The organism is Bradyrhizobium sp. HKCCYLRH3097 (genome assembly GCF_051167875.1).
Classification (GTDB): Bacteria; Pseudomonadota; Alphaproteobacteria; order Rhizobiales; family Xanthobacteraceae; genus Bradyrhizobium.
The window spans coordinates 279361-335206 of record NZ_JBNPTX010000005.1 but is presented as its reverse complement, the minus strand read 5'-3'; the positions used below and the strand labels follow the sequence as shown (position 1 = coordinate 335206).

Genomic DNA, 55846 nt, shown 5'->3' with positions numbered 1-55846 from the left:
CACCCTCGCGGGGCTCACCGCCGAGGGACCTCGCGCCCAGGTCTGCGCCGAGCTGCGCGACAGCGAGCTGCCGCGGATCCGGCAGTCGCAGGCCGATTTCGTCGTGATCGGGCAGGCGTGGCAGCATTATCTCGACCTCGGCGAAGGGCCGGCAGCGCGGGGCCGCAACGCCGCGGTCGCCGGTCATCTCGCCGAGACCATCCGTCTGCTCGACCGGCCCGGCCGGCATTTCCTCGTCGTCGGCGGCCAGGTCCGTCCGGTGAATTGCGCCTTCGATCAGTTGCGCATGCTGCCGGGGCCGCGCTGGCACGCGCCCGCCAAGCCGTGCGATGCCGTGCCGAAGAGCGAGGCGATCGCGACCAACCGCGTCATCGACGCCGTCCTGTCGGAGGCGATCAGGCCGCTCGCCAAGGTGACGCTGCTCAGGCCCTCGGAGGTCTATTGCGACCGGGATTGCCCGGTCGTGGAGGGAGGCGTGTGGTTGTTCCAGGATGCCGGTCACTTCACCGTGGCAGGGGCCCAGCGGATGGGCGAGCGCGCTGCGCCGGTGTTCGCGAGTTTCCTGTCGGATGATTAGGTGGCGCTATTCGCTGTCGGCTGCGGCGCTTGCGGCTGCGGCCAATGCCGGCGACGCCGCGACGATCCGTGCGCCTGCGAGCTCCGAGCCCTGCGCCGTGAGGTGACCATCGTCCCAGGCGAGCGGCGCGCCGTCGGAGGTCTGGAGCACGCAATCTCCCGCCGGACACAGCAGCGCGAGCGGCGACACGTATTCGGTCTGCGCCACGTTCGCCAGCAGCGTGCGCATGAAGTCGTCGACCTCGCCGAGCAGATCCAGCATGTGCCCGTCGGTCCCGACGCCAAAGCGCTTCGCCGCGATGAGCAAATGCGGCAGCGGACGATCGAATTGCGGGCTCGGCCCGACCACCACCACCCTGCTGCCGGTGTCCGCAATCGCGTTGATCGTGGCGAGCAGGCTGGCCTGTGCGGCCGGCGTCATCGCGGTGCGTGTCCAATTGCCCGACAGCACGACGATGTCGGGCGTGAGCTCGCGCACCAGCCGAGGCAGCCGGCGGTTGAAATCCATGCAGGCGGCGGACTGGCCCGCTTCGGCGTGAGGGATGCATTGCGCAAGGCTGGCGCGCAGCAGCGAGGCCTGGGGCATGGCTCGCGTCAGGCCATGGATGAGGTGAGCGGCGTGGCTGTCGCCCCACACCAGGATGCGCGGGCGCTGCCCTTTGGCAAGGCATGACGGCTGCAACGCCGCGAACGTCTGGCCCGGATCGAGGAAGCAGGTGCCGCTCTCGTAGGCGGACTTATGATCGTAGCTGATGAATTCCGCCAGCGCCCGCTCCTGCGGCGAGAAGCGGGCGGGAAAGCCGGCAAGTCCGATGATCGAGAGCGAGGCCAGCAGCACGACCGATGCGCTCGCGACCAGCGCGCGCGCCGCGATCGGCGACTGCGCACGCCTCGCCGGCTGCTCGATCAGATGGAAGCTCGTCAGCGCCAGCACGGTGCAGGCTCCGAGCAGCGCCAGCTTGTCCGCGATCGAGCTCGGCGGACCCCAGACCGCCGTCGCCAGCGAGACGACGGGCCAGTGCCAGAGATAGAGCGAGTAGGACCACAGCCCGATTGTGATCATCGGTTTGACCGCGGTCAGCACGGCCTTGCTCGGGGGCGGATTGGCCCAGATCACGGCGGCGGCGCCGAGGCACGGCAGCAGCGCGGCCGTGCCGGGATAGGGCGTGTGCGGCGAGAACAGGTTGACGGCGGCGCCGAGCGCGATCCAGCCCAGCGCGGCCACCGTGATCCTGAGCCATTGGCTTTGCGGCGCCGGCAGGGCTTCCACGGCCAGCAGCGCGCCGAGCGCGAGCTCCCAGACCCGGGCCGGCAACAGAAAGAACGCGGCGGCGGGCTGCAGCCGGGTCTGGATCACGCAGAGCAGGAACGAGGTCGCGCAGACCGTGGCGAAGCTCGCAAGCATCAGCGACCGCCGCAGCGTGAAGGCGGCGAGCGCCAGTGTGGGAAACAGCAGATAATACTGCTCCTCTACTCCGAGCGACCAGGTGTGCAGCAGCGGCTTGGTGATGGCGGCGGCGTCGAAATAGCCCTGCTGCGACCACAGCAGGATATTGGAGCAGAAGACGAGGACGGCCAGCGCCTGTTGCGCCACGGAGACCGCATCCCGCGGCAACAGGATCACGCTGGCGCCGAGCAGGGTGACGCACAGCATCGCGAAGGCGGCGGGCAGGATGCGCCGGGCACGGCGCCGGTAGAATGCGGCGAACGAGAATGTTCCGCTCCGCACCTCCGCATGAATGATCCGCGTGATCAGGAAGCCCGAGATGACGAAGAACATGTCGACGCCGACATAGCCGCTGCGAAACGGCGAGATGTCGTAGTGGAACGCGATCACAGAGATCACTGCGAAGCCGCGCAGGCAGTCGATGTCGGGACGATAGTCGGTTGCGCTCAAGGGGGCTGTCCGGACGCTCGCATCTGGCGGCGGCCGTCAATCCCCGACGGTCACTGCACGCAGGCGACCCTGGTAGGCTCCGATTGCAACCGTATTGAGGGATTCCTGCGGCACCGTTGGTCGTGCAGACAGGACACAATGCCATCGAATTGACACCGCAGCGGGAATCCGCGGCTTGCCTTCACAGACTTGCCTCAATGGCGTGATGGCCTTGTCGGAGTTCATGCGTCGAGCGAGCGTGTCATGCGTACATTGGGGCGGAAGGCCGGCCGGGCCGGATTGTTGTGCGGCGTTGTTCTATTTCAGGTTGCGGTTGGCGTTTCGCTTGCGCGAAGCGCCGAGCCGGGCGGCTCCTCACCATCCGCAGGCGAGGTGGCCAAGGATCAGGGCAAGGAGAGCGGGCCGTTCGGCGGATGCGAGCCGATCGGGTTGACGGCATCGGGCGAGCTGGTGTTCCCGCTGGAATGCAAGAAGCTGATCAAGAAGCCGGCTGAGGCGCCGGTCGCCGAGGACAAGACCCCAGCCGACGACAAGACCGCGTCGGTCAATCCCGCGCCGTCCGTTCCGAGCCAGGCGGCCAGCGCCGACATTTCGGCCGGTCCCGAGGTCAAGCCTGCCGCGGCTGCGGAGGCGGTTGCGACGACACCCGCCGCGTCGGCTGAGCCGAAGCAGGCCGCAGTTGCGGACACGCAGGATGCGGCTCAGAAGGTCGCCGTAGCAGAGCCAGTCGCCGGCAAGCCCTCCCTGACCAAGCCGTCCGTGAAATCGCCATCGGCGCTGGCGCCAGCGAACAAGCCGCCCTCTGCCAAGCCGTCCTCTGCCAAGACGGCCGCGGCCAATCCGCCTGGGACGACGCCATCGCCAGCCGGCGCCTCATCGGGCAAGCCGTCGTCCGGCAAGGCGGCCCAGGCGCAGGCCGTTGTGGTCGCCGCCAGGGATGCAGCGGTCAAGGATGCCGGGAGGACATCGCGCATGGTCGCCAGCCGGCCGATGATCGTGATCGCGAGGCCCGCCACCGCAACCACGGCCTCGGCCCGGCTGCAGGCGGAGGGCAGGCCGCGACTGCGCACCGCGGGACTGCCGGCCTGCGTCCAATTCCGCAGCTATAATCCGGCGACGCACAGCTATCGCGGCTTCGATGGCCACATCTATGCCTGCCGGTGAGGGCTGACGCTCGAGGGCCGGTTTAGTCTGGAGGGTGGCGAGTGACGTGACAGCCTGCCGCCCAAGGGCGGCAGCGAAGTCGGGCGGCGCGGCGCCGGAGCTGCTATAGAAGGTGAGTCCTCATCTCTGTTCCTCGCCGCGGTTGCTTCCGATTCGACATGGCAGAGCCTCAGTCCGACCTGTTCGAGATGCGCCGGCTGGAATCGCTCTCCAACACCATCTTCGGTGTTGCGATGACGCTTCTCGCCTACGACCTGCCGAAGCCCAATTTCGCGCATATGCCGGGTTGGATCGACCTGGTGCATACCTATTCCGGGCGGCTTGCCGGGCTGGTCCTCAGCTTCATCATCGCCGGCGTGTTCTGGATCAGCCACCACCGGCGGCTGGCCCGGCAGCCGTTCGCGGGCCGGCCCGTGGTCATCCTGAATCTGTTCTTCCTGTTGTCGATCGTGCTGCTGCCGGTGACCAACGGGCTCTACGGCGGCTACAGGCTGAGCAGCGCGGTGGCCGTCCTCTATGGCCTGCATCTGACGATCATTGCGTCGCTGAACGCCGCGCTGTGGTGGCTCGCGCTTCCAAGCGGCCGCCATGCCGAGATCGCCGGCGCGATCTTTCCCGTCACCGTGTTCGTGCCGGGCATCGTGATCGCAGCGCTTGCACCGGAGTATGTGCAGTATTTCTGGATGCTCGGCTTCGGCGGCTTCCTGGCGCGGCGGTTCGTCCGCAGCCCGGCGCCGTCGGCCGGCGAGCAGGCGGAGTTGCCATAAAAAAAGACGCGGCGGGCCGTGAGACCCGCCGCGCTTCCGTTCTTGAACTCGCTGGTCCAGGGCCGAGACCGCCCCGTTGCCGAGCCGCGATGGCGCAATCCGCTGACGAATCACGCCCTCAAACGTCGCTCATGAAGAGCCGCTCAGCGGGCGATCCCAGCGAGGTGACAGCGCTTGGTGAAAGACACTGGATCACCTCCTTTCGTTGTTGATGGTAACGCCAATATAGGACGGTCCGGGCGGCGAGGGTAGGGGGGCCGATTACGGAACCGGGCCGCCGCGGGCGTGCCGCGCCGCAGTCTCGATGTCGCGCGCTGCGATCGCTTCGGGCCGTTCCGTCAGGCCGGATCCGGCACCCATCCGCTTCGAAACCTCGCCCCGAAGAGGTTGAGACCCGCCGCGGACCATGTTAGGGAACGCCCAATGCGGGTGTAGCTCAATGGTAGAGCAGCAGCCTTCCAAGCTGAATACGAGGGTTCGATTCCCTTCACCCGCTCCAACGATTTCAGGCACTTGTCGCGCCGTCAGCTTTCCATTCGGACAAGCAGGCTGATGCTCATTCGGACAAATGTCCTTCTTTTGTTCGAGCTGCCCGCCGCTTTTTGGCGCCGTTGACGATCTGCCGCGTCGTGCGCGTGGTGTACTTTGGCAGCACCTTCACCGTCGTGTGCCGGCCCTGTGCCAGCATCTCGCGGTCAGTCAGTTCGGCGTCGCCACCTTCAGTAAAGCCGCCATGCCGGACCGATGTGAACGACAATTCATCGCGAAGGCCAGCAGCACGGATGACTTCTTTGACCTTGCGGCTCACGTGCGTGAAATCCGGCTGATCCGGCTTCGGCCATGTCGGCCATGGTCCGCGCTCGCCCCAATCCCGGCACAGCATTAGGCCGCCGATGCGGTCGCGTTTGATGGCGTCGAGCTCCGCCATCAACTTGGGATAAACCGGTGCACCTGCATCGTCGAACAGCGATATCCAGCCCTTCTGCCTAGTCTTCTCATCGATGATGCGGACCATATTCGGGCGCCCTTTCGGGCGATAATGCGACACGTCGAAAGTCGCAAAGACGTCTGTCTCGCGCTGGAGCCATTCCCAGCCGATCAGGGCAGCGGTCGTCGGTCAGTGCCGTATCGATTGCGGTGAGGCGCTTCTCGCCCAGTCGCTTGCCATCTTTCAGGACGTAGCCGCCGACAAGCTTGAATCCGACCTCGTGATTACGCTTGGACTTAGGATCGAGCTTGGCGTAGCGGCGATCAGAGCGGTATTCGGCAAACATCCAATCGAGCGTTCCGACCGCATTGGGAGGCGACGCTGCCAAGGCCTTGCCGCCGGTCCGCCACGCGCGCCACCCGTAGATTCGCTTCTTCTGGACTCATCTACAAGGGCAATTTGCGGGCTTCAGTCTGTGGTCTTCGCGTACCCGCCAATCAAAGCAGGTCGGAGGACTTGTTCATCTGGAAATACTGCAATTTGCGATGCCTAAGCAAAATAGTCGTCGAAGGCACATCGTACAATTGGATGCTGCGGCAAGCAAAAAGGAAGGATCACCGACATTTTTCGCATTCGGCAATCTTGTCGATTTTCACCCTGCCGAATTTGCAGAACCTTCAGCAAGAGCCCCGCGGGGCGGTGCCGTTTGGCTGCCGAATTTATTGTTGCTTGTTCACCAAAGGTCGAACCTGTAACCAGACCGTTATGAGCGGGAGGAGATTGAATAGGTTTATTGATTTTGCAGCATTTTTGCCCAATGTTGATAGCGCCTGTCGCGGTTTGTTCAGTTCGTTTCTGGTGCGAAACTGGTGCGGCCGCGTTCGGAGGCATCGCCCTTTAAGGCAAGGCGGTTCGATAGGGGGAAGGGCAACGGCAAGCCGCTTGCCTTACACGCCGCTTCGATGAAGAGCCGAGCGGCTCAGGCGTACCAGTAAATTCGCTCGATAGCCGTACCCAATTGGGTTCGGTCGGCCTCAATTGAGCTCGGACACCGTCCTTCTCGAGCGATTTTGTGCGTTCCTTCAGCCCGATCCGCGATTGCAGTCCGGGTAGCCGTACCATGATGTAATATTTGCGCGCGCTGGTGTTTTATGGCCAAGCATCGCCGGCAAACAGCCCATCCAAAACGTGGATGGTCGGCTTTTGTCCACCATGAGTATTCCGGAAGTCACGACGAGCCATCCGCCGAAGTTAAAAGTCGGAGTTATGCTTGAAACTGTAAAGTCCGCGATCGATATCGACGTAGACGCCACGCAAAACTCAGAAGACCGTCAACCCGATCCTCGTGTCGGCGATCTCGGGCGCAATTTTATGGCACCGATTTTCTGCACCGTGGAAATGCTTCCCAATAACCAGCAGTTCTTTGGAGGCATCTTTTCAAATTTGCGAGTTGGTAAGGCGCGCCTCGCGACCGCTTGAGCAGTCGTTCCCCTTAAGCAGCCCGCAGCGCCTGGCGGAAAGCGTTTGCGCCGGATACATGGCGACGGGGCCGTCATTGACCATGTATCTCAGTTGCGCATGGCGATGGCGTGCCGCTACACCGCGAACCCCGCCCCGCCCCACGCGTCTCGGTCGCGGCGACCTCAGAAGCGCGCCAATTTGCAGGGCGCGAAGCGGCTTCCTCAGTCGGTCCTGGTTACATACTCGACCGGGAGATGCTTGAACGGCTTGCGGTGCTCACGCGATACGGCCCCGCCAATGATGATCCTGGAAAACGCATGGAGGTCGGCGAAGAAGGCCGGCTTCAGGCTGTCGAGCTTGCTCGCATCGGCGACCAGAATGCTTTCGATCGCCGTTGCGATGGCCGCCTGCTTGACCGCCGTCTCATGAAAGTTCGAGCAGCTCGCGCCCCTATTCGCATGTACGCCGCCCGCCGAGATGAAGGCCTTGTTGATGCCGAGCTTGCGCAAATAGGACAGGCCTTCCTCCGATGAGAAGGATTGCGACGAGGGATGATAGAGCCCGCCCATCAGCATCAGCTGCGTGGCAGGACGTCGCGTCGCCAGCGCCGCCACGTTCATCGAATAGCAGATCACTGAGAGGGACATCGTCGAACGCAGTGTAGCGAATCATAGCGAGGAAACGGATCAGTGTAGCAAGGGTGCCGCCGGCGACAGATCGGGAGGGCTCCGCAGTTTTGATAGTTGGAGACTGAGGGCTTGGTCCGCGCTCTGTTCCGGGACGCAGGGGCTAGCCGAAGGCCTGACTGACGACGCCGTAGATCTTCGGCTGGTCGTTGCCGCGCAGGAAGGCACCCTTCACGTCGTTCCGCAGCGACATCGTGGTGACGGCATCGAAGAGAGCGAGCCCCGACCGCGCGAGAAAGTCGCGGAACTCTCCTGTCGCTCGATGAGTGTCGAGCCTGAGGAACTGGCCTTCGTGAGCTGCCACGTGCGGCGCCAACACGGCGATCGCGTCGCTGTCGCAGGATGCGACCACCGGCCCCGCGACATGTCCGCGTCCGAACCGCCGGCACATCGCGAACGTCTCCAGCCGCCCCGCGCGAAACAGCCCAAAGCTGCGCGACTGGTGAAACAGTCCGGTCATCAGCCCGGCTCGCCGGACGCCATAAGCAGCCGCGTCGAGTTCGATCAGCGCCGGCAGGTCTGCCTCCATCAGCACGCGAATATTTCCCGCTTCGGCCGGCGCCGCGTCCGAGGCAATCGCCTCACCCTGACACTGAAACAGAGTCTGCTCACGCTTGAAATCGAGAGATCGGTAGAGGCGATAGGCGGCGCGCGTGGCGTTGAGGCGCAGCGTCCGACCGCCGCATTCGGCCATCACCCGATGCATCAGCCATTGCCCGGTGCCAAGGGCCTGCAGCCGCGGCGAGGTGATGACCATCCCAACCGCAGCAAAGCCGTCGCTGTAGGGAAACCACATGGCGGATCCGAGGGCCCGACCGATCTCATCGAGCGCGACGACGCCGCGGCCGATGCTGCGCATGAATTGCCAATCCTCCTCCCGATGGGGCCATTGGACGGCGATCGACAAGGCGAGCAACTGCGCGAGGTCGACGCTGTCGATGTCGGCGAGGCGCATCTCGAACACGTCGACGATTCGCGATTCGACGTCCGGATTGTCCATGCACGCTGTCCCTGTCTTCGTTCCGCCCGCCACGCGTCACCCAGCCTCGATGAGGTCGAGAGCGACCATGCTGTCGTCACCTCCGCATATTGAGGCGCCTGCGGGCGAACTTCGCAACATTCTTCTCAATCCTGCCCTGTATTCGGCACGTAACGCAGGCCGCGACCGCCATGATCGGAGGCGCGACGAGCCAGATCGGCCGCTGGGATGACCGCATGACCTTCCTGTTCAACTCCGATGGCACGCGCGGCGCGATCTTTCGCGAGGTGCTTGCGCGTGAGATTCCGGATCTTCCGTTCGAAATCGATCCGGCGCAGGTCGATGCCGATGAAGTCCGCTACATGATCACCTGGCTGGTGCCGCCGGACCTCGGCGCCTATCGCAATATCGAGATCCTGTTCTCGATCGGCGCCGGCATCGATCAGTTCAGCGCCGCGTCGGTGCCGGCGAGCGTCAAGATCGTCCGCATGGTCGAGGACGGCATCGTGAGGATGATGCAGGAATACGTGACACTGGCCGTGCTGGCGCTGCACCGGAATTGGACCGTCTATTTCGATCAGCAGCGGCAGCAGCTCTGGCGCGCTATCCCGCAGCCGCAGGCACATGTGCGGCGCATCGGCGTGCTCGGCCTCGGGCTGCTCGGCCGCGCGGTGCTGGAGCGGCTCAAGCCGTTCGGCTTTCCGCTCTCGGGCTGGAGCCGCAGCCGGCACGCGATCGACGGCGTGACTACGTACCATGGCGCCGACGGCCTCGATGCGCTGCTCGCGGTGACAGACATCTTGGTCTGCCTGCTGCCGCTGACGGAGGAGACGCGCGGCCTGCTCAATGCCGAACTGCTCGCCAAGCTCCCGCGAGGCGCTTCGCTGGTGCAGACCGGCCGCGGCGCGCAGCTCGACCAGGCGGCGTTGCTCGGAGCACTTGACTCCGGGCATCTCGCGGACGCCGTGCTTGATGTGACCGATCCCGAGCCGCTGCCGACGGATCACCCGTTGTGGCGGCATCCGCGCGTCCTGATCACGCCGCATGTCGCCAGCGTCACGCAGCCGGAAGCAGCGGCGCTCGCGGTCGCCGCGAACATCAAGCGACACCGCGCCGGGCTCGATCCGGTCGGCCTCGTCGACCGCAGCCGCGGCTACTGATCGCGGTCGCGCCGTCACGGCTCAGCGGATCCAGTCCAGGGTCTTGTAATACGCGCCGACGAACGGCAGGAACCAGGGCTTGCCGTAATGGCCTGGCACGACCGGCCAGCCGGCGTCCTTCATCGGATTGCGGTCGGGCCGGCCGAGCATCGCATCGGCCATGATCATGCCGAGATGGGTCGAGAGCTGCGCGCCGTGACCCGAATAGCCCATCGCGTACCACAGCCCGCCCTGGCGACCGGCGCGCGGATAACGGTCGGCGGTCATGTCGACGAGGCCGCCCCAGCAATAGTCGATGTCGATGCCGGCAAGCTGCGGGAACATCCGCTCCATCGCCGCGCGCAGGATCGCGCCGCTCCTCGCATCGGACTGCTGATCCGATGTCGCCGAGAAGCGCGCGCGGCCGCCGAAGATCAGGCGATTGTCCGGCGACAGGCGGAAGTAGTTGCCGATGTTCATGGAGGTGACGTAGGTGCGGTGGCCCGGCAGCACCGAGGCCGCCTCGGCCTCCGTCAGCGGCCGCGTCGCGATGATGAAGCTGCCGACGGCAATGATGCGGCGGCGGAAATAGCTGAAGCTCGCCGGCGTGGTGGCGCCGGTGGCGAGCAGCACCTGCTCGGCGCTCACCGTCCCCTTGGCCGTGGTGAGGCGAAAGTGCTTGGTGTCCTGCACCCGTTCAGTGACGGCGGCTTGCTCGACAATGACGGCGCCGCGGCGACTCGCGGCAGAGGCGAGGCCCGCGGCGAAGCAGCCCATGTGCATCATCGCGCTCTTCTTGAACAGCATGCCGCCGTGAAAGGGCGAGCCGATCTCGGATTTCAGCTCGGCCGGCGAGAGCAGCGCCGTGTCGGGATCGACCTCGCGGTGGATCGCCTCGAAGTTCGTCGCGATCCCCGCGAAATGGCCAGGCTTGGATGCCAGCTTGAGCTTGCCGGAGCGGCGGAAACCGCAAGCGATGTTTTCTTCCGCGATCAGGCGCTCGAGCGTGTCGATCGACTCGTCGAACGCTTTGTAGAGCGCGATCGCGCGCAGGGTGCCGAGCTCGGCCTTCGCGGCCGGATAGCTGTGCGCCAGCCCGTTGTTGAGATGCCCGCCATTGCGTCCCGACGCGCCCGAGCCGACCTGATCGGCTTCGAGCACGATCACCTTGGCCCCGGCCTTGGCGAGCTGCAGTGCCGCGCCGAGCCCGGTGAAGCCGCCGCCGATCACCGCGACGTCGTAATGCCCCTCCACGGGCCCGCTATGGCCGCCGGAAAATGCGGTCGCCGTGTCGCGCCAGTAGGAGACATATTTCATCGCGGGCACTCTGCTTACAGGCCGAACACGCCGGGCAGCTCGGAAATGGTCTTGATCTCGGTGTAGCCGTAATAGGGATTGGCCGGCTCGTGGCCGCGGTTGACCCAGACCTTGTTGGTGATGCCGAGATCGTGCGCGGTCATCAGGTCGTAGCGGAATGAGGAGGAGCAGTGCGTGATGTCCTCGGGGCCGCAGCCGAGCATGTCGAACATGTATTCGAAGGCGCGCATCCGCGGTTTGTAGGCCTGCGCCTGTTCCGCCGTGAACACGGCATGGAACGGCGCGCCGAGCCTGACGACGTTCGAGGGGATCTGCACGTTCATGGCGTTGGAGAGGATGACCAGCGGGATCTCCTTGGCCACCTTGGCGAGACCCGCCGGTACGTCCGGATGTGGACCCCAGGTCGGCACGCGCTGATACACCATCTCGGCATCCTCGGGCTTGAAGGGGATGCCGATCTTGCGGCAGCTGCGCGCCAGGGCGTTGCTGACGACCTCGGCATAGGGCTTCCACGCGCCGAGGACTTCATCGAGGCGGTAGGCCGAGAAGACCTTCACGAACTCCGTCATCGCCGACTCGGAGAGCTGTGCGCTGTAGAGATCGCGTGCGGCCTCGGCCATCTCGAAATTGATCAGCGTGCCGTGGCAGTCGAAGGTCACGTATTTCGGGCGAAAGCGGCTCATGGATCCTCATGCCGGTCGTGGTCTCGACGTCCGATGATAGGCCGCCCCGCCAGCATAAGATGCGGCTTTGCCCCGGTTCGGCGGCGGAAGATGTTGTCGGCATCATCGCCTTCAGACGATCTGCCGGGGGCCGCTCGCCCAGACTCCGGTGCAGATGGGAGTGCATGACATGACGTCCGACGCCGCGAGCTTCAGAGCTTTCAGCGGGGAGCACCTGGATGCAGCGACGCGGCTGTCGCAGCAGGTCCGCTGGCCGCATCGTCGCGAGGACTGGCAGATGGCGCTTGCGCTGAGCAAGGGCTGCGTGGCGGTCGCGGCGGACGGTCGCGTGATCGGCACCGTGCTGATGACGCCGTATGGCCAGGATGCCGGGACCATCAACATGGTCATTGTCGACGAGGCGGAGCGGGGGAAGGGGCTCGGACGGTGCCTGATGCAGCAGGCGATGGCGCTCGCCGGTGAGCGGCGGTTGCAGCTCGTCGCGACAGAAGATGGACTGCAGCTCTATGAGAAGCTCGGCTTCCGCCGCAGCGGTGAGATCGTGCAGCATCAGGGACATCTCGCGGAAGCTGTCGCACAGCCCGACGCCGTGCGTGCGGCCACGCCCGACGACATCGCCGTCATCACGGCACTCGACATCGCGGCCTTTGGCGCGGATCGCCGCGACCTGATAGCCCATATCGCATCCATCGGAGAGTTCGCGGTGTTGGAGCGCCAGGGCCGTGCGGCGGGGTTCGCCGCGCTGCGTCACTTCGGCCGCGGTCTCGTGATTGGCCCCGTGGTCGCTTTCAGTAGCGAGGACGCCAAGTCGCTCGTCGCGCATTTCCTCGCTGGGCGACAGGGCAAGTTCATCCGCGTCGACACCGGCAGCGAGACGGGACTCGCACCATGGCTGGGCAGCTTGGGCCTCGATCATGTCGGCGGCGGCATCGTCATGCATGGGCCGGCCGCTGGTCACACGAGGCGGCGCGCCCCGACATCATTTGCCTTGGCCAGCCAGGCGTTCGGCTGAACCGGAGATCATCATGCTCAGCAACTCGCTCATCGAACTCGATCGCGCCCATCTGGTGCATCCGGTCGCGTCCTATCGCGGACACGAGGCCGCCGGCGCGCGGGTCCTGAAATCCGCCAAGGGTGCGATCGTGACCGATGCCTCGGGCCATCAACTGGTCGACGGCTTCGCCGGGCTGTGGTGCGTCAATGCCGGCTATGGCCATGAGAGCATCGTCGAGGCGGCGGCGAGGCAGATGCGCGAGCTGCCTTATGCCACCGGCTATTTTAGCCTCGCCTCGGAGCCGGCCATCCGGCTCGCGGCCGCGCTCGCCGAGCGCGCGCCGGGTGATCTCAACCACGTCTATTTCACGCTTGGCGGCTCGGACGCCGTCGACAGCACGGTCCGCTTCATCCATTACTATTGGCACGCGAGGGGGCAGCCGCAGCGCGATCAGTTCATCACGCTGCAGCAGGGCTATCACGGCTCGTCGACGGTCGGTGCAGGACTCACGGCGCTGCCGGCCTTCCACGCCAATTTCGGCGTGCCACTGAACTGGCAGCACAAGATCCCGTCGCACTATTCGTACCGCAACCCCGTTGGCAGCGATCCCGACGCCGTCATCGTGGCCTCGCTCGCGGCCCTCGAAGCCAAGATTGCCGAGGTCGGCGGTCCCGAACGGGTGGCCGCGTTCTATGCCGAGCCGATCCAGGGCTCGGGCGGCGTGCTGGTGCCGCCGGACGGCTGGATGAAGGCGATGCGCGAGCGCTGCCGGCGGCACGGCATCCTGTTCGTCGCCGACGAGGTGATCACCGGCTTCGGTCGTACCGGACCGCTGTTCGCCTGCACAGATGACGACATCGTCCCGGACTTCATGACCGTCGCGAAGGGTCTGACCTCCGGCTACGTCCCAATGGGCGCGGTGCTGATGTCCGATCATGTCTATGGCGTTATTGCCGATGGCGCAGGTTCTTCGGCCGTTGGGCACGGCTATACCTATTCGGCGCATCCGGTGAGCGCGGCGGTCGGCCTTGCCGTGCTTGATCTCTATGAGAATGGCTTGCTGGAGAATGGCCGGCGGGCGGGTGCGCGGCTGATGGCGGGCCTGCGCGCGCTGCAGGACCATCCGTTGGTGGGCGAGGTGCGCGGCCGTGGCCTGCTGGCGGCCATCGAGCTCGTGACCGACAAGGAGAAGAAGACGCCGCTGCCGGCGAGCGCCGAGCCGTCGCGCCGCATCTTCGATCGCGCCTGGGCCAACGGCCTCGTCATCCGTGCCTTCCCGACAGGGGTGCTCGGCTACGCGCCGCCGCTGTGCTGCAGCGACGCGGACATCGATGCCATCCTCGAACGCACCGCACGGACGCTGGATCAGACCCTGGCCGATCCGGACGTCCGCGGGGCCATGGCGTGAAGGTGGGCACGGGCATATCGGTGCGTGTGCAGCAGGGCCGATATGTCGGCGGCTCCTCCTATTCGCAATTTTCTGCCGTCGGGTCCTCGCAATTCGGAAGTTTTCGCCGGAACCCGGCTTCACACTAGGACCGATGACGCGGAAGGGCCTCACAGAATGACCAAGCTCGATCTTGCTCAATTCAGGTACCTGACCTTCGACGTGGTCGGCACGCTGATCGACTTCGAAAGCGGGATCGTCTCGAGCCTCGGCGAGATCGCGGCGGAAGCAAACAAGGCAATCGACGGTGAGCAGGCGCTGAGCCTGTACCGCGCGGCACGCTACGCGGCGGACGCCGACCGCTTTCCGGATGATCTCGTCCGGGTCTATGACATCATCGCACCACAACTCGATCTGCCCAGGCAGACCGCGCTCGGCGAGCGCTTCCGCGACTCCGCCGCACGCTGGAAGGCCTTCCCGGACAGCGCCGCCGCCATGGCGCGTCTCGCCCGGCGCTACAAGCTGATCGCGATGACCAATGCGCGGCGCTGGGCACTGGATCATTTCGAGCGCGAGCTGGGCTCGCCGTTCTACGCGAGCTTCACGGTCGACGACACCGGGACGGAGAAGCCGGATCCCGCCTTCTTCACTCAGGTGTTCGATTTCATCGAACGTGACGGCGGCTCGACGTCACAGATCCTGCATGTGGCGCAGAGCCAGTATCACGACATCGGCATCTCCCGGCAGCTCGGCGTCATCAATTGCTGGATCGAGCGGCGCCACGACAAGCAGGGCTATGGCGGCACCATCGCGCCGGCGTCCTTCACCAAGCCGGATTTCCACTTCCATTCGATGGCCGAGCTGGCCGACGCGGTGGACCAGGTGCCTGCCAAATGATGTGCGACTGACGATTTTCATTCTGCCGGATCGAACAGGGGACGGATGACATGAGCAAAGGGATCAACAACTGGACTCCGAGTGACGATGTGCTGGTCGAGGCGGCAATCCGGCGCGGCGCCTCGCGCCGGGATCTCCTGAAGATGATGCTCGCCAATGGCGTCGCGCTCGCTGCCGGCAGCACCATGCTCGGTCGCGCCGAGCGCGCATTCGCGGCCACGCCGAAGAAGGGCGGCTCGATCAAGGCCGCGGGCTGGTCCACCTCGACGGCCGACACGCTCGATCCGGCCAAGGCGTCCTTCTCGACCGACTATGTGCGCTGCTGCTCGTTCTACAATCGGCTCACCACGCTCGATAAGAGCGGCGCGGCGCAGATGGAGCTCGCCGAATCCGTCGAGTCCCAGGATGCGCAGACCTGGACCGTGAAGCTCAAGAAGGGCGTCACCTTCCACGACGGCAAGCTGCTGACGGCCGACGACGTCGTGTTCTCGCTGAAGCGGCATCTCGACAAGGCGACAGGCTCCAAGGTCGCCAAGATCGCGGCGCAGATGACCGGCTTCAAGGCGGTCGACAAGACCACCGTCGAGATCACGCTGGCGAGCCCCAACGCCGACCTGCCGATGATCCTGGCGCTGCATCACTTCATGATCGTCGCCGACGGCACCACCGATTTCTCCAAGGGCAACGGCACCGGCGCGTTTGTCCGCGAGGCCTTCGAGCCGGGCGTCCGCTCCATCGGCGTGCGCAACAAGAACTATTTCAAGGACGGCCCCTATCTCGATCAGATCGAGTTCATCGCGATCACCGAGGAGAATGCGCGTGTCAACGCGCTGCTGTCGGGCGACATCCAGCTCGCCGCCAGCATCAACCCGCGCTCGCTCCGGCTGATCGAGGGCAAGGAGGGGATTGCTCTGTCGAAATCGACGACCGGCAACTACACCGACCTCAACATTCGCCTCGACATGGCGCCGGGCAACAAGAAGGACTTCATCGACGGCATGAAGCACCTGGTCAACCGCGAGCAGATCGTCAAGTCGGTGCTGCGCGGCTTCGGCGTCGTCGGCAACGACCAGCCGGTCTCGCCGGCGAATTTCTTTCACAACCCCGACCTCAAGCCGAAGCCGTTCGATCCGGACAAGGCAAAATCGCTGTTCCAGAAGGCCGGCGTGCTCGGCACGTCGATCCCGGTCGTGACCTCGGAAGCGGCGAACTCGGCGATCGAGATGGCCATGGTGATCCAGGCCTCGGCGGCGGCGATCGGCCTGACGCTGGACGTGCAGCGCGTTCCCTCGGACGGCTATTGGGACAATTACTGGCTGAAGGCGCCGGTCCATTTCGGCAACATCAATCCGCGCCCGACGCCGGACATCCTGTTCTCGCTGCTCTATGCCTCCGAGGCGCCGTGGAACGAGAGCCGCTTCAAGTCCGAGAGGTTCGACAAGATGATGCTCGAGGCGCGCGGCCTGCTCGACCAGGCCAAGCGCAAGCAGATGTATGCCGAGATGCAGGCGATGATCGCGGAGGAGGCGGGCACCATCATTCCGGCCTACATCTCCAATATCGATGCCACCTCGTCGAGACTGAAGGGCTTGGAGCCCAGCCCGCTCGGCGGCATGATGGGATATGCCTTCGCCGAATATGTCTGGCTCGATTCGTGAATGTTGTCTGAGTCGCGTGGCGCCGGTCACTCGGGTCGGCGCCACGATGACCATGATCTGATCAGGCTCGCGGACCCAAAGTTTGAAACATCGGATCGCATCCCTCATCCTGGCCCGGCTGGCGATCGCGCTGGTCACCGCGATCATTGTCTCATTCGCGGTCTTCTTCGCCACCGCGATGCTGCCGGGCGACACCGCGACCATCTTGCTCGGCCAGGCCGCGACCCCCGAGGCGGTCGAGGGGCTGCGCAAGGCGATGCATCTCGATGATCCCGCCATTTTCCGTTTCCTGCGCTGGCTGGCCGGCGTCGTGCAGGGCGATCTCGGCGTGTCATATGCCAACAACATGCCAGTCGCGAAGCTGATCGGCGGGCGCCTCGTCAACACCCTCAAGCTCGCCGGCCTCACCGCGACCGTCGCGGTGCCGCTGGCGCTGACTCTCGGCATCACCGCGGCGATGCTGCGCAACACGCTGTATGATCGCTGTCTGACCATCGCCGTCATCGGCATCGTGTCGGTGCCGGAGTTCATGATCGCGACCCTCGCTGTGCTTTTGTTCGCTGTCTATCTTAATTGGCTGCCGGCGGTGTCCTTCATCAGCGAGATCCGCACCGCGTATGATTTCGCCCGCGCCTATGCGATGCCGGTCGTGACGCTAACCATCGTGATCTCGGCGCAGATGATCCGGATGAGCCGGGCGGCCGTGATCGAGACCTTGAACACGCCCTACGTCGAGATGGCGCTCTTGAAGGGCGCCTCGCGCAGCCGTCTGGTGCTCCGCCATGCGCTGCCCAATGCGCTCGGCCCGATCGTGAATGCGGTGGCCTTGTCATTGTCCTATCTCCTGGGTGGCGTCATCATCATCGAGACCGTCTTCAACTATCCCGGCATCGCCAAGCTGATGGTCGACGCGGTGTCGACCCGCGACCTGCCGCTGATCCAGAGCTGCGCCATCATCTTCTGCTTCGGCTTCCTGCTGCTGACCACCACGGCCGACATCATCGCCATCCTGTCCAATCCGAGGCTGCGATGAGCAGCGCCGCGAAATCCGCCTCGCGAACCCGGCGCTTCGGTTACCGCATCAACGCTGTCGGGGTTGCCGGGGCGCTGGTCGTGGCGTTCTGGATCGTGGTGGCGTTCGTCGCGCCCTCCATCATTCCGCATCCGATCGGCGACATCGTCGACACCGATTATTTCGGCCCGATGAGCCGCGAGCTGTGGCTGGGCTCCGACTATCTCGGACGCGACATGACCTCGCGCATCCTGATGGGCGCGCGCTATACGCTCGGCATTTCGGTGGCCTCCGTGATCATCGCCGGCGTGTCGGGCGTCACGCTCGGCATGATTGCGGCGATCACCGGCGGGGTCGTCGACATGGTGCTGAGCCGGCTGCTCGACGCGTTGAGCTCGATTCCGAGCAAGCTGTTCAGCCTCGTCGTCGTCGCCGCGGTGGGCTCGTCGATCCCGGTGCTGATCCTGACCATGGCAGTGATCTACATTCCCGGCGCCTACCGCTTCGCCCGCGCGCTCGCGGTCAACATCAACACCATGGATTTCGTCACGGTGGCCCGGATCCGCGGCGAGAGCCTGTTCTATTTGATCCGCGCCGAGATCCTGCCCAACATCATCGGCCCGGTGCTGGTCGATCTTGGCTTGCGCTTCGTGTTCATCGTGCTGCTGCTGTCCGGAATGTCCTTTCTCGGCCTGGGCGTGCGGCCGCCTTATGCCGATTGGGGCGCGCTGGTGCGCGAGAACATCGGCGGGCTGCCCTATGCCGCGCCGGCCGTGATCTTCCCGTCGCTGGCGATCGCAAGCCTCACCATCGCCGTCAATCTCCTGATCGACAATCTGCCGACCAAGATCCGCGACCGGGAGGCGTCGTAGATGACGAGCCTGGTGCAGATCCGCGATCTTCGCGTCGAGGCGACCACCGATTCCGGCCGCACCATCGAGATCATCAGGGGCGTCGATCTCGACATCGCCGAAGGCGAGATCGTCGCGCTGATCGGCGAGAGCGGCTCCGGCAAGACCACCATCGCGATGAGCCTGATGGGCTATGCGCGGGCCGGCTGCCAGATCGTCGGCGGCTCGGTCACGCTCGATGGCGTCGACATGGTGACACTCTCGGAGAAGGACAAGGCGGCCGTGCGCGGCGCCAAGATCGCCTATGTGCCGCAGAGCGCCGCCGCGGCGTTCAATCCGGCAATCCGCATCATGGATCAGGTCATCGAGGTCGTGCGCATCCACGGCGTGATGCCGGTGGAGGAGGCGCGCAGCAAGGCCGCGACGCTGTTCCGTGCGCTGTCGCTGCCCAACCCCGACACGATCGGCGAGCGCTATCCGCACCAGGTGTCCGGCGGCCAGCTGCAGCGGCTCGCCGCGGCGATGGCGCTGATCGCGAGCCCGAAGGTGCTGATCTTCGACGAGCCGACCACGGCGCTCGACGTCACCACCCAGGTCGAGGTGCTGCGCGCGTTCAAGTCGGTGATCTCGGCGCATCGCATCGCCGGCATCTACGTGTCGCATGATCTCGCCGTCGTCGCCCAGATCGCCGACCGCATCGTCGTGCTGCGCAATGGCGAGGTGCAGGAGAGCGGGACGACCGCCGACATTCTCGAGCGCGCGCAGCACCCCTATACGCGCCAGCTGCTCGCCGCCATCGCGCCGCATCATGAACCGCGAGCGGAGGCGTCCGTGGCGGCCGAGGCATTGCTCGAAGTGCACGAGGTGTCGGTCGGCTACGGTCCGCTGCGCTCGGACGGCCTGCCCGCGATCGTGGCCGTCGAGAACGTCAGCCTGCGTGTCGCGCGCGGACGCAATCTCGGCATCATCGGCGAATCCGGCTGCGGCAAGTCGACGCTCGCCCGCGCCATCGCTGGCATCCTTCCGCCGTTTGCGGGCGGCGTCGTGTTCGACGGCCGCGAGCTCGGGCGCAGCGCGCGCAGCCGCGATGCGGACCAGCTCCGCCAGGTGCAGATCGTGTTCCAGCATGCCGACACGGCGCTGAACCCGGCGCATACGGTCGAGGACATTCTGGGGCGGCCGCTGACATTCTATCACGGCATGCCGCGCCAGCACCGCAGCGCCCGCATCGATCAGCTGCTCGACATGGTGAAGCTGCCCCGCAGCCTGCGGCTGCGCCGTCCGGGCGAGCTCTCGGGGGGACAGAAGCAGCGCGTCAACTTCGCCCGCGCGCTGGCCGCCGATCCCAAGCTCATCATCTGCGACGAGATCACCTCCGCGCTCGACACCGTCGTCGCCGCGGCGGTCATCGATCTGCTCAAGGAGCTGCAGCGCGAGCTCGATCTCGCTTATGTCTTCATCAGCCACGATCTGTCGGTGGTCGAGGCGATCTGCGACGATATCGTCGTGATGTATCGCGGCCGCAAGATCGAGCAAATCACGCCCGAGGCCATGGCGCGGCCGGAGCATCCCTACACGAAGCTCCTGCTGTCGTCGGTGCCGAAGCTCGATCCCGCCTGGCTCGACAATCTGCGCCAGGATCCCGAGCAGGTCCGCGAATACTGCCAGCGCTGACCGCGCGGCTACATCTGGAACAGGCTGGTCAGCGGCAGATAGGGCTTGACGATCGGCGACTTCAGCACGACGAAGCTGAAGTACTTCTCGATTCCGATGTCCATGTCGGTCAGCCGCTCCATGATGGTCTGGTACTCGCCGATCCCCGCGGTGACGAACTTCATCATGTAGTCGTAGCCGCCGGAGACGAGGTGGCACTCGATCAGCTGGTCGATCTTCTCGACCGCGGCGAGAAAGCGGGCGAAGTCGATCTGGCGGTGGTTCTTCAGGGTGACCTCGGTGAACACGGTCAATGTCTGGCCGAGCTTGGAGACGCAGATCTGCGCCGAGTAGCCCTCGATATAGCCTTCCGCCTGCAGCTTCTTCACCCGCATCAGGCAGGGGCTCGGTGACAGATTGACCAGCTCGGCCAGCTCCACATTGGTGACGCGGCCGTTCTTCTGCAGTTCATGCAGGATCTTGATGTCGATGCGATCGAGCTTCATGAAGCCGTGGTCCCGTGTGGCGCGAGGTCGGGTCCCCATTACAGCAGAAAATTCTGCGCTTGGCCCAACGAAATGTCCGTAAAGCAAGAATGGGGCCGTATCCGCCGGGATTATGCGATGCAAAACAATACGCCGGCGCTGCGCCGGCTGGCAGAATGATATGCCGTCCCGGCCGCGAATCCGGCGCCCGTGCGGCCTGATACCGCTCTAACCTGTCCAAGCCTACAGCCGGAGAGACCGCATGCCCGCACCGCTGGTGCACGTCGAGACATCGCCAACGCTGCCCGCGCGTGCAGATGCCGTGGTCATCGGCGGCGGCATCGTCGGCGTGTTCACGGCCTATTACCTCGCGCGGCGCGGGCTCGCGGTGGCGCTGATCGAGAAGGGCCGCATCGGCGCCGAGCAGTCCAGCCGCAATTGGGGCTGGTGCCGGCAGCAGAACCGCGATGCGCGCGAGCTGCCGATGGCGACGCTGAGCCTCGATCTGTGGGAGCGCTTCGCGGCCGAGAGCGGCGAGGCGACCGGCTTCTCGCGCTGCGGCCTGTTCTATCTCAGCAATGACGAGGCGGAGCTCGCCGGCTGGGCGCGCTGGGGCGAGTTCGCCAAAACCGCCGGCGTCACCACGCACATGCTCGATAGCCGTCAGGCCACGGAGCGCGGCGCTGCCACCGGGCGCAGCTGGAAGGGCGGCGTGTTCTCGCCGACCGACGGCACCGCCAGCCCCGCCGATGCCGCGCCCGCGGTGGCGCGCGCGATCCTGAAGCAGGGCGGCTCGGTGCACCAGATGTGCGCCGTGCGCGGCGTCGAGACCAGCGGCGGCCGGCTGTCGGCCGTGATCACCGAGCGCGGCACCATCCGCACGCCGGTCGCGGTGCTCGCCGCCGGCGCCTGGGCTTCGTCGTTCTGCCATCAGCTCGGTGTCGCACTGCCGATGGCCTCGATCCGCGCCTCGGCGCTCGCTCTGTCGCCGTCGGCGGAGCCGCTGCCCCCGGCGCTGCACACCGCCGCCGTCTCGATCACCCGGCGCGGCGACGGCGGCCATACGCTCGCGATCAGCGGCCGCGGCCGCGTCGATCCTACACTTCAGCAGCTGCGCTTCGCGTCGCACTTCCTGCCGATGTTCGCCAGGCGCTGGCGCAGCCTGCTGCCCGGCGGGCTCGAAGGCCTGCGCGCCGGCCACGAGACGGTCGGCCGCTGGCGGCTCGACGCGCCGACGCCGATGGAGCTGACCCGCATCCTCGATCCCCGGCCGGACCAGGCCACCATCCGCCTGACCCGGGCGCGCGCGGTCGAGCTGCTGCCGGCCTTGAAGCAGAGCCGCGTCACGGCGGCGTGGGCGAGCTACATCGATTCCACGCCCGACGGCGTGCCTGCGATCGACGAGCTCGCCGCGCTGCCCGGCCTGATCGTCGCCGCCGGCTTCAGTGGCCACGGCTTCGGCATCGGGCCAGGTGCGGGCCATCTCATCGCCGACCTCGTGACCTCCGCCAAACCGATCGTCGATCCCAGGCCCTACGCGCCCGCGCGTTTCGCCCGGCATGAGTCCAAGACGGTCGCAGACTTCTGAAGGTTGCGTCTCCGGGACGTTAAGCCCCCGACTGCGCCAGACCGTTCGGTTCGCCGAATTCACCGGTTCCGCTCTGCGGCCCTTCGGTCTGCGGCTGACTTCGTCCAGTCCGTTTGGGGCCTGCTCTTGGAAGGCGTTGCAGAACAATGATGCCTTTTCCCCCCAAACGAGTTCTCAACTTTCTGATTTTGTTGGTATTCGCTGACCTTGCCCCTGGGGCTTAATCCAGTTTGAAGTTCGTTCTGGCCCAACGAGGACCAGAGCATGAAGCGCAGCCGCTTTACGGAAGAGCAGATCATTGGGATTTTGAAGGAGCACGGGGCTGGCGTTCCGGTCGCCGATCTCTGCCGCAAGCATGGCGTGAGCGACGCCAGCATTTACAAGTGGAAGGCCAAGTTCGGCGGAATGGACGTCTCGGAGGCCAAGCGGCTGTGAAGACGCTGGAGGACGAGAATGGCGCTGGTGGCCGACACTTCACTCTCGGGCGCCCCGGTCGCCCGGGAGCTGGACCGGCCGGTCGCCGAGCGCGGCAAGCCCAAGATGGTGGTGAGCGACAACGGCAGCGAGCTCACGAGCAATGCCATCCTGACATGGACCGATCAGAGCCGTGTCGCCTGGCACTACATCGCGCCGGGCAAACCCATGCAGAACGCCTTCATCGAGAGCTTCAACGGTCGCCTGCGGATGAACAGCTGAACGAGACGCTGTTCACCTCGCTTGCTCAGGCCCGCGTCGCGCTCCGATGCTGGCGGACCGACTATAACGACGCTCGGCCGCACTCCCAGCTCGGATGGAAGACGCCATCCGAGTTCGCCGCCACCTGCAATCCGCGTCGGGATCTGGAGCTGCGCTATGCCGAGAGCTCCGCGCCAGCTCCCGCCGCTACGACCGCCCAGATGGGCACATCAAACCGCCCGAACGAACTCAGATCTGGATAAAACTTGGGTGCAAGGTCATGGGCCCTGAAAACATTCAGGCGCCGAAACCCTTCCAAGCTGAATAGGAGGGTTCGATTCCCTTCACCCGCTCCAGCGCCCTCCTGCCGAAAATCTGCTGCAGCGGTCCGGTCGGGGCGGCTGACTAGTCGCAATGAATCTGTTTGCCCATCCGCCGGCACGTCCTGCCATCACTGAAGTAGGTCGTGCTTCCGACCGTGTGCGACGACGTGCCATCGCTGTAGTAGGTGTGGTTGCCGATCTGCTGCGAGCTGCTGCCGTCGTTGTTGTAGGTGAAGCGCCCGATCTGCTGTGACGAGGAGCCGTCATTCCAGTAAGTGTTGTTGCCGATCCGCTGCCCCGACCTCCCGTCGTCGCACAGGATCTGGTTGCCGATGAGCTGGCAGGTCTCGGCCTGAGCTGCTGTCGCCGCCCACAGGCCGAACGCGATCGCGAGAGCGTGGCGCATGAGGTCGATTCCCTAAATTACAACATCCAATCGCAACCCACGCGCGAGCGCAACGGAAAACGATCCGTGATGATCTGTGCGGATCAACGTCCGGCGCCGCGCGTCCTGGTCTTGCCGGCGGGTCCTCCGACCCGGAACGCCCGCATCTGGCCGCTGAGAAAGCGCAGCAGATGGCTGGCGGCATGCGGCAGCTCGCGGCCGCGCCGGGTGATGACGCAGGCTTCGCTCGAGGCCAGCAGGCGGTTGTCCACCGGCACGGCGGCAAGGGAGCCGTCGGCAAGATCGGCGGCGATCGCGAAGGCCGGCAGCAGCGTCAGGCCGAGGCCGCTCCTGACGAAGTGGCGGAGCACGTTGATCGAGCTGGTGGTGAGCTTCGGCGACAGGGCGATGCGCTCGGCGGCCTCCGCCATTGCCACGACCTGACGCGTGCCGTAGCTCGGATGCATCAGTCCGAGGGGGTGATCGGCGAGCTCGCGCAAGCGCAAGGGACGGCCGAGCCGCGCGAGCGCATGATCCGGCGGCATGATCGCGCAGAGCGGCTGCCGGCTCGCGGTCGCGATCCGGATGCGCGGATCGGCTGATGGGTTGAACACCAGGCCGATGTGATGGCGGTCTTCGGCGACGGCATTGACGACCTCGTTGGTGCCGGCCAGATCGAACGCCATGGTGAGGTCGGGATGGCGTTGCCAGAACCGGCCGAGCGGGCCGGACATCAGGTCGCTGACGAAACCCTCGCCGAGCACGATGTCGACATGGCCGCGTTTGAGCCCCTGCAATTCGCGCAGCTTGGCGACGGTGTCGGCCTGGTCGGCCTGCCATTGCCGGAAGCGCTCGACCAGCAGCGCGCCGGCCGCGGTGGCGCGGATGCCGCGGCTGAGGCGCTCGAGCAAGGTGAGGCCCAGCTCCTTTTCCAGCAGCGCGATCTGCCGGCTGATCACCGACGCGTTGACGTCGAGCGCTTCGGCGGCGGCGCGCACCGAGCCGAGGCGGATCGCCTCGTGCAGATAGTGCAGGCGGTGGTGATCGAGCAGGGCGGACATGGCTTCGGAACGTGTTGACCTGAGGTCAACACTAGCGGCGGACGGCGCTGATGTCTGCTCCGGAATTGCGCGGCTACGCTGGCGAGGCAAATCTGGCAGGAGGCCTCGTGACCGCGGTCGGCATCATCGGACTTGGCAACATGGGGCGCGGTATGGCGCTGACGCTGAAGGGCGCGGGCTTCGCCGTCACCGGCTACGACACGCTAGCCGCGACGCGCGCGGCGCTCGCGGCCGAGGGCATCGCGATTGCCGACGGCATCGGCGGCGTGATCGCCGCCGCCGACATCGTGATCCTGTCGCTGCCGACCGCCGGCATCGTCGCCGATGTCGTGGAAGGCGCCGGCGGTATCCTCGCGCAGGCCAGGGCCGGCGTCGTCATCGTCGACACCTCGACCTCGCATCCCGAGACCTCGCGCCGGCTCGCAGCCCTTCTCAAGGCGCGCGGCATGGGCTTCGTCGATGCGCCGGTCAGCGGCGGGCCGAAGGGCGCGGCGACCGGCACCATGACGATGGTGATCGGCGCCGACGGCGATGATCTCGCGCGCGTGCTGCCGGTGCTGGAGCGCATGAGCGCCAAGCGCGTCCATGTCGGCGGCGTCGGCGCCGGCAACGTCGCCAAGATCGTCAACAATCTTCTCTGCGCCGCGCATCTGCTGACCGCCGCGGAGGCGCTGCGCATCGCCGATGCGGCGGGCGTCGACGCAGTGCGGCTGCTCGAAGGGCTCAATGCCGGCTCCGGCCGCTCCGGCGTCACGCTCGTCAACGTGCCCAACTGGATTCTCAACGGCGCCTTCGACTCCGGCTTCACCATGCAGCTGATGCGCAAGGACGTCAGGCTCGCGGCGCAGTTCATCGGCGAGCTCGGACTGTCGCTGCCGATGGCCGCCGACACCGCGCGCATCTGGGCGGACAGCGCCGCCAGCATCGCCGACACCGATGATTTCAACCGCATCGTCGAGCTGCAGCTCGGTCCGATGCCGAAGCCGTGAGCGTGCCGCCATGACCCATTTCATCGATCCCCGCCTGCGCGCCGCCACGCTGCCGTTCTGGCCTGACTTGGAGGCCGTTGGTTCCCATGTCGGCGGTGACCTGATCGTCGGCGATGGCGCGACGGTCTCGGTGAATGATCCCGCCACCGGCAGATTGCTGTTCACCTATGCCGATGCCGGTGCCGACGTGGCGGCCAAGGCGGCTGCTGCTGCGGGGGCGGGGCAGGCGGAATGGGTGAAGCTGACCGCCGCGGGCCGCGGCCGCGTGATGCAGGCGGTGGCGCGGGCGATCCTCGCCGCGGCCGAGCCGCTGGCGCATCTGGAAGCGCTGTCCGCCGGCAAGCCGATCCGCGACACCAGGGGCGAGGTCGCCAAGGTCGCGGAGATGTTCGAGTACTATGCCGGCTGGGCCGACAAATTCCACGGCGACGTCATCCCGGTGCCCTCAAGCCATCTCAACTACACGCGTCGCGAGCCGATGGGCGTGGTGCTGCAGATCACGCCGTGGAATGCGCCGATCTTCACCGCGGGCTGGCAGATCGCGCCAGCGATCAGCATGGGCAACGCCGTGCTGCTCAAGCCCTCGGAGCTGACGCCGCTGACCTCGCTGGCGCTGGCAGGCATCGCCGAACGCACGGGCTTGCCGAAGGGCGTCGTCAACGTGCTCGCCGGTTTCGGCCACACCACGGGGCAGGCGGCGCTGGCGCAGCCTGCGGTCAGGAAGGTGGTGTTCGTCGGCTCGGTACCGACCGGGCGGCTGATCGGCGAGGCTGCGGCGCGCAGGCTGTTGCCGTCGGTGCTCGAGCTCGGCGGCAAGTCCGCCAACATCGTGTTCGCCGATGCCGATCTCGAACGCGCCGCCGTCGGCGCGCAGGCCGCGATCTTCGGCGGCGCCGGACAGAGCTGCGTCGCCGGCTCCAGGCTGCTGGTGCAGAGCGCGGTCTATGACCGCTTCGTCGATCTGGTTGCAAAAGGTGCAGTGAAGATCAAATGCGGCGATCCGCTGTCGGCGGACACCGAGATCGGTCCGATCAACAACGCCAGGCAATATGATCACGTGCTGTCGTTGATCCGGGAAGGCGCGGCGGAGGGGGCGGAGATCGCCGCTGGCGCAAATGGCGTGGCGCAGGACGGCGGATATTTCGTCAAGCCGACCGTGCTCAAGAACGTCACCAACGCCATGGGTATCGCGCGCAAGGAGGTGTTTGGTCCGGTCGTCGCCGCGATCCGCTTCGACACCGAGGCGGAGGCGATCGCGATCGCCAATGACAGCGAGTTCGGCCTCGCGGGCGCGGTGTGGACCAGGGATGTCGCGCGCGCGCATCGCGTCGCAGCACAGGTCAAGGCCGGGACGTTCTGGATCAACGCCTACAAGACCATCAACGTCGCCTCGCCGTTCGGCGGCTACAACAACAGCGGCCATGGCCGCTCCTCCGGCATCGAGGCGCTGTACGAATACACGCAGGTGAAGAGCGTGTGGGTCGAGACCGCGGCCGAGCCGGCCGTGGCGTTCGGCTACGCGCCGGGCTTGCGCGACTGAGCGGGCATGGCATGATCGGTGCAAGAGCTGCGCGCCACGGAACGACCACTTAGTTCCGAAATAAGGAACGGAAACATGCCGCGCTTCGTCAACGTCGCCATTGGTCAGCTCGGCCCGATTGCCAAGAGCGAAACACGGACCGCGGTGGTTGCGCGACTGATGGCGTTGATGCGGCAGGCGCACGCCAATGGCTGCGACCTGATCGTTTATCCCGAGCTCGCGCTGACGACGTTCTTCCCGCGCTGGTACATGGCCGATCAGGCCGAGATCGACCTCTATTTCGAGCGCGAGATGCCGGGGCCGGAAACGCAGGCCTTGTTCGCGCTCGCGAAGGAGCTGCGCATCGGCTTCTGCCTGGGCTATGCCGAGCTGGCGCTCGAGGGCGGCATCGTGCACCGCTACAATACCGCCATTCTCGTCGACAAGACCGGCGCGATCGTCTCGAAATACCGCAAGGTGCATCTGCCGGGACATGCCGAGCACGAGCCGTGGCGCAAGTTCCAGCACCTGGAAAAGCGCTATTTCGAGCCCGGCAAGCGCTTCGGCGTCGCGAGCGCCTTCGGTGGCGTCATCGGCATGGCGATCTGCAACGACCGCCGCTGGCCGGAGACCTATCGCGTGATGGGGCTGCAGGGCGTCGAGATGGTGCTGATCGGCTACAACACGCCGGTGCACAATCCGCCCGCGCCGGAGCATGACGATCTCTCGCTGTTCCACAACCGCCTCGTGATGCAGTCCGGTGCCTATCAGAACGGCACCTGGGTCATCGGCGTCGCCAAGGGAGGCATCGAGGAGGGCATCGACCACATCGCCGGCAGCTGCATCATCGCACCCTCCGGCGAGATCGTCGCGGCCTGTGCCACCAAGGGCGATGAGATCGCGCTGGCGCGCTGTGACCTCGATTTGTGCAGATCCTACAAGCAGACGGTCTTCAACTTCGACGTCCATCGCCAGCCGCAGGCTTACGGCATGATCGTCGAACGCAAGGGCGAGACGCTGATGGCCGACGGCTCGCCCGTCAGAAAGCAGGCGTGACGCACGATGTTGCTGCACGGCACTTTCCGTAGCCCGCATGAGCGAAAGCAACATGCGGGTTCGCATGAACTGTGCGGGAGAACCCGGGGGCGCTGCGCTCGCCCGGGCTACGCAAAAGCTTGCGCTCCGTGCCTCATTTGCGTTCAAATGAATGCACTCCACGCGCATGGCATGGGCCTTGCTTATAATTTCGGCAATTGAACTTGGCATGTTGCATCAGGAGAGAACATGGATCGCAGGACGGTATTGAAGGGATTGGCGGGCGCGGGTGGTCTGGCGCTGACGGGGATTGCGGCACCGGCGATCGCACAAGGCGCTGCCGCACGCACCTTGCGTTTTGTGCCACAGGCCAATCTCGCCAATTTCGATCCGATCTGGGGCACGCAATATGTCGTGCGCAACGCGGCCGCGATGGTGTGGGACACGCTGTACGGCATCGACGACCAGTTCGTGCCGCAGCGCCAGATGGTGGAATCCGAGCAGGTGTCCGACGACGGCCTGACCTGGACCTTCAAGCTGCGCCCGGGACTGAAATTCCATGACGGCGAGCCGGTGCTCGCCAAGGACGTCGTCGCCAGCCTCACGCGCTGGTCGGCGCGCGATCCGATGGGCCTGATGCTGAAGGCGCTGCAGAACGAACTGACGGTCGTCGACGACAAGACCTTCAAATGGGTGTTGAAGCAGCCCTATCCGAAGATGCTGTTCGCGCTCGGCAAGGGCAATGCGCCCTGCGCCTTCATCATGCCCGAGCGCATTGCGCAGACCGACCCGTTCAAGCAGATGTCGGAATATGTCGGCTCTGGCCCGTTCAAATTCGTCAAGGGCGAGTGGGTGCCGGGCGCCAAGGCCGTGTTCGAGAAGTTCACCGACTACGTGCCGCGCCAGGAGAAGCCGGTGTGGCTCGCCGGCGGCAAGCAGGTGCTGGTCGATCGCGTCGAATGGGTGATCATGCCGGATCCTGCGACCGCGGCTGCCGCGCTGCAGAACGGTGAGGTCGACTGGTGGGAGAACCCGATCACCGATCTCGTGCCGGTGCTGAAGGGCAACAAGAACATCGGCGTCGACATCGGCGATCCCCTCGGCAATGTCGGCTCGTTCCGCATGAACCACCTGCATGCGCCGTTCAACAACGTGAAGGCGCGCCAGGCGATCCTCATGGCGATGAGCCAGGAAGATTATATGCGCGCGCTGGTCGGCGACGACAACGCGCTGTGGAAGCCGCTGCCCGGCTTCTTCACGCCGGACACGCCGCTCTATACCGAGGCGGGCGGCGACATCCTCAAAGGCAAACGCGATTTCGCGGCGGCCAAGAAGCTGCTTGAGGAGGCCGGCTATAAGGGTGAGCCGATCACCTGCGTCGTCGCGCAGGACCAGCCGATCACCAAGGCATTCGGCGACGTTACCGCCGATCTCCTCAAGAAGCTCGGCATGACCGTCGACTTCGTCGCCACCGATTGGGGCACCGTCGGCGCCCGCCGCGCGCAGAAGACGCCGCCTTCGCAAGGCGGCTGGCACATGTTCCACACCTGGCACGCAGGTGCCGACTGCATCAACCCGGCCGCCTACACCGCGCTGCGGGCCAATGGCGACAAGGCCTGGTTCGGCTGGCCGACCAGCGAGCCGGTGGAGAAGGAGATCACCGACTGGTTCGCCGCCAAGTCGCTCGACGAGGAGAAGGCGGTCGCCGCGCGCATCAACAAGGCGGCGATCGACGACGTCGTGTTCGCGCCCACCGGCTTCTTCCTCGGCTATACCGCTTGGCGCAAGAACGTCTCGGGCGTGACCAAGGGGCCGATCCCCTTGTTCTGGGGCGTGTCGAAGACCGCATAGGGCGAAAGACCTCCCATGCTCACCTATGCGCTCCGCCGAGTCCTGTCGACGCTGCCGGTGATGGCGATCGTCGCGCTGTTCGTCTTCAGCCTGCTCTACATCGCGCCGGGTGATCCGGCCGTTGTGATCGCAGGCGACCAGGCGAGCCCGGCCGACGTCGAGCGTATCAGAGCCAATCTCGGACTGGACCAGCCATTCCTGGTCCAGTTCGGCAGCTGGGTTTGGCGTCTGCTGCACTTCGATCTGGGCACCTCGATCTTCACCAACCTGCCGGTGTCGGCATTGATTGCCCAGCGTATCGAGCCGACGCTGTCGCTGATGATGGTCACCCTGGTCCTCACGATCATCATCGCCGTGCCGCTCGGTGTCATCGCGGCCTGGAAGGCGGGCACCTGGATCGATCGGATCATCATGGCCTTCGCCGTGTTCGGTTTCTCGGTCCCGGTGTTCGTGGTCGGCTACATCCTGGCCTACGTCTTCGCGCTGAAGTTCGATTGGCTTCCGGTGCAGGGCTACACGCCGCTGGCCCAAGGGTTTTGGCCGTGGCTGCAGAACCTGATCCTGCCGGCGGTTGCGCTCGGCTGCGTCTACATCGCGCTGATCGCGCGCATCACTCGCGCCGCGATGCTCGAGGTGCTGCAGCAGGACTACATCCGCACCGCGCGCGCCAAGGGCCTGGGGCAGGGCGGCATCCTGTTCATTCATGCGCTGAAGAATGCCGCGGTGCCGATCGTCACCGTCGTCGGTATCGGCATCGCGCTCCTGATCGGCGGCGCCGTCGTCACCGAGAGCGTGTTCGCCATTCCGGGCCTTGGCCGGCTCACCATCGATGCCATCCTGCGCCGTGACTATCCGGTCATCCAGGGCATCGTGCTCTTGTTCAGCTTCGTCTACGTGCTCGTCAATCTCCTGATCGACGTCACCTACACCCTGGTCGACCCGAGGATCCGCTATTGACCGCCACCTCCATATCGCCGCCGCCAGGCCTCGTCCTCGCGCCTGTTCTGCCCGACCTGATGGTCGCGCCGAAGATCCGGCGCGGCGCCATCGGCTTCCTGCGTAACCATCCGACGGTTGCGATCGGCGGCGCGCTCCTGCTGCTGCTCGTCATCATCGGCGTGTTCGCGCCATTCCTCTTCACCGTCGATCCCACCGCGATCGCGCCGGCCAAGCGCACGCGGCTGCCGTCGGCGGATTTCTGGTTCGGCACCGATGCGCTCGGCCGCGACATCTATTCCCGCGTGCTCTATGGCACCCGCGTCTCGCTGACGGTCGGCCTCGCGGTGGCGCTCGGCGCCTCCCTGATCGGCCTTACCATTGGTCTCGTCGCCGGCTTCCTGCGCTGGGCCGATGGCGTCCTGATGCGCTGCATGGACGGGCTGATGTCGATACCGCCGATCCTGCTCGCGGTGGCGCTGATGGCGCTGACGCGCGGCAGCGTCGGCAACGTCATCCTCGCCATCACCATTGCCGAGATCCCGCGCGTCGCGCGGCTGGTGCGCGGTGTCGTCCTGAGCTTGCGAGAGCAGCCCTATGTCGATGGCGCGGTCGCCTCGGGCACGCGCACGCCGATGGTGATCCTGCGCCACATCCTGCCCAACACCATGGCGCCGATGCTGGTGCAGGCGACCTACATCTGCGCCAGCGCGATGATCACCGAGGCGATCCTGTCCTTCATCGGCGCCGGCACGCCGCCGACCATCCCGTCCTGGGGCAACATCATGGCCGAAGGCCGCGCGCTGTGGCAGGTCAAGCCCTTCATCGTGTTCTTCCCCGCCGCGTTCCTCTCGGTGACCGTGCTCGCCGTCAACCTTGTCGGCGACGGCCTCCGCGACGCGCTCGACCCGCGCATGGCGAAGAGCCCATGAGCAGCGCAGTCAGAGATCGCCGGGAGCTCAAATGATGCCGCTGCTCGAGGTCGAGAATCTCCAGGTCCATTTCCGCACACCGACCGGCATCAACCGTGCCGTCGATGGCGTCTCCTTCCACGTCAACCCCGGCGAGACGCTCGCCATCGTCGGCGAATCCGGCTGCGGCAAGTCGGTGACGTCAATGTCGATGATGCGGCTGATCCCGGAGCCGCCGGGCAAGATCGCGGGCTCGATCAAGCTCGAGGGCAGGGACATTCTTAAGCTCTCCGACCGCGAGATGCGTCAGCTCCGCGGCAACGACATCTCGATGATCTTCCAGGAGCCGATGACGAGCCTCAACCCGGTGCTGACGGTCGGCCGCCAGATCGGCGAGACCCTGCGGCTGCATCAGGGGCTCGACCAGGCGCAGGCCGAGGCGCGCGCGGTGGAGATGCTGACGCTGGTCGGCATCCCCGAGCCGGCACGCCGCGTGCGCGAATATCCGCATCAGCTCTCCGGCGGCATGCGCCAGCGCGTGATGATCGCGATGGCGCTGGCCTGCAACCCGAAGCTCCTGATCGCGGACGAGCCGACCACCGCGCTCGACGTCACCATCCAGGCGCAGATCCTCAAGCTGATGCTGGAGCTGAAGCAGCGCGTCGGCGCCGCGATCATCCTGATTACCCACGATCTCGGCGTCGTGGCCGAGGTCGCCGAGCGCGTGATGGTGATGTATGCCGGCCGCAAGGTCGAGGAAGCGCCGGTCAGGGAGCTGTTCCGCTCGCCGCGCCATCCCTATACGCAGGGCCTGCTCGGCGCGCTGCCCAAGCTCGGCTCGTCGCTGTCGGGCGAGACCAGGCGTCTCGCCGAAATTCCCGGTCAGGTGCCGGACCTCAAGCAGCGCATCGAGGGCTGCGTGTTCGCCGGCCGCTGCGCGCTCGCGACCGATGTCTGCCGCCAATACGCGCCGGGGCTGGAGCAGAAGGCCAAGCATCACATCGCCGCCTGCCATTTCGCCGCCAAGGAGCAGGCCGCCGCATGACCATGCCGCTGCTCCAGGTCAACGACCTCAAGAAGCACTTCCCGATCCGCAGCGGCCTGTTTGGGCGAGCCAAGAGCCGGGTGCACGCCGTCGACGGCGTGTCGTTCGAGATCGCGCGCGGCGAGACGTTGTCGCTGGTCGGCGAATCCGGCTGCGGCAAGTCCACCGTCGGCCGCGCCATCCTGCGGCTGTTCGACATCACGGCCGGCCAGATCGTGCTCGACGGCACGCGGATCGACGATCTCGGCCCGGGCAGCCTGCGCGACATGCGCCGCCGCGTGCAGGTCGTGTTCCAGGACCCGTTCTCCAGCCTCAACCCGCGGATGCGGATCCGCGACATCCTGGCCGAGCCGATCAACAATTTCGGCCTCGCCAAGACTGCGGCCGAGCGCGATGCGCGCATTGCCGAGCTGATGGAGATCGTCCGGCTGCCGCGCGACGCCGTGAACCGCCGCCCGCACGAATTCTCCGGCGGCCAGCGCCAGCGCATCGGCATAGCGCGGGCGCTCGCCGCCAAGCCCGACCTGATCGTCTGCGACGAGGCGGTCTCCGCGCTCGACGTCTCCGTCAAGGCGCAGATCGTCAACCTCCTGCAGGACCTGCAGCGCGAATTCGGCCTCGCGCTGCTGTTCATCAGCCACGACCTCGCCATCGTCGAGCACATGACGCACCGCGTCGCCGTGATGTATCTCGGCCGCATCGTCGAGCTCGCCCCCAGACGGCAGATCTTTGCGTCCCCCGGCCATCCCTACACCAGGGCGCTTCTCTCAGCCGTCCCAATTCCCGAACCCGGCGCCGAGCGCACCCCGATCATTCTCAAGGGCGACGTTCCCAGCCCCGTCAACCCGCCCAAGGGCTGCCGCTTCAACACCCGCTGCCCTCTCGCATTCGACCGCTGCCGAATGGAGGCGCCCGAGCTGCGTCTGAAGGGCGAGGACCAGTGGGTGGCGTGCCATCTGGAGAATGCGTAGTTGTAGTAGCGTAGGGTGGGCAAAGGCGCTACGCGGCGAAAGCCGCGAAGCGACCTGCCCACTGCGCCCGGTGCGAATGACAGCTTGACGCACGAGACTGCCGCGCCAATCCTCATTGCGAGCGCAGCTCGCAATGAGGGAGGAGAGATGGTGCGTTTCTCGCGCGGATATGGGTGCAGCGCATAGCCCGCATGAGCGACAGCCGGCGCGCGGGACGCGCGTCGGCGCCAGCGGTCTTGCGTGCCGTGTCGGCGAACCCGGATGTCGCTGCGCTCGTCCGGGCTAGGTGGCGACCGAAAGAAACTTCGACGGCACGCGGCATCGCTGCGCCGCGCGTCGTCGCTGCAGATCATGTCTTGAGGAATGGTACCGCAGCCGCGCCCGGTTGCGACCAGACGTCGGCTCACTGGGCACGGCTCTCGCCCGCTTCAGACTGCAAGCGACCGATTGAATTTCGTCCAATAGAACGTCGCAAAGCGCGATCTGCGACAGCAGGGCGGCCTCTGTCGATTGGTGCGACGTCGGCCGATCGAGGTGTAGCTTTGCTGTGCGGATTCTGCTTAGCGATTTCAATACTGAATGATTGGACAGGTCGCCGCCTCGAATATCGGTCATTTTGCCTGCACCACCACTACACGAGATCTGTCGCATCAGGACCAATTTGGTTCAAAGCAATCGGTATGCCGCGAAGGGGGCCGCGAGCGGACAGCGCGACCTTGCGGGTCCCTCCGGCGTCTGCAAAGCAGCGCCCACGGACATCAATCGGCGGTTTACAGTTGGTTCCGAAATTGAAACTTGGCACGTTGAGTTGACGCTTTGCCTGCCTGATTGGCAACTTATCGCTCTTGGTCGAGCGATTGGCGACCTGCTGATGACCTGTTGCAGCCGTGCCAGACTGGAAGACGCTCGCTGTGCCCGGCGAGGGGATGACCTGGTGCACCGCCACTGAACTGGTAATGCCTACAAGATAACTAAGAGAATGCAACGTGACCGTCTTGATAAGCATGATTGGACTCACTTCATCTCGCCTCATATCGACAGGCGTGTGGACGTTGCCAGGTTCGCGTTGTGACAAGGGCATAAGTTCATCGCTTCGGTGACCTGCTTCGCAAGATCGAGAATCTCAAGCGCCGAGCGTCGCCGGTTAGGTGTGTTGGTGTTCCGAACATTATCCTCTCCCAAAAATGCCGCGGGTCTCGGCTCGCTCGGTCACGTTCAACCCTGTCTGTCGCTGCGAGGATGCGCTTAGCGAGTCTTGATTTCGTGGTGGAGTTTTGCCCGGCCTTGGGCAGGGGATCACCGCCTCGTCCAGCACGGAACTCATGAGTTCCACTTCGCCGGGATGCCGGTTCCCGTGCCGCCACGTTCATCTCCTCTCTTACGGTCGCACTCGACAGAACCTGCTGCCTGCTCATCTCAACGAGATTGAAGCGCGTCGCGCGGCGATTTTGAAGTTATTCTCAAGTCCAAACTCTGCAAACGTTGCTCAGAATTAGCCGCAACACTAGCCAGTTACCTGCTCAAGTTAACATGTGAGAAGTCGGGAACATGATCGAGCTGCGGCGCCTAGCCGCCTCCCGCGTGACGGGAGTTTCTCGGAGTTGACTTGGATCAGTCCGGAGGACGTACTCTTCAGTATTCAAGCGAGCCGTGAGCGAGGACAGACCGATGAACTTGGACCGATCCGTGAGCCTATTGAGCCGGGCTCCCGTCATTCGTACGGACGATCCGGAGGCGATGGAGCACGCGTTGCGTACGGTCTACGGGGCAACTGGCTTCGCAGTCACCAAGGCAGATGGCTTCCAGGGGGTGGGCAACTACCTTCAGCTTGCGAATATCGGCCTTGGCTTTTGTGCCTATGGCGGGGCGAGGGCGGTCGTCAAGTTCCCGGAAAGCGACTACGCGCGCCTGCAAATTGGCCTCAAAGGCAGCGCTTTGACCGTTCTGAATCGCACGGCGATCGCGATAACCGAGCGGCAGTCCTGCATAGTTGCGCCTGGCGAACCCAACAGGATTGTGTTCGAGCCAGGTTATGAGCAGCTCATTCTTCGAATAAGCGCGAGGGCGTTGGAGCAGACATTGACGACGCTGCTCGGTGCAAAGCCAGCCGGTGTCCTCAAGTTTGATCCCATAGCGGCTGCGGTGCAGCCGAACGCTCTGGTCTTGCGCGATCTGGCGATGTTCCTCGCTCATCAGCTGGATGCGACGGCGACAGAGCTGCCGCGCGCGGTGCTGGCCGAACTGGAGCAGGCTCTCATCGTTTCCTTCCTGTCGGCTCACCGCCACAATTTCAGCGAGCTGTTGGAGAGAGCCGAAAAGGATGTCGTGCCGCGGATCGTCCGGCTGGCCGAGGAGTATATCGAGGCCTCTTGGGACCGCGCCATCACGATCGAGGCGCTGGCTTCGCAGACAGGCGTCAGCATCCGCGCGCTCTATACTGCGTTCAAGAAGAGCCGCGGATACTCGCCGATGGCGTTTGCGAAAACGGTGCGATTGCGACGGGCAAAGCAGATGCTCTCGGGGGCAGATCAGCGCACCTCCGTCTCTGCAGTCGCCTACGATTGCGGCTTCGGAAATCTCGGACACTTCGCAAGAGACTATCGCGAGATGTTCGGTGAGCTTCCATCCGAAACTCTGTTGCGCTCGCGACGAGCCGCCTAGCTCGCCTTACAGAAGCGTCGGTCAGGCCAGTCCCAATAGCGCTGGGGCAGCGGCGAAGCAAAGCGCGGGTCGCCAACTCAAGCTGAGAGCCAATCATGATGACGCCGTCCGACTGCGGCGAGGCGCCAAGAAGCGGGTCAGGTCTTTCGAATATTCTCGTCTCGTAGAAAGCGCCGCGCTTTTCAACTTGTTCGGGTCACGTTCACCTCACGTCGCTGCTGGATACGCGTAGCGAGCTTCAACTTCATGGCGGATATTCTCTCGGGGGTAGGCGGGAGGGTTGCCGCGTCGTCCAGCGCAGACCTCATGAGATGAGGCCAAGTAGTAATCTGGAAGGAAATTGAAGCGCATCGATGAAGAAGATGGAACTGCGACACCTCGCCGCTGACCGGTGTTTTCCCGGAGTATCAGTTCGGTCAAACCGAGGTACCATCTTCCGATGAACCTAGATCAATCCGTAAGCCTGCTGAGCCGCGCTCCCGTCATTCGTACAGACGATCCGGAGGCGATGGAGCACGCGTTGCGTACCGTCTACGGGGCAACTGGCTTCACAGTCACCAAGCCAGATGGCTTCCTGGGGGTGGGCAACTACCTTCGGCTTGCGAATATCGGCCTTGGCTTTTGTTCATATGACGGGGGAACGTCGGTCGTCAAGTTCCCGGAGGGCGACTTCGCGCGCCTGCAAATTGGCCTCAAAGGCAGAGCTTTGACCGTTCTAAATCGCACGGCGATCGCGATAACTGAGCGGCAGGCCTGTATAATTCCGCCGGGTGAACCGATCAGGATTGTGTTCGAGCCAGGTTATGCGCAGCTCATTCTTCGAATAAGTACGGGGGCGCTGGAAAGGTCGTTGACGACGCTCCTGGGCGCAAAGCCGGCTGGCGTCCTCAGGTTCGATCCCATGGCGGCTGCGGTGCAGCCGAACGCTCTGGTTTTGCGCGATCTGACGATGTTCCTCGCTCATCAGCTGGATGCGACGGCGACAGAGCTGCCACGCGCGGTGCTGGCCGAACTGGAGCAGGCTCTCATCGTTTCCTTCCTGTCGGCTCACCGCCACAATTTCAGCGAGCTGTTGGAGAGAGACGAAAAGGACGTCGCGCCGCGGATCGTTCGGCTGACCGAAGAGTATATCGAGGCCTCTTGTGGGCGCGCCATCACGATCGAGGCGCTGGCATCGCAGACAGGCGTCAGCATCCGCGCGCTGTATGCGGCGTTTAAAAAAAGCCGCGGATACTCTCCGACGACGTTTGCAAAAACGGTGCGATTGCGACAGGCAAAACAGATGCTCTCGGGGGCAGATCAGCGCACCTCCGTCTCTGCAGTCGCCTTCAATTGCGGCTTCGGAAATCTCGGACACTTCGCAAGAGACTATCGCGAGATGTTCGGTGAGCTTCCATCCGATACTCTGTCGCGCGGGCGGCGAGCCGCCTAGCTCGCCTGACAGAGGCGCCGGGCAGGACCATTCCAAAGAGCGCCGGGGCCAGCAACGCGCGGTGGGCAGGTTGTGCCCGGCGAAGCTTGCTGATGATGTCCAGTATTCGCAGCCAGGCTGGGCCACCGTGCTGGGTCTGGAGGCAAAGCGACCGGACTGCGACATTACGGGCGACGTGTCATAGTCATGCGCTCGGCGGCGGACATGCTGCAGGGCGGGTCAAGGCGTGCACGCGACCATTCGCCGCTAGCGACATGCCATGGCGATTCACGCACCTCCCGCTCGGCGATGGGGGCAGCTGCACCCCCGCTTGCCTGGCCTGCGATTGAAGGCTTCGCAGGCTGCGACCGGCCTGCCACACCAATACAGCCAATCGTCCATATGCCGTGCCGTCGCCGGGCGCGTGCATTGTCAGGAGCCCTTATGGCGATTAAAGATTCCGACCCAGACCGCGTCGGCACCGCTAGCCTTCCCGCGCGGTCGCGCATTCGATGAGGCCGCCATGCATCTTGCCCATGATCCCACAGCGCCGGCGGCAGCAGGGATCAGCTTCGACCAGTTCCTGGCCGTCGACATCCGCATCGGCACCATCGTCGCGGCCGAGCCCTATCCGGAGGCGCGCAAACCGTCGCTGAAGCTGACCATCGATTTCGGGCCCGGCATCGGCACCAGGCGCTCCAGCGCCCAGATCGCCACGCTCTACGATCCGGCCACCCTGGTCGGCCGCCAGGTGGCCGGCGTCGTCAACTTCCCGCCGCGCCAGATCGGCAAGTTCATGTCCGAGGTGCTGACGCTCGGCTTTCCCGATGAACAGGGCAACGTCGTGCTGTTCCAGCCCGACAAGCGCGTGCCGAACGGCGCGCGGCTGTTCTGACGCGCGGAGAGCCGACCGCCATGGATATGCTGCTCGAACCTGTTACGCTGCCGCCGTTCCCCGAAGGCCTCAGGATTTCGCTCAGGCAGATGCATCTTCTCCAGGCTCCCATGGGCGGCACCCTGGTGACCGGCGGCGCCACCTTCCGCGTGTTCGCGCCGCATGCCAAGGCGGTCTACGTCTCCGGCCCGTTCAACGACTGGGCGCAGGACGCGAGCTGCCGGCTGGCGCCGATCGGCAACGGCCATTGGGCGATCTTCGTGCCGTCTCTGAAGGACGGCGACGCCTATATGTACTTCGTCGAGGGTGAAGGCAGCTCCGGCTACAAGCGCGATCCGCATGCACGGCTGCTTACGGTCGATCCGCCGTTTCCGCAGGCGCATTCGGTGCTGCGCAATCCGCACGCTTTTCCCTGGCACGACACCGACTACACGCCGCCGCCCAACAACGAGCTCGTGATCTATCAGCTCCATGTCGGCACCTTCGACATGAAGGCGGGCAATCCCGACGGCTGCTTCTTCGACGTGATCGAGCGCGTGCCGCATCTGGCGAAGCTCGGCGTCAACGCGATCGAGCTGCTGCCGGTGCAGGAATTCCCGACCATGTTCAGCATGGGTTACAACGGCACCGACCTGTTCAGCCCGGAGACCGAGTACGGGGAGGCAGAAGACGCGCATCTCGCGGCCTACTTCGCGCGAACCAACGAGATCCTGACGGCCGCCGGCGCCGCGCCTTACGCCGACATCGGCGTGGTCAGCCATTGCGACGACCAGCTCCGCGCGCTGATCGACGTCTGCCATGTCCATGGCATCGCCGTGCTGTTCGACGTCGTCTACAACCACGCCGGCGGCGGTTTTGACGAGGCCAGCATCTGGTTCTTCGACCGCCAGCCTTACGGCGATCCCAACCGCAGCCTGTATTTCACCGACCAGGGCTGGGCCGGCGGGCAGGTGTTTGCCTATTGGAATGCCGACGTGCGGCAATACCTCGTCGACAACGCCATCATGCTCTATCGCGAGTATCACGCCGACGGCCTGCGCTTCGACGAGGTCAGCGTGATGGACCGCTTCGGCGGCTGGGCCACCTGCCAGCAGCTCACCGAGGCGCTGCGCGCGGAGAAGCCGGATGCGATCCAGATTGCCGAATTCTGGCCGGTCAATCCGTGGGTGGTGAAGGACATCGCCACGGGCGGCGCGGGCTTCGATGCGACCTGGAGCGACGGCCTGCGGCTCGCCGTGCGCGGCGCGATCGCCAGCGCGGCAGGTGGGGCAGGGGCTCAGGTTGCGATGCAGCCGATCGCCACTGCCATCGCCGATCTCGGCCTGGGCCAGCGCTGGCGCGCCGTCAACTCGATCGAGAACCACGACATCGTCTATGCCGGCCGCGAGCCGCGCATCTCGCGTCTCGCCGATCCCGTCGACAGCCGTTGCTGGTACGCGCGCAGCCGCAGCCGCGTCGCCACCAGCCTGCTGCTGACCGCGCCCGGCGTCCCGATGCTGTTCATGGGCCAGGAGCTGTTCGAGGACCGGCCGTGGAGCGACATGCCGAGCCTGGACACGACCATCCAATGGGCGCTGCTCGACGGCGAGGACAAGATCACCGCTGATGCGATGCGCTTCACGCGCGAGCTGATCGCGATCCGCCGCACCCATCCGGCGCTGACCGCGGAGGGATGCGCCATCGTCCACGTCCATGACGGCAACCGCGTGCTCGCCTTCCACCGCTGGGACGGCCAGGGCGACGACGTGATGGTGATCGTCAGCCTCAGCGAGACGCCATGGCGCGACTACGCGATCGGCTTTCCGGCAGCGGGGCAGTGGAAGGAGGTATTCAACAGCGACGTCTATGACAACTGGGTCAATCCGGATGTGGTTGGTAACAATGGCTCGGTCACCGCAGGCGGCCCGCCGCTGCACGGCCAGCGCAGCTCGGCTGACGTGACGATTCCGGCGAATGGCGTGCTGGTGTTCGCGAGGGAGTGACGGACGCGTAGCCCGGATGAGCGCAGCGATATCCGCGGTCCCACGACTGTTGCGATGATCCCGGATGTCGCTGCGCTCATCCGGCCTACGAGCGTCGCCGTGTGGCTACACGATCAACCGCCCCTGGCGCTCCGCGATCCCGATCACCGCTTCCGTCCCCGCATTGAAATCGAGGTGATCCGCCTCGATGCCGTCGGAGAAAATGACGCCGTTCTCGGGCATCAGCGAGCGCAGGCGCAGTGTTTCGGCGCCGTTCAGCCCTCCGCAGACCAGGGATGTCTGTGACGTCTTGCTCGGGAACGGCTCGCGCACGGCAAAGCGCAAGCTCCGGGCGTCCCAGGGCAGGGCGGTGTAGTCGCCGCCCGTCGTGGGGCTGCCGAAGTTGCCGGCGATCGCCAGTGCGCCGGTGACGATGCTCTTGAACCACGCAGTCGAGCCGAGTCCGGTCGCGACGATCAGGCCGCTGGAGGACTGCCGCTCCTGATGCTCGCGGGTCGCGATCTCGTAGCGGGCCGAGACATGCGTGCGCGCGCCGATGAAGAGGTCGTTGACCGCATGGAGCACCTGGCCGTCGGCGAGGCTCGCGCGCGCCATGGTCACCGTCTTGGCCGCGCGCCGGTCGGCAGCAACCTCCGGCAGCAGGCTCGCGAGATCGGCCGGCGCGAACGGCAGCAGCACGCCGTCATGCCGGGCCGCGTCCGAGTTCAGGCCGAGCAGCGGCTGGCCGTCGAGATATTTCATGGTGTTGGCGACGAGCCCGTCGGGGCCGAGCGCCGCGACGATGTCGGCGGGGCCGAAGATGAAGTTCGGCAGGAAGCCGCGGTCGACGATCTGGTAGCGGCCCCAGCGCTCCAGCGTCTGGACGCTGGTCAAGCGCGCGGCCTGGTAGGCCGCGTGCTCGCGTTCGTAGTCGGAGAAGTCGGCGCCGAGATGCTCGACATAGAAGCGGGCCTGGTCCGCGGTGAGGAATCTGGTGATCAGCTCCTCGAGCCGCGTTCTCCTGACAACCAGCACCACCTTGCGGTCATTGCCGGACACGGGCAGCCTCCGAGGGCTTCTGCATCAGGCTGTTCAACAGCTCCGGCGAGACGTTCAGCTGCCCGATCTTCTCGGCCTTTTCGGCGAGGCCCGAAAACGCCTGCGCGATCAACTGGCCGGGTTGCATGCCGGTGGCGGCCAGCGCCTGGATCACGCGGGTGTCGACGCCCTCGAAGATCTTCATCAGCGCGCCGACGCGATAGGCTTCGGCATCCGCCAAGGTGCGGGTGTTCGCCGCATTCAGCGACACGAAATCCTTCCGCTTCGCCTCCAGCCCGATATCGGCGACCATGCCGGCCTCGCGCAGCTCGTTCTTCTTCGCGGCGACGCTGGCCTCCGCATCCATCTGCGTCTCGCGGATCGAGCGCTTCTTCTGCTCGACCGCGATCTCCGTGTCGAGCTCGCTCTCGCGGATCGCCCGCTCGCGCTCGACGGCGAAATTGCGCCGCGCGAAGATGGCTTCGTCCGCGGTCTTCAGGATCGCCTCGCGCGCCTCGGCCTCCAGCGCCTTGGCGGTCTCCGGCGTCGGCTTCACCGCGCGCACGGCGACGCCGAGGATCTCCAGTCCAAGCGCCTCGATGTCGGCGCGCCGCTTCAATCCGGCCGCAATCGTCTCGGCGATGCGGTCGGAGGCGCGCAGCGCTTCCTTCAGGGTCATGTCCTTGACGGCCTGCTGCGCCAGCACCTCGACCGCGCCGAGCACGCGCTGCGGCAGCTCCTCAGGGTCATCGGACTCGTAGGTCTTGCCGTCGCGCTTGAGCGTGAAGTTGAGCATCGCCGCCGCCTTCCTCGGCTCGCCGATGCGGTAGGTCACCTGGCCCTGGATCGTCAGCGTCTGAAAGTCGCGGGCGATCTGCTGGAAGATGAAGGCGGCGTCGCGGCTGCCGATGGGGATCGCGACCAGGGAAGTGGCGGGCCCGTAATAGAAGGTGGAGAGCCCGGCACCTTCCTCGACCACGCTGCCGGCGCGGTACTTGAGGAGATAGGTGGTGGGTTGGGCCTTGATGAAGCGTAAGCCGAACATGGCGGCCTCCTGACGTTCAATGGCATAAGTGTGTCACGCCAACTTAGTAAGTTGGACAGTACAACTAAGTATGCTAGTGTCAAGGGACAAATTCGGGGGCGGACGGTATGGCAGCACGGCAGGGGCAGGGCGGCGGAGCGGCTGCGAGAGCGGGCGGACTGGATTTTCCGCGGCCGCTGACCACGGTGGACATCGTCATCTTCACGATCCGGCTGGAGGCGCTGCACGTGCTGCTGGTGCGGCGCGGCCACGGCGAGGGAGAGCCGTTCCCGGACGCGTTTGCGCTCCCGGGCGGTTTCGTCGATGTCGACAAGGATCGCGATCTCGAAGCCTGCGCGCGGCGCAAGCTTGCCGAGAAGACCGGCGTGATCAGCACCTATCTGGAGCAGCTCGGCAGCTGGGGCAGTGCGCACCGTGATCCGCGCGGCTGGTCGGCGACGCACGCGTATTTTGCGCTGATCCCGGCGTCAGCGGCGGAGGCCGCGCTCGCGGCCGATGCGCAATGGTTTCCGCTCGCGGGCATGAGCGTGAAGCCGAATCTCGCGTTCGATCATGCCGAGATCCTGCAGGCCGCCGTGCGGCGGCTGCGCAACAAGGTCGAGTACACCTCGCTGCCGGCCTATCTGATGCCGGAGGAGTTCACCTTGCCCGAGCTGCAGCGGACTTACGAGATCGTGCTCGATCGTCCGCTGGAAAAGAGCGCCTTTCGCACCCGCATGCTCTCGGCCGACCTCATCGAGCCGATCGCCAAGATGCGCAAGGGGCCAAACCGGCCGGCGCAGCTCTATCGCCTGAAGGCGGCGGCCGCGCCGGTGTATTTCGCGCGGACGTTCAATGCGCCGGAGTGAAGCTCCGTCGCCCGCATGCGCGCAGCGATATGCGGGTTCTCATGAGGCGCGGCAGCGAACCCGGATGTCGCTCCGCTCATCCGGGGCTACCAAGGCGAGACGGCCGCATCAGGCCGAGAAGTCCACCACCAGCGACTTGCTGGTCGAGCTCGACGAACTCGTGCCGCTGGCGCTGTAGGATGAGGTCTTGCTGTTGTTCGAGCTCTGCAGCGCCTCGAGCAGCTTCTTCAACAGCTCCTCGACCTGGGATGAGGACGATGAAGACGACGAGGAGGAGGTGCTCGACGTGGTGTCGGTGCTGGACTCATCGCTCGGCGGGGCCGGCGGCGGACCGCCGGCGCCACCTGCGCCACCCGGACCGCCGGAGAAGGCGTTGGCAAATACGTTCTTCAGCTCGGTCGCCTGGTCCGAGGTCAGCTTGCCGCTGTCGACCTCACTCTGGATGAGATCGTCGATCTTCGACTGCATCTCCTTGGGCGACGGCGGCGCGCTGGAGCTCGACGATGACGACGAGCTGCCGCTCTGCAATGCGGAATCGATGTCGTCGAGCGCCGAGGACAGCGCAGTCTGGTCGGCGGAGCTGACCTTGCCGGCCGAGACTTCCTTGGTGAGTTCCTGCTTGAGCAGGTCGAGCGGCGAATATCCGCTCATGGAGGATGCAGAGATCGACGTCATGGCGTGCTCCGGGGTGCGACATCAAACCTGCGTCCAGGTGCGACCGGAACGCTTAACAGCTCCTTGTTCCGTGTTTCTGGATGTGTCCCGCCGCAGGCTGCACACAAAACGAAGCAAGAAAGTCAGCATGGCTGCGTAGCCCGGATGCGCGCAGCGACATCCGGGTTCGGCACGAGCGCCGGTGGAGACCCCGGATATCGCTGCGCGCATCCGGGCGACGGTCCGCGGCAAGGCGGCATGCCGCCAGCGCAATGCTCCGGCGCGGGAAATGGTGTATCCGCGGGTGACAGGCGGGGCTCTCGCTCGGGATGTCCGCCACAAGGAATAAAGCTCCCGGAGGAACTCCATGTCGGCCCTGCCGCTTTCTGGCATCAAGATTCTCGATCTGACCCGCGTGCTGGCCGGACCGCTGTCCGCGCAGATGCTGGCCGATCTCGGCGCCGAGGTGATCAAGATCGAGCGGCCCGGCACCGGCGACGATGCGCGCGCGTTCGGTCCGCCCTACCTCAGGGACCCCGATGGCAAGGCCAACAACAACAATTCCTTCTACATCTGCGCCAACCGCAACAAGAAGTCCGTCACGGTCAACATTGCCTCGCCGGAGGGGCAGGAGATCATCCGCGCGCTCGCCAAGGACTGCGACGTGTTCATGGAGAACTACAAGGTCGGCGATCTCAAGCGCTATGGCCTGGACTATGAGGCGATCCGCGCCGTCAATCCCGAGGTGATCTATTGCTCGGTCACCGGCTTCGGCCAGACCGGGCCGTATGCACCGCGGGCGGGCTACGATGCGGTCTTCCAGGCCATGGGCGGGCTGATGAGCGTGACCGGCCACATGGACGGCGAACCGGGGGCGGGGCCGATGAAGGTCGGTCCCTCAATCGTCGACTACATGACCGGCATGAACACCTCGATCGGCATCGTCTCGGCGCTGTATCACCGCGACGTCAATGGCGGTGGTGGCCAGCACATCGACGTCTGCCTGTTCGACACCGTGATTGCCTCGCTGTCGCACTATGCCCAGATCTTCCTGATCAACGGCAAGTCGCCGCCGCGCCGCGGCACCTGGGGCAATGGCGGCATGCCGGCCGGCGTGTTCCGCTGCACCGACGGCGAACTGATGCTGGTGGTCGGCAACGACGCGCAGTTCGCGCGCACCTGCGCGGTGTTAGGGGCGCCAGAACTGGCGACCGACCCGAAATTCGTCAGGAACAACGACCGCGTCGTCAACGGCAAGGAGATCATGGCGATCTTTGCCGGCCTGTTCCTGAAGAACTCGGTCGCGCATTGGCTGGAGGAACTGGAGAAGGCGGGCGTGCCGTGCGGGCCGGTCAACGACTTCGCCCACGTGTTCGCCGATCCGCATGTCCGCTCGCGCGGCATGGAGGTGAAGGTCGAACACCCGTTCGAGCCGCATCTGTCCCTGATCCGCAACGCGCTGACCTTCTCCGGTACCCCGATCACCGAGTATCGCGCGCCGCCGCTGCTCGGCGAGCATACGCAGGACGTGCTGTCGGGCCTCGGCTACGACGCGGCGAAGATCGCGGCGCTGAAGCAGCAGGGCGTGGTGTAGCTCCTCCGGATCCCCGCTCTCTCCGTTTGTCATTCCGGGGCGCGCGTAAGCGCGAGCCCGGAATCCATAGCCACAAGCGGTCATGGTAGAGCGAGCTGGACGTGGCCGCTGTCTCCGAACGACTGCTGTTCGTGGTTATGGATTCCGGGCTCATTCGCGCTGTTTCAAGATGGCTTCGCCATCTTGCGCGCGAATGCCCCGGAATGACAGCGGGAATGGAGCAGGCGGACGCGCGGCTATCGCGTGCGGTGATGCCTATGCCGCTTCGATTTGGGGCGGTGATAGCGCGGCTCTGCCACGTATGGGGCAGGCGGCGGCGTGCCGAGCTGCTGCCGGGATTCCTGCAAGCGGCGCTGATAGCCGGGCGAGTTCATGATGCTGGCGGCGGCGCCGCGCGCCAGCGCCGGCTCGCTCGCCATCATCATGGCGAGCGCACTGGCCGCAGCGGCCAGGATCAATCGCGAACGGACCGTCATCGGGCGAGTTCCATTGTCATTGGTGGCGACGTCATCTGTGGCGATCGGCGCTCAGCGCGCTGCAATCCTGGCCTTCGACTTTGCCGCCTGATCGCGCGTGGTCAAGCCGAGCACGGCGCCGCGCACCACCCGCGCGATCACATCCTCGACATCGTCGAGGTCGCATCGGCCGTCGGAGAGCTTGGTGAGGCGCTCGCTCTCGCGGATGGTGTGATGCGCCATGGCGAGCGCAAAATGCAGGCCCCAGAACAGATCGACCTCGGAGCTGTCGGGCAGGGCGCGCTGCATTGCGCCGGCGAATTTGCGCAAATGGTCGATTTCCTTGGTCTTGATGCGGCGAATTGGCGGCACCGATTCGATCGAGGCGCGGATCATGAACTGCGCCACCGCCGAGCGTTGGTTCTCAGGGCCAAGGCAGCCGCGCAGGATCGGGCCCACGAGGGCGCGCAGGATGTCGGAGATGTCGGCGCGACCGCCGCCCGCGTCCTCGGCTTCGCGCAATTCGCGCAGGCGCTCGCGGTTGAGCGCGATCGAGCGGGTCACGAACAGTTCGGCGATCAGCTCGTCCTTGGAGCCGAAATGATAGTTCACCGCGGCGAGATTGACGTTCGCCTCCGCCACGATGTCGCGCAAGGTCACGTCGGAGAAGCCGCGTTCGGCATAGAGCCGCTCGGCGGCGATCAGGATCGCAGTCCGGGTCTGGTCGGTCGCCATGCTCGTCCTCCCGAACGATGAAGCGGGGTGGGAGTTGCGTTTCAAACAATTGTATGAAACTATTGTTTGAGACGGCTGTAATGTCAATCACGGTTCTTCCGTGGGGCGACATTTCGGCGCTGCAGCGACGGTTCGCGCGGTCGTGTCGCGCAAGATCACACTTGCACGGACGCCGTGGGCGGGCCGACACTGCGGCCAAAGTTTCAGAGGAAACACCCAAGGAGAGTCCCATGGACTTCACGATGTCGGCGAAGCAGCAGGAATGGCTGGAGCGCGTGCGCAGCTTCATGACCAAGCATGTCCGCCCGGCGGTGCCGATCTACAAGCAGCAGGACGCCGAGGGCGACCGCTGGAAGGTGATCCCGATCCTGGAGGACCTCAAGGCCAAGGCGAAGGCGGAAGGCCTCTGGAACATGTTCATGCCGCCGTCGCCGCATGAGGACGACGAGTTCCGCGGCGCTGGCCTCACCAATCTCGAATATGCGCTGCTGTCCGAGGAAATGGGCCGCATCTCCTGGGCGTCCGAGGTGTTCAACTGCTCGGCGCCCGACACCGGCAACATGGAAGTGTTCATCCGCTACGGCACCAAGGAGCAGAAGCGCAAATGGCTGCGCCCGCTGATGGACGGCGAGATCCGTTCGGCCTTCCTGATGACGGAGCCGGCCGTGGCCTCGTCGGATGCCACCAACATCGAGACGCGGATCGTGCGTGACGGCGATCATTACGTCATCAACGGCCGCAAATGGTGGTCGTCGGGCGTCGGCGATCCCCGGTGCAAGATCGCGATCCTGATGGGCAAGACCGATCCATCGGCCGCCAAGCATCAGCAGCAGTCGCAGATCCTGGTGCCGCTCGACACCCCCGGCATCAAGGTCGAGAAGATGCTGCCGGTGTTCGGCTTCGACGACGCGCCGCACGGCCATGCCCAGGTGCTGCTCGAGAACGTCCGCGTTCCTGCGGAAAACATCCTGCTCGGCGAGGGCCGCGGCTTCGAGATCGCGCAGGGCCGTCTCGGTCCGGGCCGCATCCATCACTGCATGCGCACCATCGGCAAGGCCGAGGAGTCGCTGGAGAAGATGGTGCGCCGGCTGATGACGCGCCAGGCGTTCGGCAAGAAGATCATCGAGCATTCGGTGTGGGAGCAGCGCATCGGTGAGGCCCGCACCAACATCGAGATGTGCCGGCTATTGTGCCTCAAGGCGGCCGACATGATGGACAAGGTCGGCAACAAGACCGCCCAGGGCGAGATCGCGATGATCAAGGTCGCCGCCCCCAACATGGCGCTGAAGATCATCGACGATGCCATCCAGGCGTTCGGCGGCGCCGGCGTGTCGGATGATGCGGGTCTCGCCAAGGACTACGCCAACATCCGCACGCTCCGTCTTGCCGACGGCCCGGACGAGGTGCACAACCGCGCCATTGCCCGGCTCGAGATGAAGAAATACGCCAACGAGCCGCGGCATTGAGCGTCGACTTCTAGGGTGGGCAAAGCGTCCGTCGCCGCGCAGAGCGCGGGGGCGGATGCGTGCCCACCCACTTTCGAGTTCAAAGCAACATGGTGGGCACGCTTCGCTTTGCCCACCCTACGAATTCTAATGCCGAGCGGTGACGCACCACTTGCGTCATTCCGGGGCGACGCGCAGCGTCGAACCCGGAATCCAGAGATGGGTCCGCCAAGATAGAGATTCCGGGTTCAGCCTGCGGGCTGCCCCGGAATGACGAACACGTGAGAAGGGAGCCTCGTCGTGGCCGACGGCGTCAAGAAGGACGAAGAATTCTCCGGCACCAAGCCGGTCGAGGAGCGGCATCGTTTCGACGAGGCCAAGCTCGCGGCCTGGATGGCCGAGCATGTCGAAGGCTATCAGGGCCCGCTGACCGTGCTGCAGTTCAAGGGCGGCCAGTCGAACCCGACCTATCGTCTGAACACGCCGGCGCGTTCCTACGTGCTCAGGCGAAAGCCGTTCGGCAAGCTGCTGCCGTCGGCGCACGCAGTCGATCGCGAATTCCGCGTCATCGCCGCACTCGGCAAGCAGGGCTTTCCGGTCGCCAAGGCCTATGCGCTGTGCAACGACGACAGCGTCATCGGCGCTGCCTTCTACATCATGTCGATGGAGGAGGGCCGGGTGTTCTGGGATCCGACCCTGCCGCATGTCGCAGCGCCCGAGCGGCGCGCGATCTTCACCAGCAAGATCGAAACCTTGGCCAGGCTGCACAGCTATGATCCGGCGGCGATCGGCCTTGCCGACTTCGGCAAGCCCGGCAACTACTTTGCCCGCCAGGTCGACCGCTGGACCAAGCAATATCGCGCCTCCGAGACCGAGCATCTGCCGGAAATGGAGAAGCTGATCGAGTGGCTGCCGCGCACCTTGCCGGCGCAGCAGCGCGTCTCGATCGTGCATGGCGACTACCGGCTCGACAACATGATCTTCCACGCGACCGAGCCGCGCGTCATCGCGGTGCTCGACTGGGAACTGTCGACGCTTGGTGATCCCATGGCGGACTTCACCTATTTGCTGATGCAGTGGATCATGCCGGGCCTCGACGGCGTCGACCTGAAAGCGCTGAACATCCCGACCATGGAAGAAGCGGCGGAGATCTATCGTGGGGTCACCGGCACCGAGCTGCCCGATCTCAACTGGTACTTCGCCTACAATCTGTTCCGGCTCGCCGGCATCCTGCAGGGCATCATCGGCCGCATCCGCGACGGCACCGCCGCCAACGACAAGGCGATCGAGTCGGTCAAGCGCATGGTGCCCATGACCAAGCAGGCCTGGTCCTATGCGCAGAAGGCGGGGGCGGTGTAGTCTCCTGTAGCCCCGGATGAGCGAAGCGACATCCGGGGTCACACGCGCTGCGGCGATGAACCCGGATGTCGTTTCCGCCCATCCGGGCTACCAATTCCGCGCGCCGGCTAGGCCAATCACCGCCCACCGCCGCCGCCACCACCACCTCCACCGCCGCCACCGGCCGTGGTCATCGCGCCGCTGTAGCGCGGATCGGTCTGCTTCATGTAGATCGGCGAGGTGTCGCGGCTCTGACGGCGCATGGCTTGCTGCACCGGGACCTCGGTGCCGCAGGCTGTCCAGGAGACGAGCTCACAGCCCGGCCACGGGAATTCACGGGCGCTTGCGTTCGTCACCAGCGAGCCAGCCGCCGTGGCGGCCATCAGGGTGAGCAGCGCGAGTTTCGATAGTCTCGACATGTTAACCATCCTTCGTTTCGGCGAGGCCGGAATGGTCCGCTTGCGAGGTTCGACGGCGGCTCGGAGAAGGGGGTTCGAGGACGTGGGCGTAAAAAATCGCCGGTCATTAGGGGGGCATGCTTGAACCCGAGCGTGGCTCATGGCGACGCGATGGTCTTGCCGCCACGCTCCATGGACACGGGTTGGTCCGCGCGGCGCATTGACCTGACTGACGGGAGCTTGACCACGACGGGCGCGCGCAGTTAGGAAACTGTCGTCGCAGGCCATCTCGCAAGAATGTCCGCGAGCGGAGCTTTGCTGCCATGTCGCCGGTTTCGATTCGCCCGGATCTCGAGGTCGATCCCGCAACCGCCGATGCGATGCTTGCGCGCGCGGAGATCGACGCGCGGGTCGCCTCGGTGTCGCTGTTGCATGGTGGGGAGATCAGTGCCGTGTATGCGCTGGCTCTGCAAGGCGGCCAGCCGTCGCTGGTGCTGAAGATCTATCCTGACAGCATGAGCTGGAAGATGCGCAAGGAGGCGCGCCTGCTCGATCTGGTCCGGGACCGCCTGCCGGTGCCGGCGCCGCGGCTGCGCGCGGCGGACGCCTCGCGCGAGCTGATCGGCCTGGACTACGTGGTCATGAGCCGGCTCGACGGCGATCCGCTCGGTCCTCTCGAACAAGCGCTGTCCGCGCCGGAGCGGCGTGAGGCCTTCGAGCAGGTCGGTCGATTGTCGCGTGCCTTTCACGACATTGCGATGGATGCGTTTGGCTACATCGGTGCCGACGGCATCATGTCGGGCCATGCCGACAATCGTAGCTATCTCACCTCCCAGTTTGAACGCAAACTGGGCGAATTCCGCAGCCGCGGCGGGCCGGCTGATCTCGCCGCGCGCATCGCGCGCCAGGTGGCCGACGCGAGTGATCTGTTCGCCGCCTGCGGCGCGCCGGTGCTGTGTCACAATGATCTTCATCCCGGGAACGTGCTTGCGCGCGTCACCGGGGGCCGGGTCGAGCTCACCGGTGTGGTCGATTTCGAGGGCGCGCTGGCCGGCGACCCGCTCAAGGATGTCGCCAAGGCGATCTACTATCTCTCGCCGGAGCAGCGCGAGGCGTTTCTGGGCGGCTATGGTCCGATGAGCCGAACGGAGATCGAGCCGACGCTCGCGATCTATCGTCTGCTGTTCTCGCTGGAGCTGTGGTGCTGGTATCGGCAGTTTGGGGCGGCCGAAAAGCTCGCGCCGCTCATCGAGGACCTCGACCGCCTTGTGAGCGGCTAGAGCATGATCCGGAAAAGTGGAAACCGGTTTTCCGAAAGGATCATGCTCAAACAAGAGATGAGATCATGATGCGTCTCCTTGGAAACGCATCATGATCCAGGTCCGTTCGGCCAACGCTTGCCCGTCGGGCAAATCGGCATGTGCGAGCGTGGCGTTGTCGGCCCCGCGCAGGCTGCGGTTATGACTGCAATCATCGTCGCCGATGAGGAAAGTTCGCGAGCACGGTCAATGTGATCGTCTCGTCCAGTCCGGAAGGCTAAAAGATTTTGCTTTCGCTTTTTCGGAATTTATGATCTGATGCGCCCATCCCGTCCCACCGAAGGGGCGTTGCGCGCGATCGTCACGACACGCGGGGCGGGGAGCGGTGGCCGCGATCATGTCGCAGCGTGTCCGGAGGGATGCGCGGACGAACGGCATGGCGCGGACGTGAAGTCGCAGCGTGCTGGCACCCCGATGCTGGTGCTACGTCGCGACGGCGCTTGCGCGCCGCGCGGACAATGGTGGCCAGAAAGCCCGGCGCACCAGGCAGACTGCGTATAAGCGTGAAGACCATCGCGCAGGGAAGGCCGGGCGTTTTCCGGCTGCACCTGTGGTACCTGCCGCCTGCATTTTTTTACGCAGGCGGGCCGCAGGCGTCAGCCGACGCCTGGCCTTCCCTGCGCCCTTCGATGGAAGGGCGGTGAAATTCAGGATCACTCGGGCGCGGGGGCGTCGCGAGATCGCTCACGCATGTCGATGAGTTCGACAGCGAGCGATTTGTGGGGCGCGATGCCGGCAGTTCCAAGCTCGTCATGCCCGGGCTTGTCCCGCCTGCGCGGCCGAAGCCGCTTCGGCGCGGCGAAGGCCCGGGCATCCACGTCGCTCCTCGCGTGCCGACCGACGTGGATGGCCGGGACAGGCCCGGCCATGACGGATGACAGAGGAGAGGCGATGTCGACACCAGTGCGAGGGGAGACAGCGCTAGATCGGCTTCCCCGCATACGGCATCGAGGCCGTGAGGCCGCCGTCGACCGGGAAGGCCTGGCCGTTGACGTAGGAGGCCTCGTCGCTGGCGAGGAACAGGGCCATGGCGGCGATCTCGTGCGGCTGGCCGGCGCGCTTCAGCGGATTGAGCTGGCCGATCTTGCCCTCGGTGCCGCGCTCCTTGGCGCCGTCGAAGATCGGCTTGGTCATGCCGGTCTCGATCAGGCCGGGACACACCGCGTTGATCCGCACGCCGGTGCCGGAGAGGGAGTACGCCGTGGTCTGCACCAGGCTGATGACGCCGGCCTTGCTCGCCGCGTAGGGATGACCCGAGGCGCCGGATTTCAGGCCCGCGACGGAGGCCGTGCAGACGATGGCGCCGCGCTGCTGCCGCACCATGTGCGGCATCGCGTACTTCACCGCGAGGAACGGGCCGATCAGGTTGATGCGCAGGATCTCCTGCCAGTGCTCGACGGTCTGCTCGGCGATCGGGATCAAGCCGCCGGAGATGCCGGCATTGGCCCAGATCACGTCGAGCTTGCCGTAGGTCGCCACGGCGCGGTCGATGAAGCCCGAGACATCGGCCTCGGAGCCGGCGTCGGCGAGCACGGCTTCGGCAATGCCGCCCTGCTGCTTGACCATCTCGACCGTCTCCTTGACGGCATCGCTGCGATCCACCGCGATCAGTCGCGCGCCTTCTTTCGTGAACATCAAGGATGCGGCGCGGCCGATGCCGCTGCCGGCGCCGGTGATGATGACGGATTTGCCTTCGAGGCGGCCCATGTTTCCTCCTGCTTCAATTGTGATCAGTTGCGTGCCGCGCAACGGAATTCAAACGCCGTTTCAAACGTGCTGAGATCGCCAAGCGGCTTGAGACGATCTGGGCCTTCACGTACAGCGGGAGACGAGCGGAGGGAAGGGTCTGAGCGATGTCGGCTGATGGAACGAAACCTTCTGTCGTCACCACGCGCTGGTGGTGGGTGCGTCACGCGCCGGTGCGCAGCGACGGCGGCAACATCTACGGCCAGTCGGACATCGCCTGCGATACCTCCGATCGCGAGGTGTTCGAGGCGGTCGCGAAAATCCTGCCGCGCCGCGCGGTGTGGTATGCGAGCAATCTGATGCGTACGCATCAGACGGCGGAGGCGATCTGGGCCGCCGGATTCCCGCGTCCCGCAGCTATGATCAGGGAGGCCGCTTTTGCCGAGCAGCATCTCGGGCAATGGCAGGGCATGAACCGCGCCGCGTTCCTGGCCAGCCGTCCCGCGGGCAGCCACTGGTTCGCCGACATCGATGAGCCGGCGCCGGGCGGCGAGAGCTACATGGATCTGTACACCCGCGTGACAGCGGCGATTGCGCGCATCACGGTTTCGGAAGCCGGCCGCGACGTCGTCGCCGTCGGCCATGGCGGCACCATCAAGGCGGCTCTTGGCCTGGCGCTCGGCGGCCTGGTCGAGAAGGGGCTCGCCTTCGACATCGACAATTGCTCGGTGACCCGGCTCGACCACATCGTGGCCGGCGAGACGAGTACATGGCGGCTGCCGATGGTCAATCAGCAGCCCTGGATCGCGGACGCCGCGCACCGCGCGATGCACCAGCCGGCCGGGCCGGAGGTGACGACGAGCAAGCTGGCGTGAAACGAGATAGTGAGTTGCTATGCGCGTCGTTCAAAAATCTCGCCCGCCACACGGGCAGTGCACCCTCTTCCCTTGTGGGAGAGGGCGCAGTCACTGGCACCGCGGAAAAGTCTCGTGGACGTCGCCGTGCCAATTTCGAAACCGACAACAGCCAAATAAGTAGGAGGAACTCCCCATGACCCTGTTCGACATGACCGGCAAGGTCGCCGTCATCACCGGATCCACGCGTGGCATCGGGCTCGCCATTGCCGAGCGCATGGCCGAGCACGGCGCCAAGGTGGTGATCTCCTCGCGCAAGGCCGATGTCTGCGACCAGGTGGCGCGCGAGATCAATGACCGCTTCGGTGCAGGCACGGCGGCGGCAGTCGCCGCCAACATCTCCAGCAAGGAGAACCTGCAGAACCTCGTCGACGAGGCCAACCGCATCTACGGCAAGATCGACGTGCTGGTCTGCAACGCGGCGTCGAATCCTTACTACGGGCCGCTCGCCGGCATCTCCGACGATCAGTTCCGCAAGATCCTCGACAACAACATCGTCGCCAACAACTGGCTGATCAGCATGGTCGTGCCGCAGATGATCGCGCGCAAGGACGGCTCGATCATCATCGTGTCGTCGATCGGCGGCCTGAAGGGCTCGACCATCCTCGGTGCCTACGCGATCTCCAAGGCTGCCGACATGCAGCTCGCGCGCAACCTCGCCTGCGAATACGGCCCGCACAATGTGCGCGTGAACTGCATCGCGCCCGGCCTGATCAAGACCGATTTCGCCAAAGCGCTGTGGGACAATCCGGAGAACCTCAAGGCCTCGACCGCGCGCTCGCCGCTGCTCCGCATCGGCATCCCCGACGAGATCGCCGGCGCCGCGGTCTTCCTGGGCTCCGCCGCGGGCAACTTCATGACCGGCCAGACCATGGTGATCGACGGCGGCGCGACGATCAGTTGAGGGGGACATACGGGTGTGGTGCGCGGTGATGCCGCCACACTCTCAACTGTCGTCCCGCGAACGCTAGGCGTTCGCCGGGACGACAGCATTTGCTGCGCGCCGCCCTCATTCCACCGCCGCGTACACCACGTCGCGCACCAGCGTGCGCAGGTAGTCGCGCTGCCCGGGGGCCTGCGCCATGAACACGCAGAACAGCTCCTCCTTCGGATCGATCCAGAAGAACGTGCCGGCGATGCCGCTCCAGAAGAAGGTGCCGGGCGAGCCGGGGAAGGGCGCGATGCCGGCCTCGCGGCGCACCGCGAAGCCGAGGCCGAAGCCGTGACCGGGCGCCAGCAGCGTGCCGACCGTCTTCACGTGCGGACCGAGATGGTCGGAGGCCATCAGCTCGAGCGTCTTGCGGCCGACCAGCCGGGTGCCGTCGAGGCTGCCCTTGCTGAGCAGCATCGCGCAGAACCGGGCGTAGTCCATCGTGGTCGCCACCAACCCGCCGCCGCCGGATTCCATCAGCGGCTGCTCGGTCATCTTGAACAGGTTGACCGCCTCGCCGGTCCACGGGTCCTTGGCGAACGGCTCGGCCAGCCGGCCAGCATTCGCCTCGGCGGTGGAGAAGCCCGTCTCCTTCATGCCGAGCGGCTCGAGGATGCGCTCGGAAAGGAAGGGGCCGAGCGTCTGGCCCGAGACGACCTCGATGATGCGCCCGAGGATGTCGGTCGAGCGGCTAT

General features: G+C 65.4%; 51 protein-coding genes, 1 tRNA gene and 1 pseudogene (2 of these 53 running past the window's edge). 34 read left to right on the top strand and 19 right to left on the bottom strand.

The window, feature by feature from the left end; translation table 11 throughout:
- Positions 1-577: the end of an acyltransferase family protein gene (locus tag ACQR0U_RS15500; RefSeq protein WP_316202811.1), read on the top strand. The gene continues 1322 nt to the left of window position 1, outside the view; the window shows 577 of its 1899 coding nt (coding positions 1323-1899); its start codon lies off the left edge, out of view; the stop codon is at positions 575-577.
- A gap of 6 nt (positions 578-583) precedes the next feature.
- Here the strand turns inward: ACQR0U_RS15500 and ACQR0U_RS15495 are convergent, their stop codons facing one another.
- Positions 584-2473, bottom strand: coding sequence for an acyltransferase family protein (locus ACQR0U_RS15495; RefSeq protein WP_315828404.1), 1890 nt, complete (start codon positions 2471-2473; stop codon positions 584-586).
- A gap of 372 nt (positions 2474-2845) precedes the next feature.
- On the opposite strand from ACQR0U_RS15495, the gene ACQR0U_RS15490 reads away from it, so the two are divergent.
- The 3 genes from ACQR0U_RS15490 to ACQR0U_RS15480 all read left to right on the top strand — a co-directional run bounded on the left by ACQR0U_RS15490 (position 2846) and on the right by ACQR0U_RS15480 (position 4903).
- Positions 2846-3637: a hypothetical protein gene (locus ACQR0U_RS15490; RefSeq protein WP_315828403.1), complete on the top strand. Its 792-nt coding sequence runs from the start codon at positions 2846-2848 to the stop codon at positions 3635-3637.
- 158 nt (positions 3638-3795) lie between these two features.
- Positions 3796-4404, top strand: a complete 609-nt coding sequence (locus ACQR0U_RS15485) for a TMEM175 family protein (protein WP_315828402.1) — start codon at positions 3796-3798, stop codon at positions 4402-4404.
- 425 nt (positions 4405-4829) lie between these two features.
- A tRNA-Gly gene (locus tag ACQR0U_RS15480) sits at positions 4830-4903 on the top strand.
- 57 nt (positions 4904-4960) lie between these two features.
- Here ACQR0U_RS15480 and ACQR0U_RS15475 read toward each other — a convergent pair.
- Both ACQR0U_RS15475 and ACQR0U_RS15470 read right to left on the bottom strand, forming a co-directional pair.
- Complete coding sequence (locus ACQR0U_RS15475; protein ID WP_315827307.1) at positions 4961-5419, bottom strand: hypothetical protein; 459 nt, start codon at positions 5417-5419, stop codon at positions 4961-4963.
- Positions 5400-5678, bottom strand: a complete 279-nt coding sequence (locus ACQR0U_RS15470; RefSeq protein ID WP_315827308.1) for a hypothetical protein — start codon at positions 5676-5678, stop codon at positions 5400-5402. The genes ACQR0U_RS15475 and ACQR0U_RS15470 overlap by 20 nt, the downstream gene beginning before the upstream one ends.
- A gap of 866 nt (positions 5679-6544) precedes the next feature.
- Between ACQR0U_RS15470 and ACQR0U_RS15465 the strand changes: the two genes are divergently transcribed.
- Positions 6545-6811, top strand: coding sequence for a hypothetical protein (locus ACQR0U_RS15465; RefSeq protein ID WP_315827309.1), 267 nt, complete (start codon positions 6545-6547; stop codon positions 6809-6811).
- 203 nt (positions 6812-7014) lie between these two features.
- Here the strand turns inward: ACQR0U_RS15465 and ACQR0U_RS15460 are convergent, their stop codons facing one another.
- Both ACQR0U_RS15460 and ACQR0U_RS15455 read right to left on the bottom strand, forming a co-directional pair.
- Positions 7015-7452 carry a DeoR/GlpR family DNA-binding transcription regulator gene (locus tag ACQR0U_RS15460; RefSeq protein ID WP_315714970.1) on the bottom strand — a complete coding sequence of 146 codons (438 nt, stop codon included), beginning with the start codon at positions 7450-7452 and terminating at the stop codon, positions 7015-7017.
- A 130-nt stretch (positions 7453-7582) separates the two neighbouring features.
- The gene (locus tag ACQR0U_RS15455) at positions 7583-8479 is read right to left on the bottom strand and encodes a GNAT family N-acetyltransferase (protein WP_315749513.1); all 897 of its coding nucleotides are present in this window, start codon (positions 8477-8479) and stop codon (positions 7583-7585) included.
- Positions 8480-8694: 215 nt separating this feature from the next.
- Here ACQR0U_RS15455 and ACQR0U_RS15450 point away from each other — a divergent pair, with 215 nt between their 5' ends.
- Positions 8695-9618, top strand: coding sequence for a 2-hydroxyacid dehydrogenase (locus ACQR0U_RS15450; protein WP_315749515.1), 924 nt, complete (start codon positions 8695-8697; stop codon positions 9616-9618).
- Between the two features lie 21 nt (positions 9619-9639).
- On the opposite strand, the gene ACQR0U_RS15445 is transcribed toward ACQR0U_RS15450, so the two are convergent.
- Together ACQR0U_RS15445 and ACQR0U_RS15440 are read right to left on the bottom strand one after the other, a co-directional pair.
- On the bottom strand, positions 9640-10914 hold the full coding sequence (locus ACQR0U_RS15445) for an NAD(P)/FAD-dependent oxidoreductase (RefSeq protein WP_315749516.1): 1275 nt from the start codon (positions 10912-10914) through the stop codon (positions 9640-9642).
- Between the two features lie 14 nt (positions 10915-10928).
- Positions 10929-11597: a haloacid dehalogenase type II gene (locus ACQR0U_RS15440; RefSeq protein ID WP_315749518.1), complete on the bottom strand. Its 669-nt coding sequence runs from the start codon at positions 11595-11597 to the stop codon at positions 10929-10931.
- Positions 11598-11766: 169 nt separating this feature from the next.
- Here ACQR0U_RS15440 and ACQR0U_RS15435 point away from each other — a divergent pair, with 169 nt between their 5' ends.
- From ACQR0U_RS15435 to ACQR0U_RS15405, 7 genes are all read left to right on the top strand, one after another.
- The gene (locus tag ACQR0U_RS15435) at positions 11767-12609 is read left to right on the top strand and encodes a GNAT family N-acetyltransferase (protein ID WP_315749520.1); all 843 of its coding nucleotides are present in this window, start codon (positions 11767-11769) and stop codon (positions 12607-12609) included.
- Between the two features lie 13 nt (positions 12610-12622).
- On the top strand, positions 12623-13999 hold the full coding sequence (locus tag ACQR0U_RS15430; RefSeq protein WP_434843465.1) for an aspartate aminotransferase family protein: 1377 nt from the start codon (positions 12623-12625) through the stop codon (positions 13997-13999).
- A gap of 156 nt (positions 14000-14155) precedes the next feature.
- Positions 14156-14875 (top strand): HAD-IA family hydrolase, encoded by a 720-nt coding sequence (locus tag ACQR0U_RS15425; protein ID WP_315714617.1) that lies wholly within the window; start codon positions 14156-14158, stop codon positions 14873-14875.
- Positions 14876-14925: 50 nt separating this feature from the next.
- Positions 14926-16533, top strand: a complete 1608-nt coding sequence (locus ACQR0U_RS15420; RefSeq protein ID WP_434843464.1) for an ABC transporter substrate-binding protein — start codon at positions 14926-14928, stop codon at positions 16531-16533.
- A gap of 82 nt (positions 16534-16615) precedes the next feature.
- Positions 16616-17566 (top strand): ABC transporter permease, encoded by a 951-nt coding sequence (locus ACQR0U_RS15415; RefSeq protein WP_316202808.1) that lies wholly within the window; start codon positions 16616-16618, stop codon positions 17564-17566.
- On the top strand, positions 17563-18417 hold the full coding sequence (locus tag ACQR0U_RS15410; RefSeq protein WP_316202807.1) for an ABC transporter permease: 855 nt from the start codon (positions 17563-17565) through the stop codon (positions 18415-18417). Before ACQR0U_RS15415 ends, ACQR0U_RS15410 begins: the two co-directional genes overlap by 4 nt.
- Positions 18418-20070 (top strand): ABC transporter ATP-binding protein, encoded by a 1653-nt coding sequence (locus tag ACQR0U_RS15405; RefSeq protein WP_434843463.1) that lies wholly within the window; start codon positions 18418-18420, stop codon positions 20068-20070.
- 8 nt (positions 20071-20078) lie between these two features.
- Here ACQR0U_RS15405 and ACQR0U_RS15400 read toward each other — a convergent pair whose 3' ends face one another.
- On the bottom strand, positions 20079-20555 hold the full coding sequence (locus tag ACQR0U_RS15400; protein WP_008962239.1) for an Lrp/AsnC family transcriptional regulator: 477 nt from the start codon (positions 20553-20555) through the stop codon (positions 20079-20081).
- A 241-nt stretch (positions 20556-20796) separates the two neighbouring features.
- Here ACQR0U_RS15400 and ACQR0U_RS15395 point away from each other — a divergent pair, with 241 nt between their 5' ends.
- Both ACQR0U_RS15395 and ACQR0U_RS15390 read left to right on the top strand, forming a co-directional pair.
- Positions 20797-22122 carry an NAD(P)/FAD-dependent oxidoreductase gene (locus tag ACQR0U_RS15395; RefSeq protein ID WP_315714612.1) on the top strand — a complete coding sequence of 442 codons (1326 nt, stop codon included), beginning with the start codon at positions 20797-20799 and terminating at the stop codon, positions 22120-22122.
- Positions 22123-22386: 264 nt separating this feature from the next.
- Positions 22387-23060, top strand: a pseudogene (locus ACQR0U_RS15390) (integrase core domain-containing protein).
- A 142-nt stretch (positions 23061-23202) separates the two neighbouring features.
- Here ACQR0U_RS15390 and ACQR0U_RS15385 read toward each other — a convergent pair.
- A complete protein-coding gene (locus tag ACQR0U_RS15385) occupies positions 23203-23526 on the bottom strand; it encodes a hypothetical protein (RefSeq protein ID WP_315827313.1) in 324 nt (107 codons plus the stop codon).
- A gap of 83 nt (positions 23527-23609) precedes the next feature.
- A complete protein-coding gene (locus tag ACQR0U_RS15380) occupies positions 23610-24566 on the bottom strand; it encodes a LysR family transcriptional regulator (RefSeq protein WP_315827314.1) in 957 nt (318 codons plus the stop codon).
- Positions 24567-24673: 107 nt separating this feature from the next.
- Between ACQR0U_RS15380 and ACQR0U_RS15375 the strand changes: the two genes are divergently transcribed.
- The 8 genes from ACQR0U_RS15375 to ACQR0U_RS15340 all read left to right on the top strand — a co-directional run bounded on the left by ACQR0U_RS15375 (position 24674) and on the right by ACQR0U_RS15340 (position 33823).
- A complete protein-coding gene (locus ACQR0U_RS15375) occupies positions 24674-25555 on the top strand; it encodes an NAD(P)-dependent oxidoreductase (RefSeq protein WP_315827465.1) in 882 nt (293 codons plus the stop codon).
- Between the two features lie 10 nt (positions 25556-25565).
- Positions 25566-27095 (top strand): aldehyde dehydrogenase family protein, encoded by a 1530-nt coding sequence (locus ACQR0U_RS15370; RefSeq protein WP_316188429.1) that lies wholly within the window; start codon positions 25566-25568, stop codon positions 27093-27095.
- 75 nt (positions 27096-27170) lie between these two features.
- Positions 27171-28130 (top strand): N-carbamoyl-D-amino-acid hydrolase, encoded by a 960-nt coding sequence (locus ACQR0U_RS15365; RefSeq protein ID WP_316164522.1) that lies wholly within the window; start codon positions 27171-27173, stop codon positions 28128-28130.
- A gap of 228 nt (positions 28131-28358) precedes the next feature.
- Positions 28359-29960, top strand: a complete 1602-nt coding sequence (locus ACQR0U_RS15360) for an ABC transporter substrate-binding protein (RefSeq protein WP_316185874.1) — start codon at positions 28359-28361, stop codon at positions 29958-29960.
- A gap of 15 nt (positions 29961-29975) precedes the next feature.
- The gene (locus ACQR0U_RS15355) at positions 29976-30917 is read left to right on the top strand and encodes an ABC transporter permease (RefSeq protein WP_315714604.1); all 942 of its coding nucleotides are present in this window, start codon (positions 29976-29978) and stop codon (positions 30915-30917) included.
- Positions 30918-30976: 59 nt separating this feature from the next.
- On the top strand, positions 30977-31828 hold the full coding sequence (locus ACQR0U_RS15350) for an ABC transporter permease (protein WP_410051823.1): 852 nt from the start codon (positions 30977-30979) through the stop codon (positions 31826-31828).
- 34 nt (positions 31829-31862) lie between these two features.
- Positions 31863-32852, top strand: coding sequence for an ABC transporter ATP-binding protein (locus ACQR0U_RS15345; RefSeq protein ID WP_315714968.1), 990 nt, complete (start codon positions 31863-31865; stop codon positions 32850-32852).
- Positions 32849-33823, top strand: coding sequence for an ABC transporter ATP-binding protein (locus ACQR0U_RS15340; protein ID WP_316172066.1), 975 nt, complete (start codon positions 32849-32851; stop codon positions 33821-33823). The genes ACQR0U_RS15345 and ACQR0U_RS15340 overlap by 4 nt, the downstream gene beginning before the upstream one ends.
- 631 nt (positions 33824-34454) lie before the next feature.
- Here ACQR0U_RS15340 and ACQR0U_RS15335 read toward each other — a convergent pair.
- On the bottom strand, positions 34455-34829 hold the full coding sequence (locus ACQR0U_RS15335) for a hypothetical protein (RefSeq protein ID WP_434843462.1): 375 nt from the start codon (positions 34827-34829) through the stop codon (positions 34455-34457).
- Positions 34830-35491: 662 nt separating this feature from the next.
- On the opposite strand from ACQR0U_RS15335, the gene ACQR0U_RS15330 reads away from it, so the two are divergent.
- The 4 genes from ACQR0U_RS15330 (at position 35492) to ACQR0U_RS15315 (ending at position 40772) form a co-directional block, all read left to right on the top strand.
- Complete coding sequence (locus tag ACQR0U_RS15330) at positions 35492-36484, top strand: AraC family transcriptional regulator (RefSeq protein WP_315749542.1); 993 nt, start codon at positions 35492-35494, stop codon at positions 36482-36484.
- A 439-nt stretch (positions 36485-36923) separates the two neighbouring features.
- On the top strand, positions 36924-37916 hold the full coding sequence (locus ACQR0U_RS15325; protein WP_315749544.1) for an AraC family transcriptional regulator: 993 nt from the start codon (positions 36924-36926) through the stop codon (positions 37914-37916).
- A gap of 502 nt (positions 37917-38418) precedes the next feature.
- A complete protein-coding gene (locus ACQR0U_RS15320; protein WP_315749546.1) occupies positions 38419-38790 on the top strand; it encodes a tRNA-binding protein in 372 nt (123 codons plus the stop codon).
- A 20-nt stretch (positions 38791-38810) separates the two neighbouring features.
- Positions 38811-40772, top strand: coding sequence for an alpha amylase C-terminal domain-containing protein (locus ACQR0U_RS15315; RefSeq protein ID WP_434843461.1), 1962 nt, complete (start codon positions 38811-38813; stop codon positions 40770-40772).
- A 105-nt stretch (positions 40773-40877) separates the two neighbouring features.
- On the opposite strand, the gene ACQR0U_RS15310 is transcribed toward ACQR0U_RS15315, so the two are convergent.
- Together ACQR0U_RS15310 and ACQR0U_RS15305 are read right to left on the bottom strand one after the other, a co-directional pair.
- Entirely contained in the window at positions 40878-41810 is a 933-nt protein-coding gene (locus ACQR0U_RS15310; protein WP_434843460.1) for a sugar kinase, read from the bottom strand.
- Entirely contained in the window at positions 41797-42834 is a 1038-nt protein-coding gene (locus ACQR0U_RS15305) for an SPFH domain-containing protein (RefSeq protein WP_434843459.1), read from the bottom strand. Before ACQR0U_RS15305 ends, ACQR0U_RS15310 begins: the two co-directional genes overlap by 14 nt.
- Before the next feature lie 107 nt (positions 42835-42941).
- Here ACQR0U_RS15305 and ACQR0U_RS15300 point away from each other — a divergent pair, with 107 nt between their 5' ends.
- Entirely contained in the window at positions 42942-43682 is a 741-nt protein-coding gene (locus ACQR0U_RS15300) for an NUDIX hydrolase (protein ID WP_434843458.1), read from the top strand.
- A gap of 108 nt (positions 43683-43790) precedes the next feature.
- Here ACQR0U_RS15300 and ACQR0U_RS15295 read toward each other — a convergent pair whose 3' ends face one another.
- Positions 43791-44357: a hypothetical protein gene (locus ACQR0U_RS15295; RefSeq protein WP_315714592.1), complete on the bottom strand. Its 567-nt coding sequence runs from the start codon at positions 44355-44357 to the stop codon at positions 43791-43793.
- A 346-nt stretch (positions 44358-44703) separates the two neighbouring features.
- Here ACQR0U_RS15295 and ACQR0U_RS15290 point away from each other — a divergent pair, with 346 nt between their 5' ends.
- Positions 44704-45930, top strand: coding sequence for a CaiB/BaiF CoA transferase family protein (locus tag ACQR0U_RS15290; protein WP_434843457.1), 1227 nt, complete (start codon positions 44704-44706; stop codon positions 45928-45930).
- Positions 45931-46166: 236 nt separating this feature from the next.
- Here ACQR0U_RS15290 and ACQR0U_RS15285 read toward each other — a convergent pair whose 3' ends face one another.
- Positions 46167-46406: a hypothetical protein gene (locus tag ACQR0U_RS15285; protein ID WP_315749556.1), complete on the bottom strand. Its 240-nt coding sequence runs from the start codon at positions 46404-46406 to the stop codon at positions 46167-46169.
- Between the two features lie 51 nt (positions 46407-46457).
- Positions 46458-47120 (bottom strand): TetR/AcrR family transcriptional regulator, encoded by a 663-nt coding sequence (locus tag ACQR0U_RS15280; protein WP_316164536.1) that lies wholly within the window; start codon positions 47118-47120, stop codon positions 46458-46460.
- Positions 47121-47350: 230 nt separating this feature from the next.
- Between ACQR0U_RS15280 and ACQR0U_RS15275 the strand changes: the two genes are divergently transcribed.
- Both ACQR0U_RS15275 and ACQR0U_RS15270 read left to right on the top strand, forming a co-directional pair.
- Positions 47351-48586, top strand: coding sequence for an acyl-CoA dehydrogenase family protein (locus ACQR0U_RS15275; RefSeq protein WP_315749560.1), 1236 nt, complete (start codon positions 47351-47353; stop codon positions 48584-48586).
- Positions 48587-48865: 279 nt separating this feature from the next.
- Positions 48866-49924, top strand: a complete 1059-nt coding sequence (locus tag ACQR0U_RS15270; protein ID WP_315714587.1) for a phosphotransferase family protein — start codon at positions 48866-48868, stop codon at positions 49922-49924.
- A gap of 116 nt (positions 49925-50040) precedes the next feature.
- Here ACQR0U_RS15270 and ACQR0U_RS15265 read toward each other — a convergent pair whose 3' ends face one another.
- Positions 50041-50322: a hypothetical protein gene (locus ACQR0U_RS15265; RefSeq protein WP_434843456.1), complete on the bottom strand. Its 282-nt coding sequence runs from the start codon at positions 50320-50322 to the stop codon at positions 50041-50043.
- A 302-nt stretch (positions 50323-50624) separates the two neighbouring features.
- On the opposite strand from ACQR0U_RS15265, the gene ACQR0U_RS15260 reads away from it, so the two are divergent.
- Positions 50625-51581, top strand: coding sequence for a phosphotransferase family protein (locus ACQR0U_RS15260; RefSeq protein WP_434843455.1), 957 nt, complete (start codon positions 50625-50627; stop codon positions 51579-51581).
- Between the two features lie 960 nt (positions 51582-52541).
- Here ACQR0U_RS15260 and ACQR0U_RS15255 read toward each other — a convergent pair.
- Positions 52542-53327 (bottom strand): SDR family NAD(P)-dependent oxidoreductase, encoded by a 786-nt coding sequence (locus tag ACQR0U_RS15255; RefSeq protein ID WP_316225287.1) that lies wholly within the window; start codon positions 53325-53327, stop codon positions 52542-52544.
- A 146-nt stretch (positions 53328-53473) separates the two neighbouring features.
- Between ACQR0U_RS15255 and ACQR0U_RS15250 the strand changes: the two genes are divergently transcribed.
- Together ACQR0U_RS15250 and ACQR0U_RS15245 are read left to right on the top strand one after the other, a co-directional pair.
- A complete protein-coding gene (locus tag ACQR0U_RS15250) occupies positions 53474-54181 on the top strand; it encodes a histidine phosphatase family protein (RefSeq protein WP_434843454.1) in 708 nt (235 codons plus the stop codon).
- A gap of 175 nt (positions 54182-54356) precedes the next feature.
- Positions 54357-55124 carry an SDR family NAD(P)-dependent oxidoreductase gene (locus tag ACQR0U_RS15245; protein ID WP_315714582.1) on the top strand — a complete coding sequence of 256 codons (768 nt, stop codon included), beginning with the start codon at positions 54357-54359 and terminating at the stop codon, positions 55122-55124.
- Positions 55125-55229: 105 nt separating this feature from the next.
- On the opposite strand, the gene ACQR0U_RS15240 is transcribed toward ACQR0U_RS15245, so the two are convergent.
- Positions 55230-55846: the 3' end of a serine hydrolase domain-containing protein gene (locus tag ACQR0U_RS15240; protein WP_434843453.1), read on the bottom strand. 619 nt of this gene lie beyond the right edge of the window; the window shows 617 of its 1236 coding nt (coding positions 620-1236); its start codon lies beyond the right edge, outside the window — the gene reads right to left on this strand; the stop codon is at positions 55230-55232.

What these genes read in the sequence shown, in the direction of transcription:
- ACQR0U_RS15395 (WP_315714612.1), top strand. Translation starts at nt 20,797, where the DNA reads ATGCCCGCACCGCTGGTGCACGTCGAGACATCGCCAACGCTGCCCGCG.
- ACQR0U_RS15265 (WP_434843456.1), bottom strand. Translation starts at nt 50,322, where the DNA reads ATGTCGAGACTATCGAAACTCGCGCTGCTCACCCTGATGGCCGCCACG.
- ACQR0U_RS15425 (WP_315714617.1), top strand. Translation starts at nt 14,156, where the DNA reads ATGACCAAGCTCGATCTTGCTCAATTCAGGTACCTGACCTTCGACGTG.
- ACQR0U_RS15275 (WP_315749560.1), top strand. Translation starts at nt 47,351, where the DNA reads ATGGACTTCACGATGTCGGCGAAGCAGCAGGAATGGCTGGAGCGCGTG.
- ACQR0U_RS15385 (WP_315827313.1), bottom strand. Translation starts at nt 23,526, where the DNA reads ATGCGCCACGCTCTCGCGATCGCGTTCGGCCTGTGGGCGGCGACAGCA.
- ACQR0U_RS15360 (WP_316185874.1), top strand. Translation starts at nt 28,359, where the DNA reads ATGGATCGCAGGACGGTATTGAAGGGATTGGCGGGCGCGGGTGGTCTG.
- ACQR0U_RS15315 (WP_434843461.1), top strand. Translation starts at nt 38,811, where the DNA reads ATGGATATGCTGCTCGAACCTGTTACGCTGCCGCCGTTCCCCGAAGGC.
- ACQR0U_RS15285 (WP_315749556.1), bottom strand. Translation starts at nt 46,406, where the DNA reads ATGACGGTCCGTTCGCGATTGATCCTGGCCGCTGCGGCCAGTGCGCTC.
- ACQR0U_RS15485 (WP_315828402.1), top strand. Translation starts at nt 3,796, where the DNA reads ATGGCAGAGCCTCAGTCCGACCTGTTCGAGATGCGCCGGCTGGAATCG.
- ACQR0U_RS15340 (WP_316172066.1), top strand. Translation starts at nt 32,849, where the DNA reads ATGACCATGCCGCTGCTCCAGGTCAACGACCTCAAGAAGCACTTCCCG.
- ACQR0U_RS15380 (WP_315827314.1), bottom strand. Translation starts at nt 24,566, where the DNA reads ATGTCCGCCCTGCTCGATCACCACCGCCTGCACTATCTGCACGAGGCG.
- ACQR0U_RS15450 (WP_315749515.1), top strand. Translation starts at nt 8,695, where the DNA reads ATGACCTTCCTGTTCAACTCCGATGGCACGCGCGGCGCGATCTTTCGC.
- ACQR0U_RS15345 (WP_315714968.1), top strand. Translation starts at nt 31,863, where the DNA reads ATGCCGCTGCTCGAGGTCGAGAATCTCCAGGTCCATTTCCGCACACCG.
- ACQR0U_RS15325 (WP_315749544.1), top strand. Translation starts at nt 36,924, where the DNA reads ATGAACCTAGATCAATCCGTAAGCCTGCTGAGCCGCGCTCCCGTCATT.
- ACQR0U_RS15255 (WP_316225287.1), bottom strand. Translation starts at nt 53,327, where the DNA reads ATGGGCCGCCTCGAAGGCAAATCCGTCATCATCACCGGCGCCGGCAGC.
- ACQR0U_RS15305 (WP_434843459.1), bottom strand. Translation starts at nt 42,834, where the DNA reads ATGTTCGGCTTACGCTTCATCAAGGCCCAACCCACCACCTATCTCCTC.
- ACQR0U_RS15410 (WP_316202807.1), top strand. Translation starts at nt 17,563, where the DNA reads ATGAGCAGCGCCGCGAAATCCGCCTCGCGAACCCGGCGCTTCGGTTAC.
- ACQR0U_RS15300 (WP_434843458.1), top strand. Translation starts at nt 42,942, where the DNA reads ATGGCAGCACGGCAGGGGCAGGGCGGCGGAGCGGCTGCGAGAGCGGGC.
- ACQR0U_RS15435 (WP_315749520.1), top strand. Translation starts at nt 11,767, where the DNA reads ATGACGTCCGACGCCGCGAGCTTCAGAGCTTTCAGCGGGGAGCACCTG.
- ACQR0U_RS15455 (WP_315749513.1), bottom strand. Translation starts at nt 8,479, where the DNA reads ATGGACAATCCGGACGTCGAATCGCGAATCGTCGACGTGTTCGAGATG.
- ACQR0U_RS15405 (WP_434843463.1), top strand. Translation starts at nt 18,418, where the DNA reads ATGACGAGCCTGGTGCAGATCCGCGATCTTCGCGTCGAGGCGACCACC.
- ACQR0U_RS15295 (WP_315714592.1), bottom strand. Translation starts at nt 44,357, where the DNA reads ATGACGTCGATCTCTGCATCCTCCATGAGCGGATATTCGCCGCTCGAC.
- ACQR0U_RS15465 (WP_315827309.1), top strand. Translation starts at nt 6,545, where the DNA reads ATGAGTATTCCGGAAGTCACGACGAGCCATCCGCCGAAGTTAAAAGTC.
- ACQR0U_RS15330 (WP_315749542.1), top strand. Translation starts at nt 35,492, where the DNA reads ATGAACTTGGACCGATCCGTGAGCCTATTGAGCCGGGCTCCCGTCATT.
- ACQR0U_RS15470 (WP_315827308.1), bottom strand. Translation starts at nt 5,678, where the DNA reads ATGTTTGCCGAATACCGCTCTGATCGCCGCTACGCCAAGCTCGATCCT.
- ACQR0U_RS15365 (WP_316164522.1), top strand. Translation starts at nt 27,171, where the DNA reads ATGCCGCGCTTCGTCAACGTCGCCATTGGTCAGCTCGGCCCGATTGCC.
- ACQR0U_RS15420 (WP_434843464.1), top strand. Translation starts at nt 14,926, where the DNA reads ATGAGCAAAGGGATCAACAACTGGACTCCGAGTGACGATGTGCTGGTC.
- ACQR0U_RS15370 (WP_316188429.1), top strand. Translation starts at nt 25,566, where the DNA reads ATGACCCATTTCATCGATCCCCGCCTGCGCGCCGCCACGCTGCCGTTC.
- ACQR0U_RS15260 (WP_434843455.1), top strand. Translation starts at nt 50,625, where the DNA reads ATGTCGCCGGTTTCGATTCGCCCGGATCTCGAGGTCGATCCCGCAACC.
- ACQR0U_RS15320 (WP_315749546.1), top strand. Translation starts at nt 38,419, where the DNA reads ATGCATCTTGCCCATGATCCCACAGCGCCGGCGGCAGCAGGGATCAGC.
- ACQR0U_RS15250 (WP_434843454.1), top strand. Translation starts at nt 53,474, where the DNA reads ATGTCGGCTGATGGAACGAAACCTTCTGTCGTCACCACGCGCTGGTGG.
- ACQR0U_RS15290 (WP_434843457.1), top strand. Translation starts at nt 44,704, where the DNA reads ATGTCGGCCCTGCCGCTTTCTGGCATCAAGATTCTCGATCTGACCCGC.
- ACQR0U_RS15335 (WP_434843462.1), bottom strand. Translation starts at nt 34,829, where the DNA reads ATGCTTATCAAGACGGTCACGTTGCATTCTCTTAGTTATCTTGTAGGC.
- ACQR0U_RS15355 (WP_315714604.1), top strand. Translation starts at nt 29,976, where the DNA reads ATGCTCACCTATGCGCTCCGCCGAGTCCTGTCGACGCTGCCGGTGATG.
- ACQR0U_RS15350 (WP_410051823.1), top strand. Translation starts at nt 30,977, where the DNA reads ATGGTCGCGCCGAAGATCCGGCGCGGCGCCATCGGCTTCCTGCGTAAC.
- ACQR0U_RS15440 (WP_315749518.1), bottom strand. Translation starts at nt 11,597, where the DNA reads ATGAGCCGCTTTCGCCCGAAATACGTGACCTTCGACTGCCACGGCACG.
- ACQR0U_RS15400 (WP_008962239.1), bottom strand. Translation starts at nt 20,555, where the DNA reads ATGAAGCTCGATCGCATCGACATCAAGATCCTGCATGAACTGCAGAAG.
- ACQR0U_RS15245 (WP_315714582.1), top strand. Translation starts at nt 54,357, where the DNA reads ATGACCCTGTTCGACATGACCGGCAAGGTCGCCGTCATCACCGGATCC.
- ACQR0U_RS15280 (WP_316164536.1), bottom strand. Translation starts at nt 47,120, where the DNA reads ATGGCGACCGACCAGACCCGGACTGCGATCCTGATCGCCGCCGAGCGG.
- ACQR0U_RS15475 (WP_315827307.1), bottom strand. Translation starts at nt 5,419, where the DNA reads ATGGTCCGCATCATCGATGAGAAGACTAGGCAGAAGGGCTGGATATCG.
- ACQR0U_RS15430 (WP_434843465.1), top strand. Translation starts at nt 12,623, where the DNA reads ATGCTCAGCAACTCGCTCATCGAACTCGATCGCGCCCATCTGGTGCAT.
- ACQR0U_RS15445 (WP_315749516.1), bottom strand. Translation starts at nt 10,914, where the DNA reads ATGAAATATGTCTCCTACTGGCGCGACACGGCGACCGCATTTTCCGGC.